The sequence below is a fragment of the Massilia sp. BGA-UO-ETr-WB1 genome (assembly GCF_059567845.1).
The window spans coordinates 55530-111089 of sequence record NZ_JCAQOT010000013.1 but is presented as its reverse complement, the minus strand read 5'-3'; the positions used below and the strand labels follow the sequence as shown (position 1 = coordinate 111089).

Genomic DNA, 55560 nt, shown 5'->3' with positions numbered 1-55560 from the left:
CTTCTTGGCCAGCAGCGAGCCGTTGGTGGTGAGCGTGAGGTCGAGCGGCTTGCCGTGCACGGTCTTCAGTTCGGCCAGCATGCCGATCAGTTTTTCAATGTTCTTGCGCAGCAGCGGCTCGCCGCCGGTCAGGCGCAGCTTCTCGACGCCGTGCTCGATGAAGATCTTCGCGATGCGCGTGATCTCCTCAAAGCTCAGCAGGGAAGAGTGCGGCAGGTAGTTGTAGTCCTTGTCGAACACTTCCTTGGGCATGCAGTAGACGCAGCGGAAGTTGCAGCGGTCGGTGACGGAGATGCGCAGGTCGTGCAGGGGACGGGCGAGCTGGTCCCGGAGGTCGCCCGTGGGCGCTTCCAGGATGGCTGGCACGACAGCCGCTTGCGAGCGGTGGTCGGTGAAGAGGATGATTTTTTCAGACATGCGGATACGATAGCACGACGGCACTGTGCCTGCTTGCGGGTAGTTGCATGCATGTAATGCAATAAAAAAGGGGAAGCGCATGGCTTCCCCTTTTGAGTCGGCGACCCGGACGATTAACGGCGGGTGTCGACCTGGACCAGCGGCTCGTCCGTTTGCGGCGGCAGCGGCTTGCGCTCGCGCGGCACGCGCACCGGGGTGCTGGCGGCTTGCGATGCGGCTTCCTGCGCGGCGCGCAGTTTGGCCGGGTCGGTGGCGGCCAGCGTCAGGCCGGCGGCTTCCAGGATCGCGTTCAGGTCGGCCGGCTTGGCGGCCGGGGCCGGTGCTGCCGCCGGTGCCGCGGCTGCCACTGGCGCGGCGGCCGGGGCTGCAGCGGCAGGCGCCGCTTCCACGACAGGCGCTGCTACTGGTGCTGCGACCGGAGCGGCCTCGGCAACAGGCGCGGCAACCGGCTCGGCGGCAGGTGCTGCTTCAGCGGCTTGCGGCTTCTGCTCGAAAGCGTACTCGGCTGCTGGAGCCGGCTCAGGCGTCACTGGCGCTGCTTGCGCTGCGGCAACTGCCACGGCTGCGGCCGGCGCTTCGGCTTCGGCCGGGGCGGCTACAACCGCTGCCTCTGCAACAGGCGCTGCTTCAGCTGCTGGTGCAACTTCTGCTGGCGCTGCGGCAACGACTGCCTCGACAGCGATTGCCGGGGCTGGAGCAACTACCGGGGCTGCCGGTGGCGCCTCCACGGCTGGCACCGGCGCGTCCACTGCCACGGTCGGATCGACCGGGGCAGCGACGGCGGCAGGTGCGTCAGCCACGGCAACGGTCGCCTCGGCGGCAACCGGGGCTTGCGCCGGCACGGTCGGATCGACCGGTGCGGCGACGGCAACCGGTGCTGCCGGAGCGGCTTCGCCTTCGGCCGGAGCCACGGTGAAGCTGATCACTGGTGCGGACTCGCCTTCGGCCAGTTCCGCGCCCTCAACGCCTTCAGCGCCTTCGCGCTCGCGGCGGTTGCGGTTGCGGCCGCCACGGCGGCGGCGGCGGCGCGGCTCTTCGCCGTCCACTGCCTCGCCGTCTTCGCCTTCAGGACCGGCGTTCGCCGGTACTTTCACTTGCGCTTCGCCCGCTGGCGCGGCCACTGCCGGCGCGCCGGTCAGGGTCACGGCTGCGGCGGCTGCGCCCGAGGTCAGGGCCAGCTCGTCCGCTTTCACTTCGGTTTTCACCTCGGCAACTGGCGCCTTGTCGGCGCGCGGTTCACGCGGTGGACGCGGGGCGCGCTCCGCACGTTCGGCGCGTTCCGGGCGCTCGGCGCGTTCGGGACGCTCGGCACGTTCAACGCGCTGGCCCTGGGCGTCGGCCGGCTGGCCTTCGCGTGGCTCACGCGGCTCGCGCGGCGGACGCGGCGGACGGGCCGGACGGCCTTCGCGCGCTTCCACCGGCTTGGTGGTTTCGTCGGCGCCGGAGCGCACGCCCGGTTCGCGTTCTTCACGCTCGCGGCTGCCCGGCTTGCCGTTGCGGCTGCGGCCGCGCGGGCCACGGGCGTTGCGGTCGCCGCGCTCGGCGGACGGCTTGGCGGCCGGCGCCGGTGCAGGCGCTGCTGCCGGTTCTTCTTTCTTCGGCGAGAAGAAGGAGAACAGCTTGGCGAAGAAACCTTGCTCAGGCGCAGCAACCACCGGCGCGGCCTTGACCGGCTCCGGCGCAGGCTTGCGCTCGACCACCGGGGCCGGCTGGGCCGGGGTGATGGTCTTGACGACGGCTTCCTGGCGCGGCTTGGCTTCTTCCTTCTGGCGCTTGTTGTAGGCCATGTCGGTTTCGGCTTGCTCGGCCATGGTGTAGCTGGCGGCGTGGTCTTCCAGGCGCGGATCGTCGTGCTTGATGCGTTCCAGCTTGTAGTGCGGCGTGTCCAGATGCTTGTTCGGGATCAGGATCACGTTGATGCGGTGGCGGTTCTCGATCTTCAGCACTTCGCCGCGCTTTTCGTTCAGCAGGAAGGCTGCCACGTCCACCGGCACTTGCACGTGGATGGTGGCCGAGTTTTCCTTCATCGCCTCTTCCTGGATGATGCGCAGCACCTGCAGGGCGGACGATTCGGTGTCGCGGATGTGGCCGGTGCCCGAGCAGCGCGGGCAGGTCACGTGCGAACCTTCCGACAGCGACGGACGCAGGCGCTGGCGCGACAGTTCCATCAGGCCGAAGCGGGAAATCTTGCCCATTTGCACGCGGGCACGGTCGTGGTGCAGCGCGTCCTTCAGGCGCTGTTCCACTTCGCGCTGGTTCTTGGCCACTTCCATGTCGATGAAGTCGATCACGATCAGGCCGCCCAGGTCGCGCAGGCGCAGCTGGCGGGCCACTTCTTCGGCCGCTTCGCAGTTGGTGTTGAAGGCGGTGGTTTCGATGTCCGAACCGCGGGTGGCGCGGGCCGAGTTCACGTCCACCGACACCAGCGCTTCGGTGTGGTCGATAACGATGGCGCCGCCCGATGGCAGCGGCACCGTGCGCGAGTACGCGGTTTCAATCTGGTGTTCGATCTGGAAGCGGGAGAACAGCGGCACGTCGTCGCTGTAGCGCTTCACGCGGTGCACCATGTCCGGCATCACGTGGCTCATGAACTGGTGAGCCTGCTCGTAGATGACGTCGGTGTCGATCAGGATTTCGCCGATGTCGGGCTGGAAGTAATCGCGGATGGCGCGGATCACCAGCGACGATTCCTGGTAGATCAGGAAGGCGCCCGAGGCAGCCTTGCCGGCGCCTTCGATCGCGCGCCACAGCTGCATCAGGTAGTTCAAGTCCCACTGCAGCTCTTCGACGTTGCGGCCGATGCCGGCGGTGCGGGCGATCACGGACATGCCTTGCGGCAAGTCCAGCTTGTCCATGGTTTCGCGCAGTTCCTGGCGCTCTTCGCCTTCGACGCGGCGCGACACGCCGCCGCCGCGCGGGTTGTTCGGCATCAGCACCAGGTAGCGGCCGGCCAGCGAGATGAAGGAGGTCAGGGCCGCGCCTTTGTTGCCGCGTTCCTCTTTTTCCACCTGCACCATGATTTCCTGGCCTTCGCGCAGCGCTTCCTTGACGGAGGCATTGCGCACGTCCACGCCTTCGCGGAAGTAGCTGCGCGCCACTTCCTTGAACGGCAGGAAGCCGTGGCGGTCTTCGCCGTAGCTGACGAAGCACGCTTCCAGCGACGGCTCGATACGGGTGATGACGCCTTTGTAGATGTTGGACTTGCGCTGCTCACGGCCAGCGGTTTCGATATCGATGTCGATCAGTTTCTGACCGTCGACGATGGCAACGCGCAACTCTTCTTGCTGCGTCGCATTGAACAACATGCGTTTCATTTTTATTAACTCCGCGGCCCGAAGGCCATCTCTAGCCGTTCCCTCGGGAACGGCGTGATACCAGGGATATACGCGGGAGTAAGGAGGCGGAGGGGTTTTGCCTCGTCATGCGGCGCAGCAACGCGGTAGCGTTGCGGCCGCAAAGGGCGCATGAGGCCGAGCGTCATGCCGAGTGTGCGCACTGCTTGCAATCATCCAGCGGGCCGAGCGGCCGATATGAATCGGCCGGGGCGGGCGGGGCAGGCAGGCGTGCGCAAAGCGTCGAGCCATGGCATCTTGTATGGTGCCTGGCGAAAACGGCAAGCGTAATCAGCTTCATCAACCAGCGAGCAACGACTGTGTGCTTGCTCACCGGACTTATCCTAACAATCCAGCCAATCTAATCCCAGCACCCGTGCGCGCTACCCGATGGCGTCAGTGGTCGCCACCCTGATGACCGCACGAGTGTGCGTATACATTTATTTCCACTGAATTTGCTAAATAAGCGAGGCCAGCGGATACGCCCCTGTGTAAAATGTGCTTTTATTCTTACACGTACAGCAGGTTAAACTGCGGCAAAACGATTATATATTCAAAATGAAGGACTTAGAGAGATTTTCTGGGAAGAACGGCCGAAACATGGTCCAGAATGCGGCGCAAAAGCCGCAAGCCGCCGTCCCCACACAGGTCCTGCCGCAAGCACAATTCCTGACGATAGGCGAAGAAGACGCCGGCCAGCGCATCGATAACTACCTGTTGCGTATTTGCAAAGGTGTGCCGAAAAGCCATATCTACCGCATCCTGCGGTCCGGTGAAGTGCGCGTGAACAAGGGCCGCATCGATCAACTGTACCGTCTGGTGCAGGGCGACGTGGTGCGCGTGCCGCCGGTGCGCGTGGCCGAAAAGGCCGAGTCCAACGTGCCGGCCGCCGAGTTCACCATCATTTTCGAGGATGCGCACCTGCTGGTGATCGACAAGCCGGCCGGCACCGCGGTGCACGGCGGCTCGGGCGTGTCCTTCGGCGTCATCGAGCAGCTGCGCGCGTCGCGCCCGGACGCCAAGTTCCTGGAGCTGGTGCACCGCCTCGACCGCGACACGTCCGGTTTGCTGCTGCTGGCCAAGAAACGTTCGGCGCTGACCAATCTGCACGAGCAGATGCGCGACGGCCATACCGACAAGCGCTACCTGACCCTGGCCGTGGGCGACTGGAAGAATGCGCGCCAGCACGTGAAGTCGCCGCTGAAGAAATACTCGACGGCGGACGGCGAGCGCCGCGTGGCGGTGGCGCCCGACGGGCTGGCTTCGCACACGGTATTCACCTTGCTGAAAAAATATCCGCAATTCGCGCTGCTGGAGGCCGAGCTGAAAACCGGTCGCACCCACCAGATTCGCGTTCATCTGGCATCTTCTGGCTTCCCCATTGCAGGTGACGACAAATACGGCGATTTCGCATTGAACAAGGCGCTCCAGAAAGCCGACGCCACGCGCGGCGCGCTCAAGCGCATGTTCCTGCACGCGCACCAGATTACGTTTACCCACCCGGAAACGGGCAAAACCATGACCCTGAACGCGCCGCTGGCCGCCGAGTGCGAGCGATTCTTGGTAAGCTTGGGTAAACCATTGAATTTATAAAATACAGAGGAGCCGGTGGCAGGCTGCGCCGGAATACATGGCAAGAAAGCAATTTGATCTGATCGTGTTCGATTGGGACGGCACGTTGATGGACAGCACGTCGACGATCGTGCGCTGCATCCAGGCCGCCGCCAAGGATCTGGCGCTGCCGATTCCGGGCGAAGATGCGGCCTCGCACGTGATCGGCCTGGGCCTGTACGAGGCCATGCAGGCGGTCATGCCCAATATCGACCCCAAATATTACCCGCGCATGGTGGAGCGCTATCGCTACCACTACCTGTCCAAGGATCACGAACTGACCCTGTTCAAAGGCGTGGCCGAGATGCTGCAGGAGCTGTCGCAGCAGGCCTATTTCCTGGCCGTGGCCACCGGCAAGAGCCGCGTCGGCCTGAACCGCGCGATGAACGCGGCCGGGCTGCTGTCGATGTTCGACGCCACCCGCTGCGCGGACGAAACGTTTTCCAAGCCGCATCCGGCCATGCTGCAGGAGCTGACCCGCGAACTGGGCCAGGACTTGAAGCGCACCTTGATGATAGGCGACACCAGTCACGATTTGCTGATGGCCAACAACGCCGGCGCGGCCGGCGTGGCGGTGGAATACGGCGCCCATCCGGTCGACCAGCTGCGGGCTTGCAATCCGATGTACTCGGCAAAAACCGTGGCCGAGCTGCACCAGTGGCTGAACGAGAACGCTTGATGAGCGACAGCGTGGAAATCCTGATCTGCGCGGCCGACGCGGTGCCGGACCTGGGCCGGGGCGTGCGCTTCCCGGTCACGGCCGGCGGCGAGGACGCCACCGGCTTCGTAGTGCGCTTCGGCGGCAAGGCCTACGGCTACCTGAACCGCTGTGCCCATGTGCCTATCGAGCTGGACTGGAACGAGGGCGAGTTCTTCGAGTCGAGCAAGCTGTACATCATGTGTTCGACCCACGGCGCCATCTATATACCCGAAAACGGCCAATGTGCCGGCGGTCCCTGCCGGGGCGGCCGGCTGCGCCCCATCACCGTGGTGGAGCACGACGAGCAACTTTACTGGCAGCCGGACGACTATGTCCGGCCCGCCCGCGCCTGAGCGGCGCCTACCCCGAGTTAAGATTCCATGAGCGACAATACGAGCGATAGCAATAGTGCCGGCAATGACAATGGCGGCAGCGGCAACCCGGGCGCCCGCGGCGGCGCGCCCGCCCCATCCGTGGCGGGATTGAACTGGGAACGCGAGGTACTCGAAAAACTGGTGCTGTCTACCGTGCGCGAGCGCCGCGCCAACCGCCGCTGGGGCATCTTCTTCAAATTGAGCACCTTAGTGCTCATATTTGTCGCCATCGCCGCCTATTTCGATTTTACTTTCCCCGGCGCCGACACCGAAACCCTGGGCCGCCACACGGCCCTGATCGAGATCGAGGGCGATATCGAAACCGAAGGCAGCGGTTCGGCGGCGGTGGTGATCCCGGCGCTGAACAAGGCCTTTTCCGACCACGGCTCGGTGGCGGTGGTGCTGCACATTAACAGTCCGGGCGGCAGCCCGGTGCAGGCCGGCATGATCGTCGACGAGATCCGCCGCCTGCGCCAGGGCTATCCCGCCAAGCCGCTGTACGTGGTGGTGAACGAAATCTGCGCCTCGGGCGGCTATTATATTGCCGCCGCCGGCGACAAGATTTTCGTCAACAAGGCCAGCATCGTCGGCTCGATCGGCGTGCTGATGGATGGTTTCGGCTTCAACGGCGTGATGAGCAAGGTCGGCGTCGAGCGCCGCCTGCTGACGGCCGGCGCCGACAAGGGTTTCATGGACCCGTTCATGCCCATGAGCGAAAAGCACCGCCAGCACGCGCAAACCATGCTCAATGAAATCCACGGCCAGTTCATCGACGTGGTGCGCACCGGGCGCGGCAAGCGCCTGAAGGAAACCCCGGAAACCTTCTCCGGCCTGTTCTGGACCGGCGCGCGCGCCATCGACATGGGCCTGGCGGACGGGCTGGGCACGGTGGACACTGTGGCGCGCGACGTGGTCCATGCCGAGGACATCGTCGACTACACCCAGCATGAGGGCTTGCCTGAGCGCGTGCTGAAGAAATTCGGCGCCGCCATGGGCGCGGGCGCGATGAAAGCGGCGGTGCAGGGCGCCGCGCCGGCGGTGCGGTAGGCGGATGGGGAATTGCTGAGTTACGTGCGCTATGTGCGTGCGCGCACGGTGTAACATTGACAGGATGGCTTGATTTCTTCTTGTATTCTTCCCGGGGTGGGCTATATTGGTGTTGTAGTTCTTTCCCAGGGAGGCCGCATAAACAGCTTAACCCGTTGTCTGCACAAGTTTGCCGTAAGTCAGAAACGAACTACTCAACCGCATCGCTGATGCGGACCCGAGAGAATTTCAATTCCTCGCATTGAGCTCCGCAATGGGGCATGAGAACGGCGGCGTCATTGCCGCTGTTTTCATTTGTGCTTGCCGTTATGCATGCCGTTTCCGCCACTGCCATGCGAAAGCCGCCCGCCGCCAGCCAGTCCATGAAATGCTGTTGAGCCGCCGCATGCCACTCCGCTTGCGGCATGGCGGCCGGCCCCACGCCGGTCTCGCCCAGCCGCCAGCGCTCCACGCCCAAGCGGGTGGCGTGCAGGGCCAGGTGGCAGTCAGCCGATTTATGCGAACTCATCTTGCATCCTTTCTGACAGGCATTAGGTAGATTCCTACAGTGATTTCAGTGTAGCCCAGCAAAACGAACGGCCTTTGATCTGCGTCAAGCCGCGTTTGAAATCTGGTAAAGTCTCGCCCTATGAGCAAATTATCCTTAGACCGCATCCTGCAATCCCAGGGTTTCGGCACGCGCAAATACTGCCGCGCCCTGATCGAAGACGGCGAAGTGAGCATCGCCGGCGAAGTCCACGACAACTACAAAGCCAGCATCGAGACCGATGGCCTGGTGCTGACCATCTTCGACGAAGAATGGGTGTACCGCGAACACTTGTACATCGCTCTGAACAAGCCGGCCAACTATGAATGCTCGCGCAAGCCCAGCCACCATCCCGGCGTGCTGACGCTGCTGCCCGAACAGTTCAGCTGGCGCGAGGTGCAGCCGGTCGGCCGGCTCGACCACGACACCACCGGCATGCTGCTGATGTCCGACGATGGCCCCTTTATCCATGCACAATCGTCGCCGAAGCGGCATGTTCCCAAAGTCTACCAGGCCACCACGCAAGAGCCGGTGACGCCGGAACTGGTGGCGCAACTGCTGGCCGGCGTGCAGCTGCACGACGAACCGGCGCCGCTGGCGGCGCTGGTGTGCGAGCAGCGCGGCGAGCACCAGCTGGAAATCGTGCTGGAGCAGGGCAAATACCACCAGGTCAAGCGCATGCTGGCCGCCGCCGGCAACCACTGCAGTGCGCTGCACCGCTCCGCCATCGGCCAGCTGCAGCTGGAATCGCTGGGCCTGGCGGAAGGCGAGTGGTGCTACCTGACGCCGGAGCAACTGGCGCTGCTGGCGCCGGCCTGAGCTGTTTCGGCTGCGGTTCATTCCGTCAGGCCGATGGCCAGCTGCCGGGCGAAGCGCCGCAGATCCGGCACGGCGACCGCTTCCCAGTAGTTGGCCTTCAACCAGGGACCGATATAAAACAGCCGGCTTGAAGCCTGGCCCCGGGCATCGATGACCGCGCAATTGGCGCTGACGTCCAGGCCCAGGCCCAGGCTGTCGGTGCGCATCAATCCGTCGGCCAGCAGCTGCGCAACCAGCGGGCTGCCGGCGCTGCGCGGGTCGGTGCAGGGGCCGGTGCAGTTGATCACCCAGCCGGTGCGCAGCGACCGTGCCGCCGCCGCGCCGCGCGCGCGCAGCGACACTTGCACGCTGCCATCGGCTTCCTCGAATCCCAGCACGCGTGCCGCCAAGGTCTGCACGGCGCCCGCCTCCAGCGCCAGGCTGAAGCGCTCGTGGGCTGCCGGCGCCAGGCGGTGCCGGTGGGTATCCCAATATGGCTGGACATGGCGCAGGAAGCGTTGGCGCTCGCGCTCCGGATAGGCCTGCCACACGTCCGCCGTCACCGGCCGCAGCAGCGCCATGGCTTCGCGCCAGTCGCGCCCGGCCGCCGCCAAGCTGCGGCAGTAGCGTCGGAATGCGCGCAGTTGTTCGCGCACGGTGCGCGCGCCGCCCCAGATGGCGTCCGCCCGCAGCCCGTCGGCCGGAGTGCCCCCCGCTGCGTGGCGGTGCGCTTGCGGCAGCAAGCCGTGCCGCGAGACCGCCAGGATTTGCCGGTCCGGGTTCCTGTCCAGCAAGGTCATGGCAACGTCCACCGACGTCAGGCCGGTGCCCAGCAGCATCACCGGCACGTCGCCGGGAACGCCGTCCATGCTGCCCTGGTCCCACGGGTCGCGCACATAGCGCGCGCTGTCGTAAAACGCCATATTGGCGATGCGGGGATTGCATGCCGGGAAATGGCCGAGCGCCAGCACCACCTTGTCGGCTTCGATGGTCTCGCCCGACTCCAGGGCGACCAGGCTGGCCTGGCTGTTTGCCGCCTGGGCGATGCGGACCACGTGGTGGTAAACGCGCTGCAACTGCGTGCCCGCCGGGCAGGCGAGCTCGGCCTGTTCCAGCAGCCATTCCAGGTAGTCGCCGTAAATGCGGCGCGAAACGAATGCGCCAGGGCCGAGGCCCGGATCGATCCCTTGGGCGTAGCGCAGGAAATGGCCGGGATCCTCGTCGAAGGCGCTCATGTTGCCGGCCGGAACATTGAGCGTGTGGGCCGGGCTTTGCGTTCCATAAGCCATGCCGCGCGCAATGCGCCCGTCGCCGTTCACCAGGCACACCCGCAATGGCCCGGCATGGCGTTGCTGCAGCAGCCGGGCGGCAATGACGGCCCCCGAGAAGCCGGCGCCTATGATCACGATGGATCTCATTATTCGATTTTTGCATAAGCTTAGAAGAAATTCATTTTATTCCATGTGGACATGAAGCCGCGTGGCGCGGAAGTAACAGGGCAATTCCCTGCTGTTCTGCCGATGGGGCGGGCGGCGGCGCTGCCATACTGCGTGTAGTTGAATGAGGCGCAGGATCAGCACATGGCAGAAGAGAGCGAAAGCGAAAAGACAGAACCGGCGTCACAGAAGCGCCTCGAGCAGGCGCGTGAAGAAGGCGACGTTCCCCGATCGCGCGAAGTGGCCACCTTTGTCGTGCTGATGACCGCCGGCGCCATGCTGTGGATGTTCGGTTCCAGCCTGGTGCGCGACCTGTCCTCGGCCATGGTGTCCGGCCTGGCGCTGGACAAGGAGCAGATCTTCAATGCCGACGTGCTGCTGACCCGCGTCGGCGTCGACGTCGGCCGGGTGCTGCTGGCCTGCCTGCCGTTGGGCGTGGCCGTGATGGTGGTGGCGCTGGTGTCGCCGCTGCTGGTGGGCGGCTGGCTGTTCAGCGGCAAGGCCGTCACCCCCAACCTGATGAAGCTCAATCCCATGCGCGGCCTGGGCAATATGGTGTCCACCAACGCGCTGGTGGAGCTGGCCAAGGCCATCGCCAAGACCATCGTGGTCGGCTTCGTGGCCTACCTGGTGGTGATGAAGCAGAAAGACGCCGTGATCGGCCTGGCGATGGAGCCGTTCAAGCTGGGCAGCGCCCACATGCTGGACATGCTGGGCATGAGCTTTTTGTTCATCGTCGGTTCGCTGGGCCTGATCGCCGCCATCGACGCGCCGTACCAGATGTGGCACTACGCTAACAAGCTGAAGATGACGCGCCAGGAAATGATCCAGGAATCCAAGGAGTCCGACGGCAATCCGCAGATCAAGGGCAAGATCCGCCAGCTGCAGCGCGAGATGGCCAAGCGCCGCATGATGGCCGACGTGCCGACCGCCGACGTGGTGGTGACCAACCCGACCCACTACGCGGTGGCGCTGAAGTACACCGAAGGCACGGGCGCGCCGAAGGTGGTGGCCAAGGGCACCGACGAGGTGGCGGCCAAGATCCGCGAGCTGGCGCGCGAGCACAAGGTGGCGATCCTGGAAGCGCCGGCGCTGGCGCGTGCGCTGTATAAGCACAGCGACATCGGCGACGAGATCCCGCAGCGCCTGTACGCGGCCGTGGCCGAAGTGCTGGCCTACGTGTTCCAGCTGCGCAGCTTCAAGCCGGGCGGCCGCTATCCGGACCGGCCGACCAGGCTCGAGGTGCCGAACGACATGGACCCGAACCACCCGGATTACGAAGCGGCCAAGCTGGCCAAGCAGCAAGCCCTGCAGCAGAAAAACGATAGCAGCAATAACAACAGCGACGGAGCAGCATCATGAACAGCATCAGAATGCCAGAATGGATGAGCCGCACTTTCGGCGGCATGAGCAGCGCCGGCAGCAAGAGCCTGGCCGCGCCTATCCTGATCATCATGCTGCTGATGATGATGATCCTGCCGCTGCCGGCCTTCGCGCTGGACCTGTTCTTCAGCTTCAATATCGCGCTGTCCATCATCGTGCTGCTGACCGCGCTGTACACCGTCAAGCCGCTCGACTTCATGGCCTTCCCGACCGTGCTGCTGGTGTCGACCATGCTGCGCCTGGCGCTGAACGTGGCCTCCACCCGCGTGGTGCTGACCGAGGGCCACACCGGCGCCGGCGCGGCCGGCAAGGTGATCGAGGCGTTCGGCCACTTCCTGATCGGCGGCAACTACACGGTCGGTATCGTGGTGTTCATCATTCTGACCATCATCAACTTCACCGTGGTCACCAAGGGCGCGGGCCGTATCGCCGAGGTGGGCGCGCGCTTCGCCCTGGACGCGATGCCGGGCAAGCAGATGGCGATCGACGCCGACCTGAACGCCGGCCTGATCGGCGAAGCGGAAGCGCGCAAGCGCCGCAGCGAAGTGTCGATGGAAGCCGAGTTCTACGGCGCCATGGACGGCGCCTCCAAGTACGTGCGCGGCGACGCCATCGCCGGCATCCTGGTGACGGTGATTAACATCATCGGCGGCCTGCTGGTCGGCCTGATCCAGCACGACCTGGCCTTCGGCGAAGCGCTCAAGGTGTACACGCTGCTGGCCATCGGCGACGGCCTGGTGGCACAGATCCCGTCGCTGGTGATTTCGATCGCCGCCGGTATCGTGGTGTCGCGCGTGGCCAGCGAGCAGGACATCGGCACCCAGGTGATCGGCCAGCTGTTCGCCAAGCCGCAAGTGCTGTACGTGACCGCCGGCATCATCGGCGGCATGGGCCTGATTCCCGGCATGCCCAACCTGGTGTTCCTGCTGCTGGCGGGCGTGCTGGGCGGCGCCGGCTACCTGATGGACAAGCGCGCCAAGGCGCTCGCCGGCGGAGCGGGCGGGGCCGCGCCGGGCACACCGGCCGCGGAAGCGGCGGCAGCGGCCGGCGGCGCGGCGGCGGCCTCGCCGGAACAGGAAGAGGCGTCGTGGCAGGACATCCTGCCGGTCGACACCTTGGGCCTGGAAGTGGGCTACCGCCTGATCCCGCTGGTCGACAAGACCCAGGGCGGCGAGCTGCTCAAGCGCATCAAGGGCATCCGCAAGAAGTTCGCGCAGGAAGTGGGCTTCCTGGCGCCGCCGGTGCACATCCGCGACAACCTGGAACTGAAGCCGTCCGCCTACCGCATCGCGCTCAAGGGCGTGGAAGTGGGCGCGGGCGAAGCGTTCAACGGCCAGTTCCTGGCCATCAATCCCGGCATGGCCAGCGGCACCTTGCCCGGTCTGGTGACGGAAGACCCGGCCTTCGGCCTGCCCGCCATCTGGATCGACGCCGGCCTGCGCGACCAGGCGCAAACCATGGGCTACACCGTGGTGGACGCGGGCACCGTGGTGGCCACCCACCTGAACCACTTGATCACCACCCACGCGTCCGAACTGCTGGGCCGGGCCGAAGTGCAGGCGCTGCTGGACCACCTGGGCAAGGAATCGCCCAAGCTGGTGGAGGACCTGGTGCCGAAGATGCTGTCGCTGTCGACGCTGCAGAAAGTGCTGCAGAACCTGCTGGCCGAAGGCGTGCACATCCGCGACATGCGTTCCATCATCGAGACCCTGGCCGAGCACACCGTGCACACCCAGGACCCGAACGAGCTGACCGCGCTGGTGCGCATCTCGCTGGGCCGCGCCATCGTGCAGCAGCTGTTCCCGGCCGGCGGCGAACTGTCCGTGATGACCCTGGACAACCGCCTGGAGCGCCTGCTGATGCAAGCGCTGGCCGCCAGCGGCCCGGAAGGCGCCGGCATCGAGCCCGGCCTGGCCGACACCATCGCGCAGCAGGCCCAGGCCGCCGCCGCGCAGCAGGAAGCGCTGGGGCTGACGCCGGTGCTGCTGGTGCCCGGTCCGCTGCGCACCCTGCTGTCGCGCTTCCTGCGCCGCGCCTTGCCGCAGCTGAAAGTGCTGTCGCACGCCGAAATCCCGGAAACCAAGACCATCCGCGTCACCGCCCTGGTCGGCGCGCAGTAATCCCGTAATTCCACCTGGGCAAAATCGAGCCTGACCCCATTTTCCTGCACGGCAAAATGGGGTCAGGCTCGATTTTGCCATTCTGGAATAAGGGGCGGTTTTCGGCCCTGTTCCCCCGATCGTTTCTTTCACGCATCGTCAATAATGGAAGCATGAGAGTGAGCCGCGTCCGACTTGAAGTCGCGGCACTTGTGTAACAGGGGAACCGGTCATGAACGTCAAAAAATTTACTGCACCTACGTCGCGTGAAGCGCTGCGCAAAGTACGCGAGGCCCTGGGGCCGGATGCGGTGATCTTGTCGAATCGCCCAACCGATGGCGAAGTGGAAATTCTCGCCCTCGCCAACGACGATGCCGCCTCCCTGGCGCTGCCTTCCCCGGACTCGCCCATGGCGCAGCCGAACCCTTACCTGGACCTGCCGGACACGCCGTCCTACCTGGCCCCGGCTGCGCCGATGTCGCCGATGGAAGCGCTCGACGCTGCGGCCATGCGCGCCGCCACGCAGCGCGCCGCCGCTCCGCGCGCCGCCGCCCCGGCGCCGCGCCCGGCCGCCGAAGCGCAAGTGCGCCAGGCGGTGCGCGCCGCCGCGCCCGCAGCAGCGCCGGCGCCGTCGCTGGACCTGGAACGCATCAGCGCCATGGTGGCCGACGCCGTCAACAGCGCCAAGGCCAACGCGGCCGCCGAAATGAGCGGCATGATGAATGAAATCCGCGCCATGCGCGGCATGATGGAAACCCAGCTGGCCGAGATCTCCTGGGGCTCGACCCAGCAGCGCGAGCCGCAGAAGGCCGCCGTGCTGCGCGAGCTGCTGGCGGCCGGCTTCTCGGCCAGCCTGGCGCGCTACCTGATTGACAAGCTGCCGGCCGGCCGCGACGCCGCCGACAGCATGCGCTGGATTAAGACCGTGCTGACCCGCAACCTGTCGGCCATCGCCAACGAGGACGCGCTGATCGAGCAGGGCGGCGTGTTCGCCCTGGTGGGACCCACCGGCGTCGGCAAGACCACCAGCACCGCCAAGCTGGCCGCGCGCTGCGTGATGCGCCACGGCCCGGACAAGCTGGCCCTGATCACCACCGACGCCTACCGTATCGGCGCCCACGAGCAGCTGCGCATCTACGGCAAGATCCTGGGCGTGATGGTGCACTCGGTGAAGGACGAGGCCGACCTGCGCATCGCGCTGAAGGAACTGAAGAACAAGCACACCGTGCTGATCGACACGGTCGGCGTGAGCCAGCGCGACCACATGGTGGCCGAGCAGGTGGCCATGCTGCAGGGCACCGGCGCCAACGTGCAGCGCCTGCTGTGCCTGAACGCCACCTCGACCCAGGAAACCCTGAACGAAGTGGTGCGCGCCTACCAGGGCAGCGGCCTGGCCGGCTGCATCATGACCAAGCTGGACGAGGCCGCCTCGATCGGCAACGTGCTGGACGTGGTGATCCGCCAGAAGCTGAATATGTTCTACGTCTCGAGCGGCCAGCGGGTGCCGGAAGACCTGCACCTGGCCGACCCGGCCGCGCTGATCGAGCGCGCCTTCCGCCTCAAGCAGGGCAGCGCCGCCGGCCAGTACGCCGACAGCGAACTGCCGCTGGTGATGGCCGCCGCCGGCTACGCCGCCAACGACATTGCCCTGCGCGAGGTGCGCCTTGGCTAACTTCGACTTCGACCAGGCCGAAGGCCTGCGCCGCATGCTGGCCGGCCCGCAGCCGCGCATCGTCACATTCCTTTCCGCCACCCCGCAGGACGACAAGGGCGCCATGCTGGTCAACCTGGGCGCTTCGCTGGCGCGCGCCGGCAACGACGTGCTGCTGGTGGACGCCTGCGCCAGCGCGCACGGCGTCGCCTCGCGCCTGGGCGTGGACAGCGGCGCCAGCCTGCTGGACGTGGCGCGCCAGGAATGCGGCCTGAACCAGGTGATCCACCAGGTGCCGCAGGGCTTCGGTGTGGTATCCATGACACGCGGCGTAGCCCGCTCCGGCCCGGACGAAACGCGCCGCCTGGCCAAGGCCTTCGACGTGCTGGCCAAGCAGACCGGCCTGGTGATCGTGGACGGCGAGTTCGACGGCGAGGCTTTCCCGGTGCCGGTGATGGCCAGTTCCGACATCGTGGTGCAGGTCTCCAACAGCGCCACCTCGATCAAAAATGCCTACAGCATGATCAAGCGCCTGAACCACGAACTGGGCCGCCGGCCCTTCGGCATCGTGGTCACCGGCGCATCCGAGGCCGAAGCGAAGGTGGTTTACGATAATATGGCGCAAGCGGCAAGCCGATACCTGGCCGTCACCCTGGTTTCCATGGGGTCGGTGCCGGCCGATGAGTACTTGCAGCGCGCGGCGCGCCTGGGGCGCGCGGTGGTCGATGCCTTTCCTCTGGCCGGCGCATCGGTCGCGTTCCGGCAACTGGCAGGCCGTTTGGCGCTGGCCGGCGCGCCTCAATTCCGTACGGGGAGTAGCAACCATTTTAGTGTCTGAGAAAAATTAGAACGATATGTACACGGCCAAAGGGAAAGCGGACAAGAACTCGCTGCTGACGGAGCACATGCCGCTGGTGAAGCGGCTGGCCCACCATATGAAGGCCAAATTGCCACCCAGCGTGGAAGTGGATGACCTGGTCCAGGCCGGCATGATAGGCTTGCTCGATGCTATCAACCGCTACGAAGAAACCCATGGCGCCCAGTTTGAAACCTATGCCGTGATGCGCATCCGCGGCGCCATGCTCGACGAGCTGCGCAACAGCGACTGGATGCCGCGCAGCATGCGCCAGGACATGCGCAAGATCGAAACCGCCATGGCCACCCTGCAGCAGCGCCTGGGCCGCCCGCCGAGCGAATCGGAAGTGGCCAAGTCGCTCAAGCTGTCGCTGGCCGACTACCAGGAAATGCTGTCCGAAGGCGGCGGCCACCAGCTGATCTATTACGAAGACTTCCGCGACGACGACGGCGGCGAGAGCTTCCTCGACCGCTTCCATAGCGACGAGGACGCCGACCCGCTGCGCGCGCTGCTCGACACCGACTTCCGCCAGGCCGTGATCGACGCCATCGACGCGCTGCCGCCGCGCGAGAAGATGCTGATGGGCTTGTACTACGAAGAAGAATTGAACTTGAAGGAAATCGGCGCCGTCATGGGCGTGTCCGAATCACGCGTATCGCAGTTGCATACGCAAGCGGTAGCGCGGCTGCGCGCCACGTTACGGGAGCAGGCATGGACTGGGCCAGCATAGCAGGATTGATACTGGGCGTGGCCGGGGTGCTGGTCGGCCAGGGCCTGGAGGGCGGCAAGCTGAGCTCGCTGCTCCAGCCGGCCGCGTTCGCCATCGTGGTGGTTGGCACCTTGGGCGCGGTGCTGCTGCAGACCAAGCCGGCTACTTTCGTGCGCGGCCTGCGCATGGCCAAATGGATCGTGGCGCCGCCGCCGGACACCCGCATCACGCTGGCGCGCGAGATCGGCGCCTGGAACGCCACCGCCAAGCGCGACGGCATGCTGGCGCTGGAGCGCCACATGCTGGCCTCGAAAGACAAGTTCAACGTCAAGGGCCTGCGCCTGATCGTCGACGGCATCAACCCCGACAAGCTGCGCAACCTGCTCGACACCGAAATCACGGCCTACGAGACGGCCGAGCGGCAGGCGGTGCGGATCTGGGAATCGGCGGCCGGCTATTCGCCCACCATCGGCATCCTGGGCGCCGTGCTGGGCCTGATCCAGGTGATGGAAAACCTGGCCGACCCGGCCAAGCTGGGCTCGGGCATCGCCATCGCCTTCGTCTCCACCATCTACGGCGTGGGCATGGCCAACCTGTTCTTCTACCCGATCGCCAACAAGCTGAAGAACATCGTCACCCAGCACGTGCACCAGCAGGAAATCGCCGCCGCCGTGTTCTACGACATCGCCACGGGCGACCACAGCCGCGTGATCGACGAGCGCATCGCCACCTTGCTGCGCGAGTACCACTGACATGCAGCGCCGCGCCCGCAGGAAATTCGACGACGAGCCGGAGAACCACGAGCGCTGGCTGATTTCCTACGCCGACTTCATCACCCTGCTGTTCGCCTTTTTCGTGGTGATGTATTCGATCGCCGCCGTCAACACCGGCAAGTACAAGATCTTCTCGGACGCGCTGGGCGACGCCTTCGGCGGCCAGGGTGCGGCCAAGCCCATCAACACCGAAGTGCAGAACCTGCCCATCCCCAATCCGGCGCTGCGCCGGCGCACCGAGCTGCTGCGTAAGGAAAAGGAACAGATGACCAAGCTGGCGCAGGATTTGCTGTCCACCCTGGCGCCGCTGGTGAAGGAAGGCAAGGTGCGGGTGACGCAGAACAGCCGCGGCGTGAGCGTGGAAATCAACGCCAGCGTGCTGTTCGATCCGGGCGCGGCGGTATTGACCAGCAACTCGCGCGAAGCCTTGCAGGCGGTGGCGGTGCTGCTGAAGGAAGACCCGCACGCGGTGCAGGTGGAAGGCCACACCGACAACCAGCCCATCCGCAACAACAATTTCCCGTCCAACTGGGAGCTGTCGGCCTCGCGCGCCGGCGCCGTGGTGCGGCTGTTCATCGACGCCGGCGTGGCGCCGGCGCGGCTGACGGCGGTGGGCCATGCCGACAACCACCCGGTGGCGCCCAACGACCAGCCCGAAGGGCGCGCCCGCAACCGCCGCGTGGCGGTCACCATCCTGTCCGGCATCCCCGACCCGTCCACCGAAGTGCCGACCGCGCCGCCCGCCGCGCCGCCGGCACCACCCCCGGCCACCCCGCCGGCCCCGGCCCCGTAGGGCGGGTTAGCACAGCGTAACCCGCCGGCGCCGACGGCGCCAGTGCCAGCCGGCCCCCACGCCCACCACTCCCAGCAGCAAGCCTCCCACCGGCGCCGGCACCGGCAGCTGGCTGTCCTCGGCCAGCGCCGTCCCCTCGCGCAGCTCGGCAGGGAAGGGGCGCGGCGGCACCGGCACGATCTGCCATTGCGCCTCGTCCTGCGGCGCGCGCGCCATGTACTCGTCGATGGAAAACACCGGCGCCGAGCCGAAGGCGCGGCTGGACGGCACCTGCGGGATGCGCACCAGCACCAGCGCTTCCACGTCCGCCTGCAGCTGCCGTTCGTAGGCGCTGAGCTCGCGGCCCGGCGCGCCGCCTTCCAGCAGCGTAAGCAGGTCCTGCCCCAGCGCGGCGAAGGCCACGGCCGGGTAGAGCCGGGTCTGCTCCTCGGTGAAATAATCGTAGGCCTTGTGGCCGCTGGCCAGGCTCAGGTCCTTGGCGGCCTTGTAGCCGTAGGCGCCGATCGCCTTCAGGCGGCTGGTCGGCCCTTGTTCGGGCATCTGCCAGCCCAGCGCCTTGAATACGTCCATGCTGATGCCGGCGCAGTTGGCGGCCGCGTGCCGGTAGCTGAAGTCGTGCCGGTAGAAGCGCCGGAAGGTGTCCTGCATGCTGCCCTGATAGGCTTGCGCGGTGCGCGCGTCGCGCAGCACCGCCACCAGCATGGTTGACGGGCGGTAGTACTGCTGGCCGCTGTTCAGGTCCATCAGGTAGTTATCCATCGGCACCATGGCGGCGATCACGCCTTTTTCGCTGTAGCTGTCCAGGTTGTAGAAATTGTTCACCATCCAGTCGGCCCATTCGCCCTGCTGGCCGATGCGGCCGGTGGCGACCGCGAAGTGGCCGCCGTAGGCTTCGTCGTCGTCGCCCTGGGCGCCGTTCAGCACGATGGCCAGCACAGCCTTGCCGCGCCAGTCGCGCTGCGCGGCCCCGGTGCCGGCGCCGGCCTTGCCCTTGGCCGCCCCCGGCTCGCGCTCCCAGATCAGGCGCGTGGAGTAAGGGCTGCGGGCGCCGCCATTCTCGTGCCGCACGAAGCCGGCCAGCGTATCGCTGGCGGTGAGGGGCTGGCGGCGCAGCGGCGCGGCGTTAATGACGAAGTCGCGCGGCCAGATGGTGCGCGCTTCGAACGTGGGCTGGCCCGCGACGTCGCGCAGGCTGCCGCGCACGCGGACCTCGCGCTGGCGGAAAAAGTCCAGCGTGCTGGCGTCGAACCAGGAGCGGTTGGACGCGATTCTCGGTGCAAGTTGCATGGCCAGCGGCGCCGCGCCGGGCACCTGCAAAGCCTGGCCGGACGGCGCCAGCGTGGCCTGCTGCACCAGTTGCGGCGCGCCCAGCCAGACCAGGTCGGGCAGGGCGGGGACGCCCGGTTGGCGCGGCAGGGCCAGGCCTTCCTGCTGAAAGTACCACAGCGCCTGCCTCGGCGCGCAGCCGGTACAGCGGCCATCGCCGTAGCGGAACTGGCTGCCGTCGTACAGCCCGAGGCGTTCGCCTTCCAGCGCGGCCTTGACGGGCGCGGCAGTGGGATTGGCCGCAGCCGCTGCGGCAAGGTTCAGCGCCATGGCGCCGACGGCAAGGCAGGTATATGTTTGCATGAATGCATTATGCAAGACTCCGCATTAAATGCATCGGTGCAACTAACAATGATTGATTAGCGTCAACCGGTGAGGAAGGCGTGGCGCTACGGCACAATCCGCTGCCTGAGCCAGTCAGCCGTTTCCGCTTCGGTCCTGGTTCCGCTCGCCACCTCCAACATAAGATTGATGGCGTCGAAGCTGGTGAACTGAAGTGTGATGCCGTTGATAGCCAGGAACAGCCGGCCAACAATCCAGGCGGTGCGCTTGTTGCCGCCGCTGAAACCGTGGCTGGTGGCCAGACCATGGATGTAGGCTGCAGCGAGGTCGGCGGCATCGGGAGCAGGGGTGCCGCAGGCATACAGATTTGGTGCCCGGTTGAGTGCCGATTCCACCGCGTTCAGGTCCCGCACGCCGCTCAGGCCACCATGCACTGCAAGCTGCTTGTCGTGAATAGCGTAAGTGGTGACACGCAGAACCCAGTTCCACGTCACTTGGCGAGTATCCTTAGTATCTCGCGGTCGTCGTGCATGATGGCCTCGGCCATTGCCATTTGACGCTCGAACTCAGGATTGTAGGGTGTGATACGCATGGCGCCATCCGGCGCCTCGGTCAGATATAACGTATCGCCCTTTTTAACGTTCAGAATACGCTTGGCCTCCTTGTTCAGGATCAAGCCTTCGGACGCACCAATGGTGGTTACCTTGAACGTTAACACGACACCTCCTATATAATTTTTATTATATAGCGGTTCCCTTGAGAATCAAGCGGGACAGGCAGATGCGCATTAACCGGCGAGGAAGCCGCGGCGCGGGTTGGCCGAGGTGGGTTGGCCGCTGGGACCGTAGAAATTGCCTTGCGCCTGGGGCCGCAGCGCTTGCAGCGCGCCCTGGGTGTGGCTCAGGTGTTTGCTGATGAGGGTGCCGTTCACACGGTTCAGTTCTTTGGCTTCGCGCGTCAGGTCCAGCACCTGGGCCCACAGCGGGGCGGCTTCGGCGTCGCCGCTGGCGGCCAGCCACGCTTCCATGCCGGCTTCTTCCGCCTTGTAGCCTGCCGCGCCGAGCGCGTTGTGGCGCTGGCTGGCCAGCACGGCCATGTCGTTGACCAGGGAAGATTTCCGTGGCGTCAATTCCGTCAGTCCATCGATGTCCGCCGCCACCAGCTGCTGTTGTTCCTGCTTCAAGACTTCCAGCAGGGCAGTGATGACGCGCTGTTCTTCGCGCAGACTGGACATGGGAGAGACGGATGACATGATTTACCTATCTTTTACGTGAGTGCAGCAGATCCTTGACTGTTTCCAGCAAGCCATCCGCCACTTTTTCCGAGTTGACCTGGAATTGCCCATCGGCAATCGCAAGCTTGATGCGTTCCACTTTTTTCGTGTCGAACACGGCGCTGCTGCCGTTGGCGCTGCTGGCGGCCATGGCCTGCCCCTGGGCCGACAGCTTGACGCTGTCGGTGCTGATCGGTGCGGTGCTGGCCTTGTCGGCGCCGCGCGCGGTGGTGCTGGTCGCAGGCGAGGCCGGCAGGCCTGGCGTGCTCTTGACTGAGTCGTTAATTTTCACAGCAATATCCTCATCTGTTTGGGGCATAAAAACCCCGGGATCTGAGTTATTAACGGCGCCGTGACCATAAACTTTAGCGTTATTAGAACGCCACCTCCACCAGTCCCCCGGCTTTCGCCACCCCGCTGATCTGCTGCCCGCCGGCGGTCCGGACTTGCACAATCTGCCCTTCGGACGCGGCTGCCACCGCGCGGGCCTCGGCCGAGACGCGGAAACCGGCGCCGCCGGACACTACCCGCACCAGCTGCCCGGCCATGATGACCGGCTTGCTGCGCAGCGTGTCGAGCCGCATCGGCGTGCCCGCCCCCAGCGAAATATTGGTGCTGCGGCCCACCACCTGGCCGATGTCGGTGGCTATGCCGGCAGGCAAGGTTGTCAAATCGCCCTTGACCAGCACCAGCTGGCCCGCTTCGATCGGCTGGCCCTGGGCCAGCGGCACCGCGCTGGCCACGTAGTCGCCCTGCACTGTCACATTGGCTTGAATATACACCGTCCATGCGGAAGGGGCCGCACAGCGCACGCCGACCGTGGTTTTGCCCCAGGCGCGCGCGCCGGGCATGAAAAAGGCCTGCAGCTGCGGGCAGGGCGCCAGCGCCATGCGCTGGTCGATGGCGCCGACGCTGACGGCAACCGTCCCCGGCAGGCCCACCGTTTGCGTCTGCAGGAACTGCTCCACGGCCTGGCGCACGGCGCCCAAGTCCTGGCGCGCCGGCGCGGCCGGAGCCGGTGCCTGGGCCGTGGCTTGGGCGGCGCTGCACAGCAGTAACAAGGTGGTGGTCAGTATGCGTTTCATGGTCGGCTTCCCTTCGAATGTGGCCATGATAGCCCCCGCGCGCGCAGCCGAAGCGGGGAATAAGACGGCAAATCCGGGGCTGCTCGCGCGATCGGATCGGCTTGCCCATCCGTATCATCGATCCTGTCACCAATAGAAAGCGGGCGGGAGGTTGCAATGTTAGGGAAACTGGACGAATTCATGCGCTTCAACGAAACGGCCCTGAGCCTGCGTTCGCAGCGCCAGACCGTGCTGGCGTCTAACATCGCCAACGCGGACACGCCGAACTACAAGGCCAAGGACATCGATTTCACCGCGGCCCTGACCAGCGCCATGGCCGGCGCGGCCCAGCCGCTGAAGACGACGGCGCAGAAACATTTCCCTGTCCCCCAGCAAGCAGCTGGCACGCTGCCGGACGGCACGCCGCTGCAATACCGCGGCATCGTGCAGGGGGCGGTGGACGGCAATACGGTGGACATGGACGTGGAACGCAACCAGTTCGCCGACAACGCGCTGCGCTATGAAGCCGGCATTACGCTGATCAATTCCCAGATCAAGGGATTGATGGCGGCGATCCAGGGAGGACAATAATCATGTCGCTGTTTAGTATTTTCAATGTTTCCGGTTCGGCCATGAGCGCCCAGGCGCAGCGCCTGAACGTGGTGGCCAGCAACCTGGCCAATGCCGACAGCGCCACCAGCGCCAGCGGCGAGGCCTACCGCGCCAAGCAGGTGGTGTTCGAGGCGCAGCCGGCCGCCAATGGCGGCGCGTCCACCGGCGTCAAGGTGCAGCGCGTGATCGAAGACCCGTCGCCGCTCAAGCAGGTGTACGACCCCAAGCATCCGATGGCCGACGACAAGGGCTATGTCAGCATGCCCAACGTGAACGTGGTGGACGAGATGGTCAACATGCTGTCGGCGTCGCGCTCCTACCAGACCAACGTGGAAACCATGAACGCGGCCAAGACCCTGCTGCTGAAAACCCTGACCATCGGCCAGTAAGCCGGCTGAATCCAGAGATCAACGAAAGATAAAACATGACCACCGTGTCCACCAATCCGCCAGTGAGCGACGTACTGCTGAACGCCGTCAACCCGAAAAAAGCGGTTGCCACCGACAGCGTGCAGGCCGATACCGACAAGTTCATGACACTGCTGGTGACCCAGCTGAAGAACCAGGATCCGATGAGCCCGCTGGACAATGCGCAGATCACCAGCCAGCTGGCGCAGCTGTCCACCGTCACCGGCGTCAACAAGCTGAACACCACGCTGGAGTCGCTCAAGTCGAGCTATCAGTCGTCCGAGAGCGTGCAGGCGGCCGGCATGATCAACCACGGCGTGCTGTCCGAAGGCAAGAACGTCGGCCTGGCCGACGGCAAGGCCATCCTCGGCATCGACCTGGGCTCCCGGGCCGACACGGTGGACATCGTCATCAAGAACTCGGCCGGCAAGGAAGTGGCCACCATCCAGCTGGAAGACCAGGACGCCGGCACCTTGCCCATCACCTGGGACGGCAAATCGGACGACGGCAAGACCACTCTGCCGAACGGCAATTATGTATTCAGCGTGGAAGCGCGCGCCGGCGGCAAGGTGCTGAAGGACGCGATGGGCTTGCAGTTCGGCGTGGTGGCCAGTGTGTCCACCGGCGCCAACGGCGTCAAGCTGAACGTGCCCACCTCAGGACAGCTGAGCATGTCCGACATCAAGCAAATCCTGTAATTACTTTGTCACCCACTACCGCATAGGGGAAATCATGTTCCAACAAGGACTCAGCGGCCTGAACGCCGCAGCCAAATCGCTGGACGTTATCGGCAACAACATCGCCAACGCCAGCACCGTGGGTTTCAAAGGCTCGCAGGCGCAATTCGCCGACCTGTACGCCAACTCGCTGAACGGCGTGAGCGGCAATAACGCCGGTATCGGCGTGTCGGTGTCGCGCCTGGCGCAGCAGTTCACGCAGGGCAATATCGAAACGACCAACAACCCGCTCGACATTTCCATCAACGGCGGCGGTTTCTTCCGCACCAGCACACCCAGCGGCGGCATCCAGTACAGCCGCAATGGCCAGTTCCAGCTCGACAAGAACGGGACCATCATCAACGCCCAGGGCAATGCGCTGACCGGCTATCCGGTGACCAAGGACGGCGTGGTGTTGCAGGGCGCGCCCGCTCCCATCACCATTGATACCGCCGACCTGGTGCCGGTGCAGACCACCAAGGCCAACTTCGAGCTGAACCTGGATTCGCGCAGCACGGTGCCGACCAAGATTCCCTTCAACGCGCTCGATCCGCTGACCTACAACAAGCAGACCGTGCTGGACGTATACGACAGCCTGGGCAATCCGCACGTGCTGTCGACCTACTATGTGAAGACCAACGCCAACACCTGGGACGTCTACGTGGCCAGCGACGGCATGGAAACAGCGGCCGCTACCGTGGCGGCCGTTGTGGCGACGGATGCCGGCGTGATCGCGGCGCGCGCAGCCTACCAGACGGCAGTCAACAGCGGCGACCCGGCCGCGATCGCGCAGGCCAACCTCGACTACGCCACCGCCGCCGGCACCGCCATGCAGACCGTGCTGGACGCGATTCCCGGCGTGACTGCGGCGCAGAGCGCCCAACTGGCTGCCTTGTATGTTGCAGGCGACCCGAACAACGTAGGCGCCATCGTCGGCACCAATCCGGACGCGATCAACCTGGCCCTGGCCAAAGGCATTTCCGCGCCGGCCTCCAAAGTGTCGACGCTGGTGTTCGACCAGAAGGGTTCGCTCAGCGCCACCGCCATGGCCGCGGTGGACCCGGCCAACACGCTGCCATTCAACCTGACGTTCCCGATCTTCCCGAATACCGGTTCACTGGCGCCGCTGACGATCTCCACCAACTTCGTCGGCACTACGCAGTACGGCACCGCAACCAGCGAGAAGGCGTCCAGCCAGGACGGCTACTCGTCCGGCCACCTGGAGCGCTTCTCGGCCGGCGCCGACGGCGTGATCCTGGGCCAGTACAGCAACGGCAAGTCGCGTCCGCTGGGCCAGATCGTGCTGGTCAACTTTGCCAGTCCGGACGGCCTGACCCCGCTGGGCAACAATGCCTGGGCGGAAAGTTCGACCTCCGGCACGCCGCAGGTGGGCACGCCGGGCACCGGCGCCAATGGCCAGCTGCGTTCGTCATCGGTGGAAACCTCGAACGTCGACTTGACGGCCGAGCTGGTCAACATGATCACCGCGCAGCGCGTCTACCAGGCCAACTCGCAGACCATCAAGACCCAGGACCAGGTCCTGCAGACGCTGGTCAACCTGCGTTAATAAGATAAGGAAAGGCAGCCATGGACCGCCTCGTCTACACCGCCATGACCGGCGCCAGGCATATCCTGGAGCAGCAGGCCACCACGTCGAACAACCTGGCCAACGCCGCCACCACCGGCTTCCGCGCCCAGATCGATTCGTTCCGCGCGGTGCCGGTGCAGTCCGAAGGGCTGCCGACCCGCACCTTCGTGGTCGATTCGACCGTCGGCGCGGACTTCCGCGCCGGGCCGATCCAGACCACCGGGCGCGCGCTCGACGTGGCCTTGCGCGGCGAGGGCTGGATGGCGGTGCAGGCGTCCGACGGCACCGAAGCCTACACCCGCAACGGCAGCCTGAAGGTGAGCGAAAACGGCTTGCTGCAAACCACCAGCGGCCAGACCCTGATGGGCGAGAACGGCCCGATCGCGATCCCGCCGCAAAGCGAGGTGGCGATTGCCGCCGACGGCACCGTCAGCTCGATCGACACCAGCCAGACCAAGCCCGGCCCGGCCAACGTGCTGGGGCGCATCAAGCTGGTCAACCCGGACACCAAGGGCCTGGAGCGCGGCAACGACGGCTTGTTCCGCCAGAGCAGCGGCCTGCCTGCCGCCGCCGATGTCAACGTGCGCCTGGTGGACGGCGCGCTGGAGGGCAGCAACGTCAACCCGGTGGACGCCATGGTCAACATGATTTCGCTCGGGCGCCAGTTCGACATGCAAATGAGCTTGCTGAAGAATGCCGAGAATAACGCCGCGAAAGCCACCCAGATCCTCGCTTTGACTTAACGCTGTCCCCTGCATAATGGTGACGTGGAAAAAGCCTCGGCTGCCACGCCATTAAGGGAGAAAGCAAATGATACGATCGCTGTGGATAGCCAAGACCGGCATGGAAGCGCAGCAAACCGCGATGGACACGGTTGCCAACAACCTGGCCAACGTCAGCACCAACGGTTTCAAGAAGTCGCGCGCCGTGTTCGAGGACTTGCTGTACCAGAACGTGCGCCAGCCCGGCGCGCAGTCGTCGCAGCAGACGCAGCTGCCGTCGGGCATGCAGGTCGGCACCGGCGTGCGCCCGGTGGCCATCGAGCGCATCCACACCCAGGGCAACCCGCAAGCGACCGGCAACGATAAAGACCTGATGGTCAACGGCAACGGTTTCTTCAACGTGCTGCTGCCCGACGGCACCACCGGCTACACCCGCGACGGTTCCTTCCAGCGCGACAGCAACGGCCAGATGGTGACCTCCAGCGGCTTCGTGCTGCAGCCCGCCATCACCATCCCGGCCAACGCCAACAGCATCACCGTGGGCCGCGACGGCACCGTGTCGGTCACGCTGCCGGGCCAGGTTGCCGCGCAGCAGATCGGCTCGATCCAGCTGTCCACCTTCATCAACCCCACCGGCCTGGAGTCCAAGGGCGAGAACCTGTACGTGGAAACCGGCGCTTCCGGCGCGGCCCAGAACAACACCCCCGGCACCAACGGCACCGGCGTGATCCTGCAGGGCTACGTGGAAACCTCGAACGTCAACATGGTCGAGGAAATGGTCAACATGATCCAGACCCAGCGCGCCTACGAAATCAACAGCAAGGCCATCACGACCTCGGACCAGATGCTGGCCAAGCTGTCGCAGCTGTAAGCAAAGGAAGACCGCGATGAAAGCTCTGTTCCCCATCATCATTGCAGCCTCGGCGCTGGCCGGCTGCGGCACCGCGCCGACCTCCATCGTGCAGGGCGAGACCACCGCGCGGCCGCTGACGCAGGCGCAGATGGCCGCGCCGACCAGCGGCGCCATCTTCCAGGTGCAGGCTTACCGCCCGCATTTCGAAGACCGCCGCGCGCGCCTGGTGGGCGACGTGATCAACATCGTCATCACCGAGCGCACCTCGGCCGGCAAGAACGGCGCCAGCGCCGGCGGCAAGTCGGGCAGCGTCAACTTCAAGGCGCCGGGCCAGTTGGCCGGCACCTTCGGCAGCCAGATCACCACCAGCGCCGACAACAAGTTCGCCGACAACGCCAGCCAGAGCGCCAGCAACACCTTCACCGGCACCATGGGCGCCACCGTGGTCGAGGTGCTGCCGAACGGCAACCTGATCGTGGCCGGCGAGAAGCAGATCGCGCTCGACAAGGGCGTGGAATACATCCGCTTCTCCGGCATGGTCAACCCGGACACCATCGGCACCGGCAACACCGTGGCCTCGACCGCCGTGGCCGACGCGCGCGTGGAATACCGCACCAGCGCCAAGATCGACCGCGCCGAAATGAATTCCATGGCGGCCCGCTTCTTCCTCAGCGTGCTGCCTTTCTGATCATGAACAACACCACCCGACTCCTCGCCGCCGCCGCCGCCGCGCTGACCCTGCTGGCCGGCGCGGCCCCGGCGGCCCACGCCGAGCGCCTGAAAGACCTGGCCAGCGTGGCCGGCGTGCGCCAGAATCAACTGATGGGCTACGGCCTGGTGATCGGCCTGGACGGCACCGGCGACCAGACCACCCAGACCCCGTTCACGGTGCAGACCGTGATGTCGATGCTGCAGCAGATGGGCATCACCCTGCCTGCCGCCAACACCTTGCAGCTGAAGAACGTGGCGGCCGTGATGGTGACCACCTCGCTGCCGGCGTTCGCGCAGCCGGGCCAGCTGATGGACGTGACCGTCTCGTCGATGGGCAACGCGAAAAGCCTGCGCGGCGGCACTTTGCTGATGACCCCGCTCAAGGGCGCCGACGGCCAGGTCTATGGCATGGCGCAGGGCAATGTGCTGGTGGGGGGCGTGGGCGCGCAGTCCGGCGGCACCTCGGTGGTGGTGAACCACCTGAGCGTGGGCCGCATTTCCGGCGGCGCCACGGTCGAGCGCGCCGTGCCGAATGCGCTGGGCGAGGGCAACCAGATCCGCCTGGAACTGAACACCACCGATTTTTCCACCGCCAGCCGGGTGGTGGACGCCATCAACGACAAGTTTGGCGCCGGCATCGCCTACGCGCTGGACGGCCGCGTGATCCGGGTGCAGTCGCCCTCCAGCAGCGACCAGCGCGTGGCCTTCATCGGCACCTTGGAAAACCTGCAGGTCAATCCGGCCCAGATGGCCGCCAAGGTGATCATGAACGCGCGCACCGGCTCGGTGGTGATGAACCAGGCGGTCTCGCTCGAGACCTGCGCCATTTCGCACGGCAACCTGACCGTGTCGGTCTCGACCGACGCCCAGGTCAGCCAGCCGGGTCCGCTGTCCGGCGGCCAGACCGTGGTCACGCAGAACGCCAATATCGACATCAAGAAGGATGCCGGCAAGGTGATGCTGGTCAAGGGCGGAGCCCAGCTGGCCGACGTGGTCAAGGCCCTCAACGCCATCGGCGCCACGCCGCAGGACTTGCTGGCCATCCTGCAAGCGATGAAGGCCGCCGGTTCGCTGCGCGCCGAACTCGAGATCATTTGAGGACGCGGCCATGATACGCCAGAGCCCCGGCACCGTCCCCGCGAACGACCTGAGCAATTCGCTGGCGTCCGACGTCAAGAGCGCCGGCGCGCTGCGCAAGGGCGCCAGCGCCGGCTCGCCGGAGGCGCTGAAGGGCGCCGCCACCCAGTTCGAAGCCATGTTCATCAACATGATGATGAAGAGCATGCGCGAGGCCTCGCCCGGCGAAGGCATGCTGGACAACCAGCAGACCAAGATGTTTACCTCCATGCTGGACCAGCAGACCAGCCAGAACCTGGCCAAGAAAGGCATCGGCCTGTCCGACGCGCTGGTGCGGCAATTGTCCAAACAGAACGAGCAGGCGCTGGCGCTGGGCGCCGACCCGGCCGCGTCGGAAGCGTCCGGTATCCCGGGCGCCGGCAACCTGGCCAGCGTGGCGGTGGCGGCCAGGCTGCAGCGCGCCATCGAGGCGGCCGGCGGCGCGGCGGCCGCGTCCAGGGCCGCCAGCCAGGCCGATGTGCCGGGCGGCAGCGCGGCGGCCATGGACAGCGGCAAGGGGTCGCAGGCGGCCCATGTGCGTGCCTTCCAGTCCAAACTGGGTAGCCACGCGGACGAAGCCAGCAAGGCCACCGGCATCCCCGCCAAGTTCATGCTGGGCCAGGCCGCGCTGGAGAGCGGCTGGGGCAAGCGCGAGATCAAGGGCCGCGACGGTAGCAACAGCAACAACCTGTTCGGCATCAAGGCCGGGCCGGGCTGGAAGGGTAAAACGGTCGAGGCCGTCACCACCGAATACGTCAACGGCAAGCCGCAGCAGCGCGTGGAGCGCTTCCGCGCCTACGACAGCTATGCCGACAGCTTCAAGGATTACGCGAAGTTGCTTACCAACAACCCCCGCTATGAAAAAGTACTGGCCAGCGCCGGCGACGCCAGCAAGTTCGCGCACGGCCTGCAGAAGGCCGGCTACGCCACCGACCCGCAATACGCCAGCAAGCTGACCCGGATTATCAAGCAATCCCTTGCTTAAAAAATAATAAATGGCGCACTGTTGCCGGGGCGTATTTCAAGTTTTGGCGGCCGCTGCCGTAGACTAACCATATAACGAAAGTATTTCACCATGAGTCTTCTCAGCATCGGCAAAAGCGGTTTATTGGCAGCGCAGGTCGGCCTGTCCACGACCGGGCACAATATCGCCAATGCCAACGTGCCCGGCTACAGCCGCCAGACCGTGGTCCAGTCCAATACCCAGCCCCAGGGCAGCGGCGGCTATTTCATCGGCACCGGCACCGAGGTCACCCAGATCAAGCGCCAGTACGACGATTTCCTGACCAAGCAGCTGCTGGGCGCGGAAACCAAGGCGGCCAGCCTGAACGGGTTTTATGCCCAGATCAGCCAGATCGACAACTTGCTGGCCGACAGCACTTCCGGCCTGTCGCCCGCGCTGCAGGACTTCTTCAAGGGCGTGCAGGACGCCACCGCCAACGCCGCCACGGACGCCTCGCGCAGCGCCATGCTGTCCACCGCCAACACGCTGGCGGCGCGCTTCCAGGGCCTGAACGACCGCCTCAACGAGATCAGCGACGGCGTCAACAGCCAGATCACGGCCACGGTCACCCAGATTAATTCCTATGCCGAGCAGATCGGCAAGCTGAACAACGACATCGCCGGCCTGACGGTGGACCCGTCCAAGGCGCCCAACGACTTGCTGGACCAGCGCGACCAGCTGATCAGCGAGCTCAACAAGCTGGTCAAGGTCAACGTGGTCAAGGGCGACTCCAACACGCTGACCGTGTCCATCGGCACCGGCCAGCCGCTGGTGATCGGCAACCGCAACTTCGAGCTGGCCACCACGCCGTCGCTGACCGACGTCAGCCGCGTCACGGTGGGCTACAGCACCGGCAACCAGATCTCGCCCATGCCGGAAGGCGCGCTGAGCGGCGGCCAGCTGGGCGGCCTGCTGGAATTCCGCAGCGGCGCGCTGGACCGCGCACAGAACGAGCTGGGCCAGGTGGCAGCCGGGCTGGCGGCCAGCTTCAACGCGCAACACAAGCTGGGCCAGGACCGCAATGGCGACCTGGGCGGCAATTTCTTCGCCGACATCAATGCCTACATCGGCGTCGACAGCCGCAACTCCAACCTCAGCACGGCGGTGGTGAGCGGCGTGGTCAAGGACGCCAGCGCGCTGACCTCGAGCGACTACGACCTGAACTTCGACGGCACCAACTACGTGCTCACGCGCGCCTCGGACGGCCAGGCCACCATCCTGACCTTCCCGCAGACCACCGGCCCGCAAATGGTGGACGGCGTGGAGTACACGCTGACCGGCACGCCGGAACCGGGCGACCATTTCCAGGTGCGCCCGACCTTCCAGGCCGCGTCCGACTTCAAGGTGGCGCTGACCGACGTCGGCAAGATCGCACTGGCCGCGCCCATCGTCACCAATGCGCCGCTGGCCAACATCGGCAACGGCAAGATCACGCCGGGCACGGTCGACGCCAACTACCTGACGCCGGGCAATCCGCTGACCGCGCCGGTGACCCTGACCTACGATTCCACGACCGGCGAGCTGAGCGGTTTCCCGCCCGCGCAGGACGTGGTGGTGACGGCCAACGGCGTGAGCACCACCTATCCGGCCGGCACCAACGTGCCCTACACCGACGGCGCCAGCATCAGTTTCGGCGGCATCAACATCGCCATCAGCGGCGCGCCGGGCAACGGCGACACGTTTACCGTCGCCCCCAACACCGGCGGCACGCGCGACAACCGCAACGGCGCGCTGCTGGGCGACCTGCAGGCCAAGAACATCCTGAACGGCGGCAAGACCACCTACCAGAGCGCCTACGCGTCCATGGTCAACTTCGTCGGCAACAAGACCAGCGAAACGATGATCGGCGCCAGCGCGGCGGAGGCGGCGGTCAAGCAGGCCTCGAATGCGCAGCAGAGCGTTTCCGGCGTCAACCTGGACGAGGAAGCGGCCAATCTGCTGCGTTACCAGCAAGCCTACCAGGCGTCCGGCAAGGTGATGCAGATCGCCAGCACCTTGTTCGACACGCTGCTCGGCCTGGGTAATTAAGAAGCAAGGAAGAGCAATCATGAGCATGCGCATCAGTTCCAAGACCATTTTCGACAACGGCGTGGGCCAGCTCGGCACGCTGCAGTCGGCCATCGCCAAGACCCAGCAGCAGCTGGCCACCGGCCGCCGCGTGCTGACCCCGGCCGACGACCCGATCGCCTCGGCGCGCGCGCTGGAAGTGACGCAGTCGCAGTCGATCAACACGCAGCTGGCCACCAACCGCTCGAACGCCCGTTCCTCGCTGTCGCAGGAGGAAGTGGCGCTGACCTCGGTCACCTCGCTGTACCAGGACATCAAGGAGCTGGCGGTCAAGGCCGGCGCCGGTTCGCTGACCAACAAGGACCGCGAATCGCTGGCGGTGGAGCTGGAAGGGAGGCTGCAAGACTTGCTGGGCCTCGCCAACACGGCGGACGGCTCGGGCGGCTACATCTTCTCCGGCTTCAAGGACAGCATCCCGTTCACGCTGAACGGCACCGGCGCCACCTACCAGGGCGACCAGGGCGAGCGCACCTTGCAGATCGGCTCGTCGCGCAAGGTCAGCATCAGCGATTCGGGCAGCGCCATTTTCGAGAACAACACCACCGGCAACGGCAAGTTCCAGACCGGCGTGGACCCGGCCAACTACGACCGCGGCGGCACCGGCATCATTTCGCCGGGCGCGGTGACCGACCCGAGCGCGCTCACCGGCCACCAGTACGCCATCAATTTCACGGTGGTGCCGGCCACGCCGGGCGTGCCCAAGGTGACCACCTACACGGTGATGGACCTGACGCTGGGCACGCCGGTGCCGCCGGCGCCGGATCCGGCCGACCCGATTCCCTACACCAGCGGCAAGAGCATCAGCTTCGACGGCCTGCAGTTCGAAATCAAGGGCGACCCGGCCGACCTGGACAGCTTCACGGTCGACCCGAGCGACAAGAAGTCCGTGTTCGAGACCATGCAGGACATGCTGAAGGCGCTGCGCGTGAACGGCGAAGGCGCGGCCGGCCAGGCGCGGCTGACCAACGCGCTGAACCAGGCCAATTCGAATATCGACAATGCGACCGACAACCTGCTGGCGGTGCGCGCCTCGGTGGGCGCGCGCATGAAGGAGCTGGATTATCTGGACAGCGCCGGCGAGGACTTGAACATCCAGTACGCCACCACCTTGTCCAACCTGATCGAAGTGGACACCATCCAGGCCATTTCCCTGTTCACCCAGCAGCAGATCAACCTGGAAGCGGCGCAGAAGTCCTACAAGACGCTGACGGGCTTGTCGCTGTTTAACTTCATCAGCTAATTCGCAGCCGGTGCCGGCGCCCGTGCCGGCGCCGGTATCAGCGGCGCCGGCGGCCGCGGCTCGCGGTCGGCCCAGTTGCGCGGGAACTGGCGCGCACTCTCTATCCCTTGGTTGAACAGCTTCTGCAGCGGCGTGGCCATGTACGGCAAGACCATGGCCAGCACCAGGAAGCCGATGCCCAGCGTAATCGGGAAGCCGATGCCGAACAGGTTCAGCTGCGGCGCCGCCCTGGTCAAAATCCCCAGCGCCACGTTGATGATCAGCAGCGCCGCCACGATGGGCAGCGCCAGCTGCATGCCGGCGCTGAACACCCGTCCGCCCCAGTCCGCCACATGCTTGAAGCCGCCGCCGGCAATCGGTATGCCGGACACCGGCAGCGTCTGGAAGCTTTCCGCCAGCGCCGACAGCAGCACGAGGTGGCCGTTCACCGACAGGAAGGCCAGCGTGGCCAGCAGCGCCAGGAACTGGCTGATGGCCGACGAGCGGCCCTGGGTGTTGGGATCGAAGAAGGTGGCGAAGCCCAGGCCCATGGTCAGGCTGCTGATCTCGCCGGCCATCTCGACGGCGGCGAACACGATGCGCAGGGTGAAGCCCATGGCCACCCCGATCAGCAATTCCTGCACCAGGATCAGCAGGCCGGCGTAGGACAGCGGATCGGCGGCGGGCACGGCCGGCACGGTCGGCGCGATCACCATGGCCAGCAGCACGCCCAGCGCCAGCTTGACGGACCGGGGCGTGCTGCGGTTGCCGAAGATGGGCGCGGCGGAAATCAGGCCGAGGATGCGGGTGAGCGGCCACAGCAGGGAGGCGATCCACGTGTTGAGCTCGACGGTGGACAGCGTGATCACTGGCGCGCCACCATCAGTTGACCAGGCCGGGGATGCCTGTGAACACGTTGCGCATATAGTCCAGCATGACCGACAGCATCCACGGCCCGGCCACCACCAGCGCCACGAACACCCCCACCAGTTTGGGGATGAAGGACAGCGTGGCTTCGTTGATCTGGGTGGCGGCCTGGAAGATGGACACCACCAGGCCGATCACCAGCGCCACCAGCAGCATGGGGGCGGCCACCATCAGGGTCACCTCCATGGCGATGCGGCCCATCGTCATGACGCTTTCGGGTGTCATGGGCGCTCCTTCACTAGTAGAAACTCTGGGCCAGCGAGCCGATCAGCAGCTGCCAGCCGTCCACCAGCACGAACAGCATCAGCTTGAAGGGCAGCGAAATGACGGCCGGCGACATCATCATCATACCCATCGACATCAGCACCGACGCCACCACCATGTCGATGATGAGGAAGGGGATGAAGATGGCGAAGCCGATCTGGAACGCGGTCTTCAGCTCGCTGGTGACGAAGGCGGGGATCAGCACGCGCAGCGGCACGTCTTCCGGCCCCTGCAGCGCGGGCGTGCGCGACAGTTTGACGAACAGCGCCAGGTCGGCCTGGCGGGTCTGCTTGAGCATGAAGGACTTGAGCGGCGCGGCGCCTTTTTCCAGCGCCTGCTGCATGGTGATCTTGCTTTCCTGCAGCGGCAGGTAGGCTTCGCCGTAGATCCGGTCCAGCACCGGCCCCATGACGAACAGGGTCAGGAACAGCGCCAGTCCCACCATCACCTGGTTGGGCGGCGCCGACTGGGTGCCCATGGCCTGGCGCAGCAGCGACAGCACGATGATGATGCGGGTGAAGCTGGTCATCATCAGCAGCGCGGCCGGGATGAAGGTCAGCGCCGTCATCAGGATCAGCGTCTGCAGCGACAGGCCGTAGTTGGTGCCGCCGCCGCCGGCCGGGGTGGCCGTGAAGGCGGGGATGGTCGGGTCGGCGCCGGCCCACAGCGGCACCGCCGCCAGGCCCGCCGCGAGCAGGCACTTCAGGACAGCGGCGGACTTGCCTTGCTTATTTGCCATTACGTTTTTCTATTGTCTGTTTGAACCATTCGGCGAAGTTGGCGCCGGGCAGGGCGCCGGGGCTGCTGCCGGATGCGGCGCCTGCGGCATCGAAGCCGTCCGCGCCGTCCGCGCCGTCAGGGCGCGGCAGCGTGGCCAGCGCGTTCATGCGGCCGGGCGAGGCGCCCACCACGATCCATTGCCCGCCCACTTCCACCACCAGGATGCGCTCGCGCGCGCCGACGCTGAGCGCGCCGACCAGCTTGACATGGGCGCCGCCGGTGATGGTTTTGGGGCCGAAGCGTTTCAGCAGCCAGGCCAGGCCGATCAGCAGGCCCAGCACCAGGATCAGCGAGAAGATGGTGGTCAGCAGGCTGCCGGTGGCGGTGGGCGCCTGCGCCGGGTCGATGGCCGTGGCCGGGCGGGCGCCGGCCAGTGCGGCTTGCTGCTCGGGCGTGGACGGCGCGGCGGTGGCGGGAGCCGCAGCGCTGCCCGGTGTGGCGGGAGCGGTGGCGGTTCCTTGATCGGTGGCGGGGGCCGGCGCTGCGGCCGCGCCGCCGGCAGGCGGCACCACGCCGGTGGTGCCGGTGGTGGCCACGGCGGCGGCGCTGGCGGCTTGGGCTGCGGCGGCGGGCAGGGTGGCGGGGTCGGGCTGGGCCGCAGGCTTGCTGGCGGTGGAAATCGAACCGGAGGCGGTTTGCGCCGCCAGCGCCGGGGCGCAGGCAAGCATGGCGGCTGCAGCCAGGGCGGCCAGGGCGGCCGTTGGCGCGGCAAACGGGAAAGCAGGCTTCATTTATTCAGTTTTCGGATGCGTTCGGAAGGCGTAATGATATCGGTCAGGCGGATACCGAACTTGTCGTTCACCACCACCACCTCGCCCTGGGCGATCAGGCAGCCGTTCACCAGCACGTCCATCGGCTCGCCGGCCAGGCCGTCCAGTTCCACCACCGAGCCCTGCGCCAGTTGCAGCAGGTTCTTGATGGCGATCTTGGTGCGGCCCAGTTCCACCGTCAGCTGCACCGGGATATCGAGGATGAAATCGATATCGTTGTGGGTCTCGGTCTTGGATGGCTGCTTGGAAAAGTCCTGGAACACGGCCGCCTGCGCGGCCTGCTGGTTTTGCAGCGCTTCGGCTTCCGCCTTGGCCTGCTCGGCGATCGCAGCGCCCCAATCATCATCCAAGCTTTGATCGTCTTGATTATCCGACATGTTTCTCTCCAGAATTACTTCGCTGTATTACTTCGTGTTATCGGCATTCGCCAGCAGTTTCTCTACCTTCAGCGCGTACTGGCCGTTCAGCACGCCATAGGTGCAGTCCAGCACGGGCACCCCGTCCACCGTCGCTTCGATGCTCTCCGGGATATTGAGAGGGATAATGTCGCCCACCCGCATGTTCAGGATCTCGTCGAACGACACCTTGGCCGTGCCCAGCGAAGCGACCAGTTCCACCTCGGCGATCTGGATCTGCTGCGTCATCAGGCGGATCCAGCGCTTGTCCACTTCCAGCGCCTCGCCCTGCAGCGAGGAGGTCAGCGCGTCGCGGATCGGCTCGATCATCGAGTACGGCATGCAGAAGTGGATCTGGCCGGACACCGAACCGAGCTCCACCGTGAAAGTGGACGCCACCACCACCTCGTTCGGCGTGGCGATGTTGGCGAACTGCGTATTCATTTCCGAGCGGATGTACTCGAATTCGACCGGATAGACCGGCTCCCAGGACTTGGTGTAGGCCTCGAACACGATATCGAGAATGCGCAGGATGATGCGCTGCTCGGTCTGCGTGAAATCGCGCCCCTCGACCCGGGTGTGGAAGCGGCCGTCGCCGCCGAACAGGTTGTCCACCAGCAGGAACACCAGGCCCGGATCGAACACCATCAGCGCGGTGCCGCGCAGCGGCTTCATGTGCACCAGGTTCAAATTGGTCGGCACCACCAGGTTGCGGATGAATTCGCTGTATTTGGAGACCCGCACCGACCCCACCGACACCTCGGCGCTGCGGCGCAGGAAGTTGAACAGGCCCACGCGCAGCAGGCGCGCGAAACGCTCGTTGATGATCTCGAGCGTCGGCATCCGGCCCCGGACGATGCGCTCCTGGGTGGCCAGGTTATAGGTTCTGACTCCCGCGACTTCTTCCGGCGCCGCAGCGTCGTCCTGGTCGCCATTGACGCCCTTTAAAAGGGCATCAACTTCTTCCTGGGAGAGAAAATTATCAGCCATGGCTTTCTACTGGTCGGCAAAAATTACTGAATGATGAAGGAGGTAAACAGCACCTCCGTCACGTCCTGCTGCGCGCCGCGCTCTTCAAACGGCGCGCGCACTTGTTCCATGATTTCGGCGCTCAGCTGCTGCTTGCCTTCCGGCGTGTTGATCTCGGACGCCTTCTTGCTCGACAGCAGCAGCAGCAGGCGGCTGCGCACCTTGGGCATGTTGTTCTTGATGACTTCCACTTCCTCCAGGCCGCCCACCTGCAGGGTAAAGGCCAGCTGCAGGTACTGCTCGCCGTTCTCCGGCTGCAGGTTGACGGTGAACGGTTCTATCGTCACGTACACCGGCGGGCCGGACTTGGGCGCGGACTTCTTCTGCTTGGTGGGCGCTTCGTCGCCGCCGTCCTTGAGCATGAACCAGGCGCCGCCGCCGCCGGCGGCGGCCAGCACAGCCACCAGGCCGAGGATCAGCACCAGCTTCTTGGAGTTGGCCGGAGCGGCAACCTCTGCTTTAGGTTCCGCTTTCAATTTAGGATTCGCTTTCAAAGTTGCCCTTGCAGCTTAAGTGGATCATGTCGCCATTATGGCACGCCTTGGGTGCCGGTCAGAATGGTCAGGCGAAGGTATCGACCATGCCGAGCGCGCGCTGGCGCGGCGGCGGCGCAACAGGCGCGCCTTCGTCGCCGCCGCCGCCGTCACCGCCGCTGCCGTTGCGGCCGCCGCTTTGCTGCGCCGACCGGGCATGGGCCTGGTCGAAGCCGTTGTTTTGATCCGACATACCGGCCGAGACGGTGGCGCTGCCCAGCTGGATGCCGGCCTCGCTCATCATTTCACGCAGGCGCGGCATGGCCGCCTCCAGCGCGGCGCGCACTTCCGGCTGGGCCGAGGTGAAGCTGGCGCTGGCCGAATCGTTCGACACGTTCAGCACCACCTGCAGCGGGCCGAGGTCGGGCGGGTTCAGTTCCAGCGTGGCGCTCTGCTCGCCGCCGCCCACCATCCACACCACTTTCTGGCCCACCTGCTGGTCCCAGGCGGCGGTGCCGACGCGGGCTTGCAGCTGGTTGCCGGCGGCGGCATTGGCGGCCTGGGCGGTGGCCAGCTGGGCTTGCGCGGCGGGCGCCACGGTGGGCTGTGCTGCGGCGGGCATGGCGTCTTTGAGCAGGGCTGCGAAGTCGGCCTTGGCGTCGCGCGCGGCGGCCGGCTGGGCGCCGGCGTCGGGCTGGGCGCGGCCGGTTTGGGCCAGGGCACCGTCCGGCGCGGCTTGCGCGCTGGCCTTGCCGGCTTCGCCGGCAGCCGAGCCGGCGCCGGCGTCGCCATGCGCCTGGGCGCTGGCTCGGTGCCTGGACGCCGCTTCCAGCGCGGCCTGGATGGCGGCATCGTCCGGGGCGGCTTCGCCGTCCAGCACGATGACGCCGGCCGTCCCGGCGCCAGCCGCAGTTGCGGTGTCGCCGGCCGCGCCGGCGTCCGGCAACAGGCCGGACAGCGTACCGGCGGACTGGCTCGCTGCGCCTTCTGCGGTGGCGTCCGTGCCGGCTGCTGCTGTAGTCGTTGCTGCCGCGGCGGGCTGGTTGAAAGCGGCCATCAAGGCAAGCATGGCGGCCATGGGATCGGCCGCTTGCGCTGCCGCCGCGTCGGAGGCGGCGGCGTTGGCGGCTGCGTCTGCGGGCGCATCGGCGGTGCCGTTGCCGGCGTCCGCGCCGGCCTGGGCGTCCGTGTTGCCGGCTGCGCCCGAGGGCGCGCCGCCGGCTGCCTGCGAGGCGTTATCGGCGGCGCCGGCCGGCTTGCCGTCTTCGGCACGGCCGGCCGCATCGGCGGACGAATTCGCGGACGCGTTGGTCGATGCGTTGGCCGGCTTTTGCGGCGTAGCTGGCTTGGCCTGCTCTGCGGGACGCGCCGCCTGGTTCGGGCTGGCCGGGGCAGGGCGGGCGGCGTTTTGCTGCTGGGCCGCTTTGGCCTGGCTGGCCGCCTGGGCGGGCGCGGCCGGGCGCATCCAGGACTGGCGCTGCTCGATCTGGCGCGTCAGCGCCTGCTGGAACTGGGTGTCCGGCGCAGGGGACGTGGCCTTGGCCGCAGGCGTGCCGGCATTGGCGCCGGTGCCGGTGGTGGTCGTGATGAGCGGTGTCTGCATGATGGCGCCGTAGAGTGATTAACTTAATTCAACGTTTATAGAATGCTTGCCTCGCGGCGTGTTCGTCCATGGCCTTCTGGTCGCGCTTGGCTTCCAGCTTGAGCGCCTGCGCCTGCGCGCGGTCGTTCAGCGTGGAGTAGGACATGCGCTTGCGCTCGGCGTCCTGCCACATGCTCTTCTCCTGCTCGCCCTTGCGCTGGCTGTGGCGCAATACCTCTTCCTGGCCCTTGATCGCGTTGTCCAGTTTTTCCATGAAAGCCTGGAAGTTGCGGTAAGCCATGGGCGTGATGCCGGCCAGCTGGCTGGCTTCGAAGCGCTTGCCGTATTCGTCGCGGTAACCCACCAGCATGTTCAGCTTCTCCTCCGCGTCCGCCACCACCTTCAGGGCCATGCCCAGGCGCTTGGCGGCGTCGTCGGTTTCGCGCCGGGCCAGTTCGATCAGTGTTTCAAGTTGAGATTGGGAGGCCATGATGGTTCATTATAGGCGTCCGGCGTGGCCGTCAATCAATCGAACAGAGCGGACAATTGCCCCAAACTCTCGAGCATGTCGACCCGCTCCGTGATCTGTTGTTGTAGGAAATGCTCAATACCGTCATGCAAGCTGATGGCCTGGTCCAGAACCGGGTCGCTGCCCGGGCTGTAGGCGCCCACGGCAATCAGGTCGCGGCTGCGCTCGTAGCGCGAAAACAGCTGCTTCAGGTGGCGCGCGCGGGTCTGGTGCTCGTGCGAGGTGATCGAGTGCATGGCGCGGCTGATCGACTGTTCGATGTCGATGGCGGGGTAGTGGCCGGCTTCGGCCAGGCGCCGGTTCAGCACGATGTGGCCGTCCAGGATGGCGCGCGCCGAGTCGGCGATCGGGTCCTGCTGGTCGTCGCCCTCGGTCAGCACGGTGTAGAAGGCGGTAATCGAGCCGCCGCCCATTTCGCCGTTGCCGGCCCGCTCCACCAGGATCGGCAGCTTGGCGAACACGGAAGGCGGATAGCCCTTGGTGGCGGGCGGCTCGCCGATGGCCAGCGCGATTTCGCGCTGCGCCATGGCGTAGCGGGTCAGCGAATCCATGATCAGCAGCACGTTCTGGCCCTGGTCGCGGAAATACTCGGCAATCGCGGTGGAATAGGCCGCGCCCTGCATGCGCATCAGCGGCGGCGTGTCGGCCGGAGCCGCCACCACCACCGAGCGCGCCAGGCCTTCCTCGCCCAGGATCTGCTCGATGAATTCCTTCACCTCGCGGCCGCGTTCGCCGATCAGGCCGACCACGATCACGTCGGCCTCGGTGTAGCGCGCCATCATGCCCAGCAGCACCGACTTGCCGACGCCGGAACCGGCGAACAGGCCCATGCGCTGACCGCGCCCCACGGTCAGCATGGCGTTGATCGAGCGCACGCCCACGTCCAGCGTTTCCACGATGGGCGCGCGGCCCAGCGGATTGGCGGGGCGCACATTGATGGGGGCGCTTTCCGTGGTGTGCAGCGGGCCCAGGTTGTCCAGCGGGCGGCCGGCGCCGTCCAGCACCCGGCCCAGCAGTTCCGGGCCGACCGGCAGGTGGCGCGCGCGGTCGCTGGGGCGGCGGCGCGGGTGCGTGACGCTGCCGGGGCGCGGTATGGTCGGTTCGATCGGGAATACGCGGGTGCCGGGCACGATGCCTTCGACATCGCTTTGCGGCATCAGGAACAGGCGGTCGCCCTCGAAGCCCACCACCTCGGCCTCGACTTTACCGCCGGACGGCAGCGGCACGGTGCAGGCCGCGCCCACGGCCAGGCGCAGGCCCACGGCCTCCATCACCAGCCCGGCCACGCGCGTGACGCGGCCCGACACTTGCATCGGCTCAACGAACTCGGTCAGCGCGGCGCAGTCGTGCAGGTAGGCGCGCCAGCGGCCGGCGTGCAGGTTGGGTTGGGAGGCGTCGCCCATGTCAGTCCAGCCAGCTCACGTCTTTGCCCAGCGCGTAGGTCAGGCGCTGCCAGCGGGTCGACGCCTGGGCGTCGATCTGGTTGCTGGCGGTGTCGATCTTGCAGCCGCCGCGTTCGATCTGCGCGTCCTCGATCACGCGCCAGCCGCCCTTGTCGAGCTCCTCGCCTATGCCTTCGCGCACGGTTTTCGCGTCCTCGGGGTTCAGCATCAGCAGCGCCGGCTGCTGCAGCACCGGCAGGTATTCGACGGCTTCGCGCACGATGGGCAGGATCAGCTCGGGCTTCACCTGCAGCGACTGCTTGAGCATGCCCTTGGCCAGCTGCAGCGCCAGTTCCAGCACGTCGGCAGAGATCAGCTGGTCGGCGTCCTGCAGCGCGGTGCTGAAGTTGCCGGCCAGCTCGCGCAGCGGCGCCAGTTCCAGGTCGGTGGCTTCCTTGCCCAGCGCAATGGCGTCCGCATGGCCTTCGGCGTGGCCCGCCGCATAGCCCTTGTCGTAGCCGTCGATGCGGGCCTGCTCGCGGATCGCGGCCAGTTCCTCTTCGGTCGGGTAGGCGGGGGGAGGCGGTTCCTCCAAGTAGTGTTCCTCGCTGGCCTCCGCGTGCAGCGGCGGAGGTGGGGCGAGGGCGGCCTGCGCGGCCGCTTCGGCTTCGCGCGCGGCCACGGCGCTGGGGCGGAAGTCGCCAAAGGACTTCATTTCCCAGCGCTGGAAGGCGGTTTGCTGCTCTTTGGGTATCTGTGCCATGTAACTCTATCAACTTAGACGAAGGAATCTTCGCCTTTGCCGCCCAGCACGATCTGCCCTTCGTCGGCCAGCCGGCGCACGATCTGCAGGATCTGCTTCTGCTGCGTTTCCACTTCGGACAGGCGCACCGGTCCTTTCGATTCCAGGTCTTCGCGCATCATTTCGCTGGCGCGCGCCGACATGTTCTTGAAGATCTTGTCGCGCAGGTCCTGCGACGCGCCCTTCAGGGCGATGATCAGCATTTCCGACTGCACTTCGCGCAGCAGCAGCTGGATGCCGCGGTCGTCGATGTCGATCAGGTTGTCGAACACGAACATCTCGTCCATGATCTTCTGCGCCATGTCGTTGTCGTAGTTCTTGATGTTGTCCATCACCGAGTTTTCCTGCTCGCCGCTCATGAAGTTCAGGATCTCGGCCGCCGCGCGCACGCCGCCCAAGGTCGATTTCTTGATGTTCTCATTGCCCGACAGCAGCTTGGTGAGCACGTCGTTCAACTCGCGCAGCGCGGCCGGCTGCACGCCGTCCAGGGTGGCGATGCGCAGCACCGCGTCGTTGCGCAAGCGGTCTGTGAAGTGTCCCAGAATTTCGCAAGCCTGGTCGCGTTCCAGGTGCACCAGGATGGTGGCGATGATCTGCGGGTGCTCGTTGCGTATCAGTTCGGCCACCGACTGCGAATCCATCCACTTCAGCGATTCGATGCCGGACGCGTCCTTGCCGCCCAGGATGCGCGACAGCAGCACCGAAGCCTTGTCGTCGCCCAGCGCCTTGGTCAGCACCTGGCGGATGTACTCGTCCGAATCGAGGCCCACGGTGGAGGCGGCCGCCACCTGGTCGCGGAAGTCGTCCAGCGTGTCGACCACTTGCTCGTGCGGCACGTTTTTCATCGTGGCCATGGCCGCGCCCAGCTTCAGCACCTCGCGCGGGCCGAGGAATTTCATCACCTCGGCGGCTTCGCTCTCGCCCATCGCCAGCATCAGGATGGCGGCTTTTTGCAGTCCGGTAGAATCAGTCATTTGCGCCTATCCATGCTTTGATGACGTTGGCGACGATGCGCGGATCGTCCGCGGCCAGTTTCTTCGCCAGCGCCAGGTTGTCGCGGTATGTCCGCGCGGTATTTTCTTCCATTTTAGCGAGTTCTTCCGCCATGATCTCTTCCGGCGTCGGGCCCACCGGTTCCTCGATGACCGGTTCTTCCGGTTCAGGCTCGGGCTCGTTGATCTCGTCGATCTTCTTGAACACCGGCCGCATCATCGGCCGCACGATGCGCAGCAGGATGTACAGCAGGATCAGCGCGGTGATCAGGAACTTGGCCAGTTCCTTGGCCAGCGGCAGGTTGGCCGGGTCGCGCCACCAGTCCAGCACCACCGGCGCCTCGAATGGCTTGTCGACGCCGTCGAACGGCGCGTTGGCCACGCTCAGCGAGTCGCCGCGTTCCTGGTTGTAGCCCATGGCTTCCTTGACCAGGCTGTTGATCTTGGCCATTTCCTCCGGCGTGAACGGCTTGATGGTGACTTTGCCGGTCTTGGCGTCCACGATGCGGCGGTAATTGATGACCACGCCCACCGTCATGCGCTTCAGGCCGGCCATGGCCTTCTGCTCGTAGCGCACGGTCTTGTCGACTTCGAAGTTGGTGGTCGATTCCTTGTGGTTCGGCAAGCCGCTGGCGCCGGCGGCCACGGTGCCGGGCGGCGTGCCGGGGGCAGGGGCGGTGCCCGGCGGCGTGGTGGTCAGCGGCGCGGTGGCGGTGCCCGGAGGCTGGTTCGACAGCGCGCCCGGCACGCCGTTCGGATTGGCATTGCCGGCGCCGTTGGTCTCGCTGCTCTGCTGGCTGCGGATGGCGGACGCTTCCGGCGGCGAATTCGGTTTGTACGACTCGGCGGCCTGCTCGACGGCGGCGAAGTCCACGTCGGCCACCGCTTCGGCGCGCACATTGCCTTCGCCGACGATGGGCAGCACGATGGACTCGACCTGCTTGATGACCTGTTTCTGCAGTTCCTGCACGTATTTCAGCTGGCTGGCGTCCAGGCTCTTGTTGCTGCCGGCGCCGTTCTTGTTGGTGTCCGACACCAGGTTGCCGGCCTGGTCCACCACCGTCACGTTGGACGGCATCAACTGCGGCACCGAGGAGGCCACCAGGTGCACGATGGCCTGCACCTGGGCCGGTTCGATCTGGCGGTTGGGGTGCAGGTGCAGCATCACCGACGCGGTCGGCTTCTGCTGCTCGCGCACGAACACGCTGTCTTTCGGCATGGCCAGGTGCACGCGGGCCGAATCGACCGCCGCGATCGACTGGATCGAGCGCGCCAGTTCGCCTTCCAGCGCGCGCTGGTAGTTCACTTGTTCGAGGAACTGGGACACGCCCAGCTTCTGGTTCTCCATCAGCTCGAAGCCCACGTTGCCGCCCTTGGGCAAGCCCTGCGCGGCCAGCTTCAGGCGTGCGTCGTGCACCTGCTCGGTCGGCACCAGGATGGCGGTGCCGCCTTCCGAGAACTTGTGCTTGATCTGCATCTGGTCCAGCGCGGCCGTGATGGCGCCGCCGTCGCGGTCGGTGTAGTTGGAGAACAGCACGCCGTAGGCGGGCGGCTGGTTCCACAGCCACAGTGCGACGATGACGGCCACCACGGCGGCCGCGCCGGCGCCCATCATCACCCGTCGGCCCAGCGGCGTCTGGAAGAACGGCGGCTTCGGTTCGGCTTGCGCCGGGACCGCTGCTTCGTCGATGTCGATTTGTTCGGCTGCTGCTGCCATGGCTGGTGTGTATTCGTTGGTTGGTGGATGGGACCGGTTTTTGGCCGGGTCTCGGCCTGTTGCACATTATCGTCGGTGGCGGTCCCGGCCCATCTCAGGAAAAGCAGGCTGTTTACCGGCCTGCTTCTGGCAGCAGCTTGCTATACGGACAGGTATTCTGGCAGCACTGATCATTGCGCCGCCTATTGTAGCGCGGCACCACCGCATGACTGTTCCGCGGAAGCAACAAATTTGGAGTTCACATGAAAACAAGCGGCCTGGGCATAGATAGCAGCAGGATACAAGCGATGATGGAGCAGCTGAAGGCCCACGCGGCCAAGCCGCAGGCCAGCGTGCCGGCCATCCAGACCGAGGCGCCGGCGGCCAAGGTGCAGTTCTCGGACGCGCTGAAGGACGCGCTGGACGCGGTCTCGGCCAGCCAGACCAAGTCGCAGGAGCTGGGCAAGCGCTTCCAGATGGGGGACGATTCGGTCAGCCTGTCGGACGTGATGGTGTCGATGCAAAAAGCCAGCATCAACTTCCAGGCCACCATCCAGGTGCGCAACAAGCTGGTGTCGGCTTACCAGGACATCATGAATATGCAGGTGTGAAAAAAGGGGCCCGGCCCCTTTTTTCGCTTCTTTAACCCAGCCCGGCGATGCGGGCGTTACGTTCGCGCTCGAGGCGGGTGATGTAGCGCTGCACGGAATTGAGCGCGCCGCGCGCCATGTCGGTGAACTGGCAGCCGAGGCGGCGGTTGGACTTGTTGTTGAGCAGGGTCATGTCGAGGCAGTTGCGGATCTGCAGGCCGGTGACGATGGGCCCCACTTCCGGCAGCTCGATGCGGCAGTCCGCGTACTGCTTGCCGATGCTGTCGCCCAGCAGCAGCTTGTTGTCGAGGATGGCGATGCCGCCGCAGCTGATGTCGGCCAGCGGGAAGCTGCTGTTGCCGCCGCCCAGTTCGGCCGGCAGCGGGATCACCACCCGCACCGGGTTGCTGACCGGCGTGCTCATGCGGTAATACTCGCGCCGCTGCAGGCGGATCAGGGTGGCCGGCAGGGCGATCTTCAGCGCCGGCGTGCCCTCGAACATGCATTTCTCGACCCGCTGGCTGGAAAACAGGATGCGGATCTTGTCCAGCGTGGTTTCATAGGACAGCGACTTGGCCGACAGGATGCGCTGGTTTTGCTCGGTGTTGATGGAGCAGTCCAGGATGACGCTGTTGTTGTCGGCGTCGACTTCCAGGATGGAGGTGACGCACACGTCGGACTCGCCTTGCACCAGCATGCGGATCAGCTGGTTTTTCTCGCTTATGCTGCGCAGCAGCGCAATGATCTCCCTGCGCGATTCCACCTCGAAGTCGTGCCAGTTTTCCAAGTCCGCGTCTTGTCTGTTTGAGTGCATTATTCTTCTGGGTCTCTATGTGGAGAGCTGGTGTCCGGGGCCGGGGGCGGGGGCTGGCCAGACTTTTGCGCTGATTCAATATGATATAGCCACGCTAGTAGTTCCGCAATTGTCCGGTAGAGCGCCGGGGGGATTTGTCGATCCAGGTCAACATCCATCAGCAGGGACACCAGTTCCTTCGATTCGTGGATGTGCACGCCGTGCTCGTTGGCCACGTGGATGATCTGTTCGGCCACCAGGCCGCGCCCCTTGGCCACCACCTTGGGGGCCGGCGAATCGTTCTTGTAGGTGAGGGCGACCGCGCTTTGCAGCGGGCGGCGCGGGGCGTCATTCGCCATGGCTGTCCCCAGGCAGGGCGGCCACGGCCGGCACGGCGCCCATGTTGGCACCGCCGGCTGGGGTTGCGCCGTTTTCGGGGGCGATGGTGAGCGAGGCCAGCGGCGAGCCGGCCGCTTCCATGGCCTGCTGCAACTGGCCGGACCAGGCGCGCAGGGTGGCGGCGCTGTCGTCGTCGCCGGTTTGCACCTGGATGTGGACCTGTTCACCCACCAGCGTCACCGCCGCCGAGATCTTGCCCAGCAGCGGCAGGCGGAAGCGCACGCCGCTGCGCCACACCGGTTCCGGCTCGCGGCCGTCGGCCTGCTCCTGCTGGCTGCCTTCGCGCTGGTCGCGCTGCACTTCCCATTGCATGGGCTGGCCCGGCCAAGCCTGGCCGTTCCACTGCACGCGCTGCTGTTCGTGCGCGTGCAATTGCTGGTTGATCATTTGCGCAGCGCTCAGGTCGGGGCCGGCGAGGGCGGCGCGGGCCAGGCTTTCGCTGGTCTGCGGGCCGCCGGCCTGCGCGTGCGCCATGGCCTGGGCGCGCTGGTTCTGCGGCTCGCGCATCAGCTCCTGCAGCGGGCGCTTGCCCTCGGCCCATTCTGCCACGTGCGATTCGTAGAACAGGCCGCTTTCGCCCAGCGCGCTTTTCAGGCTGTGCGTCAGCTTGTCGGTGTCCGGCACGCCGGCGGCTATCAATGGCGCTTTGCCGTTGATGATGGCGGGCACGCCGGGCGGGAGGTAAGCGGTGGCCAGGGCGCTGGCGATGGTGCGGGCCGCCGCGCTCAGGGTGGCGGCGGGGGCGTCGCGGCCGAGGTTGGGCAACTGGTCGGACGGGGTCAGCGGGGCGCGGCCGAGCAGGGCGGCGGCCAGACTTTGCGGGCGGACCTGTGCAGCGGATTGTCCGGCCCCCTTGGTGACGGACTCGGCCGCCGCCTGCGCCGCGCCCTGGGCACCCGCCGGCCCGCTTGCGCCAAGTTGGGTTGCCAGGCCGGCGCGGGCTTGGGCGGCGTTGGCAACGGCCGCGTTGGCAGCGGCGTTTGCGCCCGGATTGGCGGGAGTATTGGGAGCCGCGCTGGCTGCGGAACCGGACGTTGCATTGGCCGGGGTGGCGGCTGCATTGGCGCCGGCACCGCTTGCATTGGCGGCCGGATTGCCGGCGCCGGGCTGGCGGCCCGACAGCGTGGTGGTGTCCTGCGACGGCAGGCGGCCTTGCGGCGCGGTGTCGGCAGTGTCGCCGGGCGGCAGGCCTGCTTCGGTGTAGAGCTGGGCGGTCTGGGCCTGGGCGCCGGTGCCGACCTGGAAGGTGGGGCGGGGCGTGACGGTCACCAGCGTCAGCGGCACTTCGGCGCCGACCTGGGCGCCGCCGGGCAGCACCATGCGGGCCGAATTGCCCGCCACCCGCACCAGGTAGCTGCCGTCGTCATACTTGGACAGCACTTCGCCCTTCATCGGCTGGCCGACCATGCCGCTCAGCGCGCGCTGGAACGCGGCCTGGCGCGCATCGCTGACGGGAATGGCGGCCGGCGCCGGGGAAATTGCGCCGGCGGGCCTGACGCCGGTGGCGTCCAGACGCGGCGGCAGCATAATGTGCTCCTATCCCGGCTTTAGACGCTGCCGTAAGCGTTCACCAGGCGCCGTTCGGTGCCGGTGCTGTTGATCAGGGCGGACAGCTGCGCCATCCACGGCATGGCCAGGTCGCGGATCTGGCGGTCGGCGGTCAGCATCTGGCGGATCAGTTCGACTTTGCGCTCGCGTTCGGCGCCCTGCATGGGGCGCGGGTCTTCCTGGCCCTGCAGCGTGCGCACGTGACCGGCGCAGCGCTGTTCCAGCAGCACCAGTTCGTCCCATTCGCCGCGGGTGGCGTGCGCCAGCATCTGTTCGGTCAGCGATGCCATGTCGGCGTATACGGATAAAACTTCTTGATTCGTCATCATGGATCAGGCGCTCGCGTATTTGCTCATGTTGGTGGGGCCGGCGGCGGCGGGCGCGCGTGCCGGGGTGTCGCCGATCTGATTCCAGGCGTCGCGCAGTTCCACCAGCAGGCGCTGCACTTCCTCCAGGATGGCCGGGTCGTTCTTCAGATTGGCCGTCAGCAAGCGGCCGCTCATGTATTCGTACAGCGCGTCCAGCCCCTCGGCGATCTCGCCGCCCACCTTTTTGTCGAGCGCGGCGCGCAGGCCGCTGTCGATAATCATGATGGCCTTGGAGATGGCTTTGCCTTTTTCGCCGATGTTGCCGGAGCGCATGTTCATCAGGGCGTTGCTGATCGATACCAGCGCGCCGTCGAACAGCATGACGATCAGTTTGTGCGGGCTGGCGGCAACCACGCCGGTTTCCATCCCCACTTTGGCGTACGCGTTGACACCGGTCTGCCTTGATCCGAACATAGTCTGTCTCCCTTAAATTAACTGTTTGCCATGTTCGCGAACTGCTGCGCGAGGAACGAGGCGGTAGTGCTCATGCTGGACAAGGCCGTGTCGAGCGCGGTGTACTGCTTGCGGTAGCGCGCTTCGATATCGACTAGTCTGGCATTGAACGCATCTTTTTGCTTGGCGATGTCTTGTACGCTCTTGTTCAAGCCGGCGGTGCGGCCGGTAATCACGCCTTTTGCGCCCAGGTAGGTGCTGGCAAGGTTGTTGAGCTGATAAGCGTAGCCTTGCGAGAAGCCGACCACGCCGCGTTCGCCGGTGGTGTCGCCCTTGACCAGCAGCTTCAGACCTTCGATGGGCGCGCCGGGGGCGCCGGTCAGCGTCTGGCCGTCGCCGACGGCCGAGTAGCCGCCGATGGTGCCGGCCACGTCCACCCCTTCCACCGGGGTGGCGCCGCCGAAAATGTCGGACACAGCGGTGCCGGTGTCGTTGGTGAGCGTGATGTTGGACTTGGAACCGTAGCGGTTGGACGTCATGCTCAGCGTGCCGTCGTCTTCCAGTTTCACCGCCACGGTCGAGCCGGCGTTGGTGAAATTGGTGGCGCCGTTGATGGACGATTGCAGCATGTTGGCCAGTTCGGCCGGGGTATAGCTGCCGGCCGCCAGCTTGACGGTGGCCGTATTGGTCGCGGTGCTGGGCAGGGTGTCGTTCAGCTTGACGGTCCAGGCGGTGTCGGCGGCGATCACCACCGGGTTCGCTATTGCGGCGGCGCTTTTCAAGCTGCCCTGGGTGGCCAGGGTGGTGATGTTGAGCGCGTAGTCGCCCGGCTTGGTGGCGGCCGTCGAGCTGGTGAACGAGACGTTGACATCGGTGCTGTTGCCGACTGCCGCGAACAGTGTGGCAATGTCGCTGAAATTGTTGGCGATGGCCTTGTTCAGCTTGGCGCTGTCCAGCGTCAGCGTGCCATCCTTCTGGAAGCCGATGCCGACGTCGGTGAGCGAGGTCAGCTTGCCTTGCAAGCCGGTGATGCTGGCCGACATCTGGCGTCGCAGGGCGCTTTGCAAGTTTTGCACGGTCGAGTCGCCCAGCAGCGGACCGCCGGTCTTGGTCTCGGCGTTGTAGCCGTTGAGCTGCTTGATCTGCGAGTTGAGCTCGTTGTAGCCCTTGATAAAGCCGTTGATCGAGGTGGTCAGCGAAGCAGTATCCTTGGCCACCGTCAGGCTGGCCACGCCGGTCTTGACGGCGGTGAAGGAGATGCCTTCCACGGCGCCGCTGATGGTGGTGCTGGTGCTGGTCACCGGAATGCCGTTGATGCTGGCCTTGGTATCCTGCGCGGCGGTCTTCTGGCTCAGGCTCTGCACGCCGCCCGGATCGTAGCCCAGCAGGGCGACCAGGTCGGCGTCCGGCGGATTGCCGTCCGCGCCGGTCAGCGCGATCTTCATGGTCGAGGTGGCGCCGGTGGCGCTCGAGGTCAGCACCAGGTGGTTCGGCTTGTCGGTGCTGCCGTCGGACACGATGCTGGCGGTGACGCCGAAGTTGGCCTTGTTGATCGCGTCGCGGATGCCGGCCAGCGTGTTGTTCTTGTTGTCGATGACAATGTTGCCGCTGCTGCGGGTGCCGTCCTGGGCGAAGGTGGCGCCCAAGTAGGCGCCGCCGACGCCGGCCGTCAGCCCGGCCGCAGCCGGGTTGGTGCCGCCCACGGTGATCTGGCCGCCGCTGGCCGAGACCAGCGAAATGGTGCTCATGGCCGTGACGCTGGAGCCGGTGTTGGCGCTGCCGCTGTTGGCGATGCCGCCGGTGACGTTGCCGGTGACCGCTTCGGCCACCACCACGTTGGAGCCGTCGGCGTTGCTGAACCTCAGGTCGCCGCCGGCGGCGGTGCCGCTGACGGTGATGTTGGCTTCGGCCAGCGCGCGTGTGACGGCGGTGTCGCCGGTCAGCGCGGCGTCCAGTTCGGCGGCGGTGATGCCGCCGCCGGCGGCAACGCCGTCGGCCTGGCTGGCAATGGTTACGCCGCCCACAGTCAGCGCATAGGTGCCGCCGCCGCTGGTGTCGATGTCGCCGAAAGTGCTGGCGCCGCCGCTGCCGAACAGGTCGGCGGCGGTCACGGTGGCGGCGGCGGTGGCGGACACGCCGGTGGTGGTGCTTTTGGCATTGATGGCGTCGGCCAGCAGCTTGGCGCTGCGGATCGAGCTGTCGGTGGCGATCACGGTACCGTTAAGGGACAGCGCGCCAGGCGTGATGCCGCCGCTGAGCACGCCGGCGCCCAAGGCGCCGCCGGTCACGCCGAAGCTGCCGCCGGTGACGGTGCCGAGCTGGATGGTCAGGTTGGTGGTGGCGCCCAGGCCGATGGCGGCGGTGGTGCTCTTGTAGCCGCCCGAGGCCAGCGTCTGCGCCTGGGCCAACTGGCTGATGTCCACCTTGTAGTTGCCCGGCAGCGCCTTGCCGGTGGCGGTGCCGGTCATGATGGCGGTGTCGCTGGAGGTGCTGCTGAGCGCTTGGAAACTGGACAGCGAGGTCAGGCTGCTAAGCGAGCTCTGGAAGGAGCCCAGTGCGCCGGACAGGCTGCCGAATGCCGACACCTTGCCCAGGAAGCTGGCCGACTTCTTGTCCATGTTGGCCAATGGCGCCGACTCAACGGCCATCAGTTTGCTGATGATGTCGTTGACGTTCAGTCCGTTGGAACCGATGCCAGGAGAAGAAATGCCCACGAGGAACTCCTAAGGAAAACGATAAGATAAGTCATTATCGGCATAATCAAAGCCGACTTGAGAAGGGGATTTCCCCGCCAGTTCCGGCGTCGCTGAAAAAGTGGGCAGCGCGCTGGGAAAAGTGTACTTGGGGTCGCCACCATGATGCCATGGCGGGAAAAAAAACGGCGCGCCGGGCGGCGCGCCGTTTCAGGCGGTCTGGCTGATCAGCAGACCCTTGGTGTTGTCCAGCGCCTTGGCAATCTGCAACGCTTCCGGCGACGGCATCTGGCGCAGCACTTCCTTGGTGGTCTGGTCGATCACCTTGACGATGGTGCGCTTGCTGTCGTCGTCGATGGAAAACTCCAGGCCCTGCGACTTGGCCAGCGGCGACTTGTTCAGGTCCGATACTGCCTGGCTGACCTGCTCCAGCGTGGGCGCCGGTTCGGCGCCACGCACGGCTGCCGCCGTTTCCAGCACCGTGGCGGCGGGGGCGCGGCCGACTGCTTGCGGCGCCACGCTCTCGGCGCCAGTGACCGGCCGCTCCGCGCCGCGCAGCGGTGAGGCTGCGCTGATGGAATCGATAGTCATGATGCTTCCTTTACGAAAAAACCCCGGCTGAACGAGTCAGCCAGGGCGCTAGTCGGCAATGATGGTTGCCCATCATTGCATTACCGGCTTATGCGGCGATTAGCCACGCAGCAGGGACAGTACGCCGTTCGGCAGCGAGTTGGCTTGCGCCAGAATCGCGGTACCGGCTTGCTGCAGGATCTGGCCACGGGTCAGGCTGGCCGTTTCCGCTGCGAAGTCGGTGTCCTGGATGCGGCTACGGGAAGCCGACAGGTTTTCCGTGGTCGTTTGCAGGTTCGAGATGGTCGAAGCGAAACGGTTCTGGATCGCACCCAGTGCTGCGCGGTTGCTGTTGATCGAGTTCAGAGCCGCGTCGATCGTCAGCAGGGCCTTGTTCGAGCCTTCAACGGTGCTCACGTCCAGATCCGAAACCGAATCCAGTTCGCTGCCCACGTCGGCTGCGCCGGTGATGGCGGTGCCGGTGCTGGCGATCGAGAAACCGCTGTCGGACGAGAACTCCACGCGGCCGCCGACGGTTGCATCGGCCGTCAGTGGTACTGCGACTGCCGCAGTGCCGTCACCCAGGTCGGGACCGCGAATCTCTGCGGCTGCCATGCCGGCGTTGCTGGTGGCTGGCTCAATGCGGATGTCGTCGCCTGCGTTGTTGTCCAGTTGCAATTCCTTGCGACCGGTGGCTTGGTCAACCTTGATCGACGCGGTCACATTGGTGGTCCCGGTTTGCGCATTGATCGCCTGCGCGATTGCCGACAGGTCGCCATCTTTGACCGAAGACGAGATCGTCACCGTCTTGCCGTTGGCGCTGGTCAGGTCGAACTGGATCGAACCGTCCACCACGAGGCCACCGGCATCAGTGCCAATGTTGGCGATGGTGGCGGTAGTCTTGGCCTGGGCGGTTACGCCACTGGTAGAGGACAGCGCGTTGACCTTGTCGGCTACAGCCTTTGCGCTGTCGCCAATTGCGGTGTTGACGGTGGTGCTGACGCCGGCGCCGGAACTGATCGTCAGCACTTCAGCGGCAGTCACGTTGTTGGCGGTGCCGGCTACTGCCTGCGATTGAGACGCAGCAATGTCGGACGGACGGATCACGTTGTTGCCGATGTCCGATGCCTTGGCGCTCTGCACGCCGACGTTGATGGTCTGGTTCGAGTTTGCGCCAACCTGGAACTGGGTGTTGGTCAGCGAACCGTCCAGTACGTTCTGGCCGTTGAACTGGGTGCTGGTGGCAACGCGGTCCAGTTCTTTCGACAGGGCCGACACCTCGTTCTGGATCGACTTGCGGTCCGAAGCGGAGTTGGAGCCGTTTGCCGACTGCACTGCCAGTTCGCGGATACGCTGCAGCAGGTCGCCGGCGGTGCTCAAACCACCTTCAGCCGTTTGCGCCAGCGAGATGCCGTCGTTGGCGTTGCGGGCTGCCTGGTTGTTGCCGCGAACTTGCGAAGTGAAGCGTTCCGAAATTGCCAGACCGGCAGCGTCGTCTTTGGCGCTGTTGATGCGCAGGCCGGACGACAGGCGTTGCAGGGAGGTGCCCAGAGCGGCTTGCGACGAATTCAGGTTACGTTGCGAGTTCAGCGAGGCAATGTTGGTGTTGATGGTTTGTGCCATGATGTGTTTCTCCGAAACTTGTACTGCTAGTTGGGCTGCGTGCTCATTTCACTTTGGCCCGCCCCGCTGTTCCGGGACGATCAAGCCGCTGTTGTAATGGGTAACGGTTGCCCCATGGGAAAATTAAGGGAGAAAAAGATGCAAAATTTTTTCGTTTCACCCTCAAATTCACATTCTTGTACACGCTTAAGCGGCGCTTTCCGGCTGAACTTTAGGGTCAAAATAAATTTATTTTGGGCATAAAAAAGGCCCGCACTAGGGCGGGCCGGGAATGTTTTTGAGAAGAAATTGGCTAATCGGCAACCACGACGCGGTTCTTGCCGGTCTGCTTGGCCTGGTACATGGCCTTGTCGGCGCGCTGCACCAGCGCGGTCTGGTCCTCGTGCGGGCGGCGCAGCGCCACCCCGGCCGAGAAGGTGATCAGCACTTTCTCGTTGTCGTGCATGAAGAAGTGGCGGGTCAGCTCGCGCTGCAGGCGCGTCATGGTCTGCGAGGCGGCCTCGATGGACGTTTCCGGCAGCAGGATCAGGAATTCCTCGCCGCCGAAGCGGGCGATCACGTCCATCGAACGCAGGGTGTCCTTGACGATCTTGACCAGGTGCTTGAGCGCGGCGTCGCCGGCGATATGGCCGTAGGTGTCGTTCAGCTTCTTGAAGTCGTCCAGGTCCAGCACGGCGATGCACAGCGGCGTGCCGCGCCGGTCCGCGCGCGCCGTTTCGCGCTCGAACACGTCGTCCAGGCCGCGGCGGTTCAGGCTGCCGGTCAGCTGGTCTTCGCGCACCAGCTCGCTCATATGCTGCAGCTTCGCCTCCAGTTGGTGGATGCGGGCTTCGGCGTCCTGCACTTCCTGGCGCGCCATCACCATATTGTCGCGCGCCTTCAGCGCCTCGCCCTGCACGATGCGGGTTTCCTTCAGCACCTCGTCCAGGATCTGGTTCAGTTCGGTGATGTTCTCGGCCTGGCTGATCTTGGCCGAATAGCCGCCGATCTTCTCGTGGAAGTCGCCGGTCGAGGCGGCCACCTGGCCGAGGCGGTCGATAAAGGTCATCATCATGTTCTTGACGGTGAGCTTGACGTCCGACAGGCTGTGCTTGAGCTGGCTTTGCTTGTAGATCACGTCCTTCAGGCTGCGGGTGGCGTCTTCCAGCGCGCGCTGGTCCAGCGGGCCGGAAATCAACGCCTGCACCGCGTCGATCTGGCCGCGCAGCCAGGAATCGTCGTCCAGCAGTTCGCTGACATTCTCCAGCAGCAGGCGGAACAGGCGCAGCAGCAGTTCCTGCTGCTCGGCCGTGTCGCCGCTCTTCAGTTCAATCTGGTAGCACAGCTGCTTCAGGCGCAGCGCGATCTCCGACAGCGCCGCCTCGGTATGGGCTTCCTTGGTGGCCGCGCCCAGCGCCTCGGCCTCGGCCACCAGGGCCGGGGTGCCGCTCAGCAGCGAAGCCACCGCGAAACTCAGGGTGCGGCTCAGCATTTCGCGCAGCGCCTTGGTGTGTTCGCC

The 55560-nt window shown here is 65.7% G+C and carries 56 protein-coding genes (2 of these 56 running past the window's edge); 24 read left to right on the top strand and 32 right to left on the bottom strand.

Annotation, left to right across the window (positions count from 1 at the left end; translation table 11 throughout):
* Together moaA and AC56DV_RS01920 are read right to left on the bottom strand one after the other, a co-directional pair.
* Positions 1-417, bottom strand: the 5' portion of a protein-coding gene (gene moaA, locus AC56DV_RS01925; RefSeq protein ID WP_496312616.1) for a GTP 3',8-cyclase MoaA. 690 nt of this gene lie to the left of the window's left edge; only the first 417 of its 1107 coding nucleotides appear in the window; the start codon lies at positions 415-417; the stop codon falls past the left edge of the window.
* Positions 418-530: 113 nt separating this feature from the next.
* The gene (locus tag AC56DV_RS01920; protein ID WP_496312615.1) at positions 531-3731 is read right to left on the bottom strand and encodes an Rne/Rng family ribonuclease; all 3201 of its coding nucleotides are present in this window, start codon (positions 3729-3731) and stop codon (positions 531-533) included.
* A 576-nt stretch (positions 3732-4307) separates the two neighbouring features.
* Here AC56DV_RS01920 and AC56DV_RS01915 point away from each other — a divergent pair.
* From AC56DV_RS01915 to AC56DV_RS01900, 4 genes are read left to right on the top strand one after another with little or no spacing between them, the layout of a single operon-like run.
* Positions 4308-5342 (top strand): RluA family pseudouridine synthase, encoded by a 1035-nt coding sequence (locus AC56DV_RS01915; RefSeq protein WP_496312614.1) that lies wholly within the window; start codon positions 4308-4310, stop codon positions 5340-5342.
* Positions 5343-5379: 37 nt separating this feature from the next.
* On the top strand, positions 5380-6039 hold the full coding sequence (locus AC56DV_RS01910) for an HAD-IIIA family hydrolase (protein ID WP_496312613.1): 660 nt from the start codon (positions 5380-5382) through the stop codon (positions 6037-6039).
* Positions 6039-6413, top strand: coding sequence for a Rieske (2Fe-2S) protein (locus tag AC56DV_RS01905; RefSeq protein WP_496312612.1), 375 nt, complete (start codon positions 6039-6041; stop codon positions 6411-6413). The genes AC56DV_RS01910 and AC56DV_RS01905 overlap by 1 nt, the downstream gene beginning before the upstream one ends.
* A gap of 27 nt (positions 6414-6440) precedes the next feature.
* Entirely contained in the window at positions 6441-7481 is a 1041-nt protein-coding gene (locus AC56DV_RS01900) for a S49 family peptidase (protein ID WP_496312611.1), read from the top strand.
* 190 nt (positions 7482-7671) lie between these two features.
* Here the strand turns inward: AC56DV_RS01900 and AC56DV_RS01895 are convergent, their stop codons facing one another.
* Positions 7672-7989: a hypothetical protein gene (locus AC56DV_RS01895; protein WP_496312610.1), complete on the bottom strand. Its 318-nt coding sequence runs from the start codon at positions 7987-7989 to the stop codon at positions 7672-7674.
* A 120-nt stretch (positions 7990-8109) separates the two neighbouring features.
* Here AC56DV_RS01895 and AC56DV_RS01890 point away from each other — a divergent pair, with 120 nt between their 5' ends.
* Positions 8110-8826 (top strand): pseudouridine synthase, encoded by a 717-nt coding sequence (locus AC56DV_RS01890; RefSeq protein WP_496312609.1) that lies wholly within the window; start codon positions 8110-8112, stop codon positions 8824-8826.
* Between the two features lie 17 nt (positions 8827-8843).
* On the opposite strand, the gene AC56DV_RS01885 is transcribed toward AC56DV_RS01890, so the two are convergent.
* Positions 8844-10211: an FAD/NAD(P)-binding protein gene (locus AC56DV_RS01885; RefSeq protein ID WP_496312608.1), complete on the bottom strand. Its 1368-nt coding sequence runs from the start codon at positions 10209-10211 to the stop codon at positions 8844-8846.
* A gap of 174 nt (positions 10212-10385) precedes the next feature.
* Between AC56DV_RS01885 and flhB the strand changes: the two genes are divergently transcribed.
* The 7 genes from flhB (at position 10386) to motD (ending at position 18505) form a co-directional block, all read left to right on the top strand.
* Entirely contained in the window at positions 10386-11603 is a 1218-nt protein-coding gene (gene flhB, locus AC56DV_RS01880) for a flagellar biosynthesis protein FlhB (protein ID WP_496312607.1), read from the top strand.
* On the top strand, positions 11600-13744 hold the full coding sequence (gene flhA / locus AC56DV_RS01875) for a flagellar biosynthesis protein FlhA (RefSeq protein ID WP_496312606.1): 2145 nt from the start codon (positions 11600-11602) through the stop codon (positions 13742-13744). The genes flhB and flhA overlap by 4 nt, the downstream gene beginning before the upstream one ends.
* A 211-nt stretch (positions 13745-13955) precedes the next feature.
* Complete coding sequence (flhF, locus tag AC56DV_RS01870; RefSeq protein WP_496312605.1) at positions 13956-15395, top strand: flagellar biosynthesis GTPase FlhF; 1440 nt, start codon at positions 13956-13958, stop codon at positions 15393-15395.
* On the top strand, positions 15388-16212 hold the full coding sequence (locus AC56DV_RS01865; RefSeq protein WP_496312604.1) for a MinD/ParA family ATP-binding protein: 825 nt from the start codon (positions 15388-15390) through the stop codon (positions 16210-16212). Before flhF ends, AC56DV_RS01865 begins: the two co-directional genes overlap by 8 nt.
* A 16-nt stretch (positions 16213-16228) precedes the next feature.
* A complete protein-coding gene (locus AC56DV_RS01860; RefSeq protein ID WP_496312603.1) occupies positions 16229-16960 on the top strand; it encodes an RNA polymerase sigma factor FliA in 732 nt (243 codons plus the stop codon).
* Positions 16942-17691: a flagellar motor protein gene (locus AC56DV_RS01855; protein ID WP_496312602.1), complete on the top strand. Its 750-nt coding sequence runs from the start codon at positions 16942-16944 to the stop codon at positions 17689-17691. Before AC56DV_RS01860 ends, AC56DV_RS01855 begins: the two co-directional genes overlap by 19 nt.
* A gap of 1 nt (position 17692) precedes the next feature.
* Positions 17693-18505 carry a flagellar motor protein MotD gene (gene motD / locus AC56DV_RS01850; RefSeq protein ID WP_496312601.1) on the top strand — a complete coding sequence of 271 codons (813 nt, stop codon included), beginning with the start codon at positions 17693-17695 and terminating at the stop codon, positions 18503-18505.
* A 6-nt stretch (positions 18506-18511) separates the two neighbouring features.
* Here the strand turns inward: motD and AC56DV_RS01845 are convergent, their stop codons facing one another.
* The 6 genes from AC56DV_RS01845 to flgA all read right to left on the bottom strand — a co-directional run bounded on the left by AC56DV_RS01845 (position 18512) and on the right by flgA (position 22471).
* Positions 18512-20134 (bottom strand): hypothetical protein, encoded by a 1623-nt coding sequence (locus AC56DV_RS01845; protein WP_496312600.1) that lies wholly within the window; start codon positions 20132-20134, stop codon positions 18512-18514.
* A gap of 86 nt (positions 20135-20220) precedes the next feature.
* Entirely contained in the window at positions 20221-20607 is a 387-nt protein-coding gene (locus AC56DV_RS01840) for a type II toxin-antitoxin system death-on-curing family toxin (RefSeq protein ID WP_496312599.1), read from the bottom strand.
* Complete coding sequence (locus AC56DV_RS01835; RefSeq protein ID WP_496312598.1) at positions 20604-20831, bottom strand: AbrB/MazE/SpoVT family DNA-binding domain-containing protein; 228 nt, start codon at positions 20829-20831, stop codon at positions 20604-20606. Before AC56DV_RS01835 ends, AC56DV_RS01840 begins: the two co-directional genes overlap by 4 nt.
* A 69-nt stretch (positions 20832-20900) precedes the next feature.
* Positions 20901-21365, bottom strand: coding sequence for a flagella synthesis protein FlgN (locus AC56DV_RS01830; protein WP_496312597.1), 465 nt, complete (start codon positions 21363-21365; stop codon positions 20901-20903).
* A gap of 7 nt (positions 21366-21372) precedes the next feature.
* Positions 21373-21678 (bottom strand): flagellar biosynthesis anti-sigma factor FlgM, encoded by a 306-nt coding sequence (flgM, locus tag AC56DV_RS01825; RefSeq protein ID WP_496312596.1) that lies wholly within the window; start codon positions 21676-21678, stop codon positions 21373-21375.
* An 82-nt stretch (positions 21679-21760) separates the two neighbouring features.
* On the bottom strand, positions 21761-22471 hold the full coding sequence (gene flgA / locus AC56DV_RS01820; RefSeq protein WP_496312595.1) for a flagellar basal body P-ring formation chaperone FlgA: 711 nt from the start codon (positions 22469-22471) through the stop codon (positions 21761-21763).
* 156 nt (positions 22472-22627) lie between these two features.
* Here flgA and flgB point away from each other — a divergent pair, with 156 nt between their 5' ends.
* The 11 genes from flgB to flgL all read left to right on the top strand — a co-directional run bounded on the left by flgB (position 22628) and on the right by flgL (position 33485).
* The gene (gene flgB / locus AC56DV_RS01815; RefSeq protein ID WP_496312594.1) at positions 22628-23041 is read left to right on the top strand and encodes a flagellar basal body rod protein FlgB; all 414 of its coding nucleotides are present in this window, start codon (positions 22628-22630) and stop codon (positions 23039-23041) included.
* 2 nt (positions 23042-23043) lie between these two features.
* On the top strand, positions 23044-23451 hold the full coding sequence (flgC, locus tag AC56DV_RS01810; RefSeq protein WP_161073681.1) for a flagellar basal body rod protein FlgC: 408 nt from the start codon (positions 23044-23046) through the stop codon (positions 23449-23451).
* A 35-nt stretch (positions 23452-23486) separates the two neighbouring features.
* Positions 23487-24167, top strand: a complete 681-nt coding sequence (locus AC56DV_RS01805; protein ID WP_496312593.1) for a flagellar hook assembly protein FlgD — start codon at positions 23487-23489, stop codon at positions 24165-24167.
* Between the two features lie 34 nt (positions 24168-24201).
* Complete coding sequence (locus AC56DV_RS01800; protein WP_496312592.1) at positions 24202-25752, top strand: flagellar hook protein FlgE; 1551 nt, start codon at positions 24202-24204, stop codon at positions 25750-25752.
* Positions 25753-25772: 20 nt separating this feature from the next.
* A complete protein-coding gene (gene flgF, locus AC56DV_RS01795) occupies positions 25773-26516 on the top strand; it encodes a flagellar basal-body rod protein FlgF (protein ID WP_496312591.1) in 744 nt (247 codons plus the stop codon).
* A gap of 67 nt (positions 26517-26583) precedes the next feature.
* Positions 26584-27366 (top strand): flagellar basal-body rod protein FlgG, encoded by a 783-nt coding sequence (gene flgG, locus AC56DV_RS01790; protein ID WP_496312590.1) that lies wholly within the window; start codon positions 26584-26586, stop codon positions 27364-27366.
* 16 nt (positions 27367-27382) lie between these two features.
* On the top strand, positions 27383-28036 hold the full coding sequence (locus tag AC56DV_RS01785) for a flagellar basal body L-ring protein FlgH (protein ID WP_496312589.1): 654 nt from the start codon (positions 27383-27385) through the stop codon (positions 28034-28036).
* A gap of 2 nt (positions 28037-28038) precedes the next feature.
* Complete coding sequence (locus AC56DV_RS01780; RefSeq protein ID WP_496312588.1) at positions 28039-29157, top strand: flagellar basal body P-ring protein FlgI; 1119 nt, start codon at positions 28039-28041, stop codon at positions 29155-29157.
* A 10-nt stretch (positions 29158-29167) separates the two neighbouring features.
* The gene (flgJ, locus tag AC56DV_RS01775; protein WP_496312587.1) at positions 29168-30160 is read left to right on the top strand and encodes a flagellar assembly peptidoglycan hydrolase FlgJ; all 993 of its coding nucleotides are present in this window, start codon (positions 29168-29170) and stop codon (positions 30158-30160) included.
* Positions 30161-30250: 90 nt separating this feature from the next.
* Complete coding sequence (flgK, locus tag AC56DV_RS01770; RefSeq protein ID WP_496312586.1) at positions 30251-32206, top strand: flagellar hook-associated protein FlgK; 1956 nt, start codon at positions 30251-30253, stop codon at positions 32204-32206.
* Positions 32207-32225: 19 nt separating this feature from the next.
* The gene (flgL, locus tag AC56DV_RS01765; protein ID WP_496312585.1) at positions 32226-33485 is read left to right on the top strand and encodes a flagellar hook-associated protein FlgL; all 1260 of its coding nucleotides are present in this window, start codon (positions 32226-32228) and stop codon (positions 33483-33485) included.
* On the opposite strand, the gene fliR is transcribed toward flgL, so the two are convergent.
* From fliR to fliF, 13 genes are all read right to left on the bottom strand, one after another.
* Positions 33482-34333: a flagellar biosynthetic protein FliR gene (gene fliR, locus AC56DV_RS01760; RefSeq protein ID WP_496312584.1), complete on the bottom strand. Its 852-nt coding sequence runs from the start codon at positions 34331-34333 to the stop codon at positions 33482-33484. The genes flgL and fliR overlap by 4 nt on opposite strands.
* Positions 34334-34346: 13 nt before the next feature.
* On the bottom strand, positions 34347-34616 hold the full coding sequence (fliQ, locus tag AC56DV_RS01755; protein WP_025595552.1) for a flagellar biosynthesis protein FliQ: 270 nt from the start codon (positions 34614-34616) through the stop codon (positions 34347-34349).
* Between the two features lie 13 nt (positions 34617-34629).
* Positions 34630-35394, bottom strand: a complete 765-nt coding sequence (fliP, locus tag AC56DV_RS01750; protein ID WP_056393967.1) for a flagellar type III secretion system pore protein FliP — start codon at positions 35392-35394, stop codon at positions 34630-34632.
* Positions 35384-36166 carry a flagellar biosynthetic protein FliO gene (gene fliO, locus AC56DV_RS01745; RefSeq protein WP_496312583.1) on the bottom strand — a complete coding sequence of 261 codons (783 nt, stop codon included), beginning with the start codon at positions 36164-36166 and terminating at the stop codon, positions 35384-35386. The genes fliP and fliO overlap by 11 nt, the downstream gene beginning before the upstream one ends.
* Positions 36163-36582 (bottom strand): flagellar motor switch protein FliN, encoded by a 420-nt coding sequence (gene fliN, locus AC56DV_RS01740; protein ID WP_056393969.1) that lies wholly within the window; start codon positions 36580-36582, stop codon positions 36163-36165. The genes fliO and fliN overlap by 4 nt, the downstream gene beginning before the upstream one ends.
* 27 nt (positions 36583-36609) lie before the next feature.
* Positions 36610-37590 (bottom strand): flagellar motor switch protein FliM, encoded by a 981-nt coding sequence (fliM, locus tag AC56DV_RS01735; RefSeq protein WP_025595560.1) that lies wholly within the window; start codon positions 37588-37590, stop codon positions 36610-36612.
* A gap of 23 nt (positions 37591-37613) precedes the next feature.
* The gene (gene fliL, locus AC56DV_RS01730) at positions 37614-38105 is read right to left on the bottom strand and encodes a flagellar basal body-associated protein FliL (RefSeq protein ID WP_496312582.1); all 492 of its coding nucleotides are present in this window, start codon (positions 38103-38105) and stop codon (positions 37614-37616) included.
* Between the two features lie 85 nt (positions 38106-38190).
* Positions 38191-39705: a flagellar hook-length control protein FliK gene (locus AC56DV_RS01725; protein ID WP_496312581.1), complete on the bottom strand. Its 1515-nt coding sequence runs from the start codon at positions 39703-39705 to the stop codon at positions 38191-38193.
* Between the two features lie 28 nt (positions 39706-39733).
* Complete coding sequence (fliJ, locus tag AC56DV_RS01720) at positions 39734-40174, bottom strand: flagellar export protein FliJ (RefSeq protein WP_496312580.1); 441 nt, start codon at positions 40172-40174, stop codon at positions 39734-39736.
* Positions 40175-40209: 35 nt separating this feature from the next.
* The gene (gene fliI, locus AC56DV_RS01715; protein WP_496312579.1) at positions 40210-41616 is read right to left on the bottom strand and encodes a flagellar protein export ATPase FliI; all 1407 of its coding nucleotides are present in this window, start codon (positions 41614-41616) and stop codon (positions 40210-40212) included.
* 1 nt (position 41617) lies between these two features.
* A complete protein-coding gene (locus tag AC56DV_RS01710) occupies positions 41618-42358 on the bottom strand; it encodes a flagellar assembly protein FliH (RefSeq protein ID WP_496312578.1) in 741 nt (246 codons plus the stop codon).
* A gap of 14 nt (positions 42359-42372) precedes the next feature.
* A complete protein-coding gene (gene fliG, locus AC56DV_RS01705) occupies positions 42373-43371 on the bottom strand; it encodes a flagellar motor switch protein FliG (RefSeq protein WP_057157557.1) in 999 nt (332 codons plus the stop codon).
* Positions 43364-45106, bottom strand: coding sequence for a flagellar basal-body MS-ring/collar protein FliF (gene fliF / locus AC56DV_RS01700; RefSeq protein WP_496312577.1), 1743 nt, complete (start codon positions 45104-45106; stop codon positions 43364-43366). The genes fliG and fliF overlap by 8 nt, the downstream gene beginning before the upstream one ends.
* A gap of 242 nt (positions 45107-45348) precedes the next feature.
* Between fliF and fliE the strand changes: the two genes are divergently transcribed.
* A complete protein-coding gene (gene fliE / locus AC56DV_RS01695; RefSeq protein WP_496312576.1) occupies positions 45349-45696 on the top strand; it encodes a flagellar hook-basal body complex protein FliE in 348 nt (115 codons plus the stop codon).
* Positions 45697-45727: 31 nt separating this feature from the next.
* Here fliE and AC56DV_RS01690 read toward each other — a convergent pair whose 3' ends face one another.
* From AC56DV_RS01690 to AC56DV_RS01650, 9 genes are all read right to left on the bottom strand, one after another.
* On the bottom strand, positions 45728-46489 hold the full coding sequence (locus AC56DV_RS01690; protein ID WP_496312575.1) for a flagellar brake protein: 762 nt from the start codon (positions 46487-46489) through the stop codon (positions 45728-45730).
* Positions 46489-46827, bottom strand: coding sequence for an EscU/YscU/HrcU family type III secretion system export apparatus switch protein (locus tag AC56DV_RS01685; protein WP_496312574.1), 339 nt, complete (start codon positions 46825-46827; stop codon positions 46489-46491). The genes AC56DV_RS01690 and AC56DV_RS01685 overlap by 1 nt, the downstream gene beginning before the upstream one ends.
* Complete coding sequence (fliK, locus tag AC56DV_RS01680; RefSeq protein WP_496312573.1) at positions 46817-48394, bottom strand: flagellar hook-length control protein FliK; 1578 nt, start codon at positions 48392-48394, stop codon at positions 46817-46819. Before fliK ends, AC56DV_RS01685 begins: the two co-directional genes overlap by 11 nt.
* A 20-nt stretch (positions 48395-48414) precedes the next feature.
* Entirely contained in the window at positions 48415-48744 is a 330-nt protein-coding gene (locus AC56DV_RS01675; RefSeq protein ID WP_496312572.1) for a flagellar protein FliT, read from the bottom strand.
* 3 nt (positions 48745-48747) lie between these two features.
* Positions 48748-49197, bottom strand: coding sequence for a flagellar export chaperone FliS (gene fliS / locus AC56DV_RS01670; RefSeq protein ID WP_496312571.1), 450 nt, complete (start codon positions 49195-49197; stop codon positions 48748-48750).
* Positions 49198-49214: 17 nt separating this feature from the next.
* A complete protein-coding gene (gene fliD, locus AC56DV_RS01665) occupies positions 49215-51890 on the bottom strand; it encodes a flagellar filament capping protein FliD (RefSeq protein ID WP_496312570.1) in 2676 nt (891 codons plus the stop codon).
* Between the two features lie 189 nt (positions 51891-52079).
* A complete protein-coding gene (locus AC56DV_RS01660; protein WP_496312569.1) occupies positions 52080-52460 on the bottom strand; it encodes a flagellar protein FlaG in 381 nt (126 codons plus the stop codon).
* A 99-nt stretch (positions 52461-52559) separates the two neighbouring features.
* Positions 52560-54062, bottom strand: a complete 1503-nt coding sequence (locus tag AC56DV_RS01655; RefSeq protein ID WP_496312568.1) for a flagellin N-terminal helical domain-containing protein — start codon at positions 54060-54062, stop codon at positions 52560-52562.
* 292 nt (positions 54063-54354) lie between these two features.
* Positions 54355-55560, bottom strand: partial view of a GGDEF domain-containing protein gene (locus tag AC56DV_RS01650; protein ID WP_496312567.1) — the 3' portion only. Its footprint extends 390 nt past the window's final position; the window shows 1206 of its 1596 coding nt (coding positions 391-1596); its start codon lies beyond the right edge, outside the window — the gene reads right to left on this strand; it ends in the stop codon at positions 54355-54357.

Excerpts from the sequence above, each read along its gene's own strand:
- AC56DV_RS01920 (WP_496312615.1), bottom strand. The coding sequence starts at position 3,731 with ATGAAACGCATGTTGTTCAATGCGACGCAGCAAGAAGAGTTGCGCGTT.
- AC56DV_RS01915 (WP_496312614.1), top strand. The coding sequence starts at position 4,308 with ATGAAGGACTTAGAGAGATTTTCTGGGAAGAACGGCCGAAACATGGTC.
- AC56DV_RS01910 (WP_496312613.1), top strand. The coding sequence starts at position 5,380 with ATGGCAAGAAAGCAATTTGATCTGATCGTGTTCGATTGGGACGGCACG.
- AC56DV_RS01905 (WP_496312612.1), top strand. The coding sequence starts at position 6,039 with ATGAGCGACAGCGTGGAAATCCTGATCTGCGCGGCCGACGCGGTGCCG.
- AC56DV_RS01900 (WP_496312611.1), top strand. The coding sequence starts at position 6,441 with ATGAGCGACAATACGAGCGATAGCAATAGTGCCGGCAATGACAATGGC.
- AC56DV_RS01895 (WP_496312610.1), bottom strand. The coding sequence starts at position 7,989 with ATGAGTTCGCATAAATCGGCTGACTGCCACCTGGCCCTGCACGCCACC.
- AC56DV_RS01890 (WP_496312609.1), top strand. The coding sequence starts at position 8,110 with ATGAGCAAATTATCCTTAGACCGCATCCTGCAATCCCAGGGTTTCGGC.
- flhB (WP_496312607.1), top strand. The coding sequence starts at position 10,386 with ATGGCAGAAGAGAGCGAAAGCGAAAAGACAGAACCGGCGTCACAGAAG.
- flhA (WP_496312606.1), top strand. The coding sequence starts at position 11,600 with ATGAACAGCATCAGAATGCCAGAATGGATGAGCCGCACTTTCGGCGGC.
- flhF (WP_496312605.1), top strand. The coding sequence starts at position 13,956 with ATGAACGTCAAAAAATTTACTGCACCTACGTCGCGTGAAGCGCTGCGC.
- AC56DV_RS01860 (WP_496312603.1), top strand. The coding sequence starts at position 16,229 with ATGTACACGGCCAAAGGGAAAGCGGACAAGAACTCGCTGCTGACGGAG.
- AC56DV_RS01855 (WP_496312602.1), top strand. The coding sequence starts at position 16,942 with ATGGACTGGGCCAGCATAGCAGGATTGATACTGGGCGTGGCCGGGGTG.
- motD (WP_496312601.1), top strand. The coding sequence starts at position 17,693 with ATGCAGCGCCGCGCCCGCAGGAAATTCGACGACGAGCCGGAGAACCAC.
- AC56DV_RS01845 (WP_496312600.1), bottom strand. The coding sequence starts at position 20,134 with ATGCAAACATATACCTGCCTTGCCGTCGGCGCCATGGCGCTGAACCTT.
- AC56DV_RS01830 (WP_496312597.1), bottom strand. The coding sequence starts at position 21,365 with ATGTCATCCGTCTCTCCCATGTCCAGTCTGCGCGAAGAACAGCGCGTC.
- flgA (WP_496312595.1), bottom strand. The coding sequence starts at position 22,471 with ATGAAACGCATACTGACCACCACCTTGTTACTGCTGTGCAGCGCCGCC.
- flgB (WP_496312594.1), top strand. The coding sequence starts at position 22,628 with ATGTTAGGGAAACTGGACGAATTCATGCGCTTCAACGAAACGGCCCTG.
- flgC (WP_161073681.1), top strand. The coding sequence starts at position 23,044 with ATGTCGCTGTTTAGTATTTTCAATGTTTCCGGTTCGGCCATGAGCGCC.
- AC56DV_RS01805 (WP_496312593.1), top strand. The coding sequence starts at position 23,487 with ATGACCACCGTGTCCACCAATCCGCCAGTGAGCGACGTACTGCTGAAC.
- AC56DV_RS01800 (WP_496312592.1), top strand. The coding sequence starts at position 24,202 with ATGTTCCAACAAGGACTCAGCGGCCTGAACGCCGCAGCCAAATCGCTG.
- flgF (WP_496312591.1), top strand. The coding sequence starts at position 25,773 with ATGGACCGCCTCGTCTACACCGCCATGACCGGCGCCAGGCATATCCTG.
- flgG (WP_496312590.1), top strand. The coding sequence starts at position 26,584 with ATGATACGATCGCTGTGGATAGCCAAGACCGGCATGGAAGCGCAGCAA.
- AC56DV_RS01785 (WP_496312589.1), top strand. The coding sequence starts at position 27,383 with ATGAAAGCTCTGTTCCCCATCATCATTGCAGCCTCGGCGCTGGCCGGC.
- AC56DV_RS01780 (WP_496312588.1), top strand. The coding sequence starts at position 28,039 with ATGAACAACACCACCCGACTCCTCGCCGCCGCCGCCGCCGCGCTGACC.
- flgJ (WP_496312587.1), top strand. The coding sequence starts at position 29,168 with ATGATACGCCAGAGCCCCGGCACCGTCCCCGCGAACGACCTGAGCAAT.
- flgK (WP_496312586.1), top strand. The coding sequence starts at position 30,251 with ATGAGTCTTCTCAGCATCGGCAAAAGCGGTTTATTGGCAGCGCAGGTC.
- flgL (WP_496312585.1), top strand. The coding sequence starts at position 32,226 with ATGAGCATGCGCATCAGTTCCAAGACCATTTTCGACAACGGCGTGGGC.
- fliQ (WP_025595552.1), bottom strand. The coding sequence starts at position 34,616 with ATGACACCCGAAAGCGTCATGACGATGGGCCGCATCGCCATGGAGGTG.
- fliP (WP_056393967.1), bottom strand. The coding sequence starts at position 35,394 with ATGGCAAATAAGCAAGGCAAGTCCGCCGCTGTCCTGAAGTGCCTGCTC.
- fliO (WP_496312583.1), bottom strand. The coding sequence starts at position 36,166 with ATGAAGCCTGCTTTCCCGTTTGCCGCGCCAACGGCCGCCCTGGCCGCC.
- fliN (WP_056393969.1), bottom strand. The coding sequence starts at position 36,582 with ATGTCGGATAATCAAGACGATCAAAGCTTGGATGATGATTGGGGCGCT.
- fliM (WP_025595560.1), bottom strand. The coding sequence starts at position 37,590 with ATGGCTGATAATTTTCTCTCCCAGGAAGAAGTTGATGCCCTTTTAAAG.
- AC56DV_RS01725 (WP_496312581.1), bottom strand. The coding sequence starts at position 39,705 with ATGCAGACACCGCTCATCACGACCACCACCGGCACCGGCGCCAATGCC.
- fliJ (WP_496312580.1), bottom strand. The coding sequence starts at position 40,174 with ATGGCCTCCCAATCTCAACTTGAAACACTGATCGAACTGGCCCGGCGC.
- fliI (WP_496312579.1), bottom strand. The coding sequence starts at position 41,616 with ATGGGCGACGCCTCCCAACCCAACCTGCACGCCGGCCGCTGGCGCGCC.
- AC56DV_RS01710 (WP_496312578.1), bottom strand. The coding sequence starts at position 42,358 with ATGGCACAGATACCCAAAGAGCAGCAAACCGCCTTCCAGCGCTGGGAA.
- fliG (WP_057157557.1), bottom strand. The coding sequence starts at position 43,371 with ATGACTGATTCTACCGGACTGCAAAAAGCCGCCATCCTGATGCTGGCG.
- fliF (WP_496312577.1), bottom strand. The coding sequence starts at position 45,106 with ATGGCAGCAGCAGCCGAACAAATCGACATCGACGAAGCAGCGGTCCCG.
- fliE (WP_496312576.1), top strand. The coding sequence starts at position 45,349 with ATGAAAACAAGCGGCCTGGGCATAGATAGCAGCAGGATACAAGCGATG.
- AC56DV_RS01690 (WP_496312575.1), bottom strand. The coding sequence starts at position 46,489 with ATGCACTCAAACAGACAAGACGCGGACTTGGAAAACTGGCACGACTTC.
- AC56DV_RS01685 (WP_496312574.1), bottom strand. The coding sequence starts at position 46,827 with ATGGCGAATGACGCCCCGCGCCGCCCGCTGCAAAGCGCGGTCGCCCTC.
- fliK (WP_496312573.1), bottom strand. The coding sequence starts at position 48,394 with ATGCTGCCGCCGCGTCTGGACGCCACCGGCGTCAGGCCCGCCGGCGCA.
- AC56DV_RS01675 (WP_496312572.1), bottom strand. The coding sequence starts at position 48,744 with ATGATGACGAATCAAGAAGTTTTATCCGTATACGCCGACATGGCATCG.
- fliS (WP_496312571.1), bottom strand. The coding sequence starts at position 49,197 with ATGTTCGGATCAAGGCAGACCGGTGTCAACGCGTACGCCAAAGTGGGG.
- AC56DV_RS01660 (WP_496312569.1), bottom strand. The coding sequence starts at position 52,460 with ATGACTATCGATTCCATCAGCGCAGCCTCACCGCTGCGCGGCGCGGAG.
- AC56DV_RS01655 (WP_496312568.1), bottom strand. The coding sequence starts at position 54,062 with ATGGCACAAACCATCAACACCAACATTGCCTCGCTGAACTCGCAACGT.